The following is a 57,671-nucleotide window of genomic DNA, read 5'->3' as shown; positions in this document are numbered from 1 at the left end:
ACTCTTACATCTATTGCAGCATGCTCACACTGAAGGAAAAGTTATCTCGGTTTCACAAGCAGCTGACTATATACGCAATCATCTTAACCAAAAAATAGTTATAAATGATCTTGCTGAAAGGACTGGGTTATCCGAGTCAACCTTTAGAAGGTATTTTAAAGAAGAATATGGTGTATCACCGAAACAATTCCAGCAGGAATATCGAATGGCTGAAGCGAAATGGCTGATTCGAACCTCTGACAAATCGCTTCAAGAAATTGGCGAAGAGGTTGGTTTTCTCTCGTTGCACTCTTTTTCATCTTGGTTTAAGAAAAGTGAAAATATCAACCCTTCTGAATGGAAAAAATTACAGCAAACCGGTATATAAATCCATTTGACGTTTTTGATTAAATTTTTAACGGCTTTTCCTAAATACATTTATCATCCGGCCTTCTAAAATAAGAGTGAAAAGTGATGAAGGGAAGGATTGATAAAATGAAGGTTCAAATGGGAAAACATGAGTTAGAGATGAATAATGATTATTTAGTAGAATTACGCAGTTCAAATGACATTCTTGATAACACTGAAGCATTAAGAGAACGGTTAAAACAAGATGGATACTTGCTTATCCGCGATTTTCATGATCGTAAGAAGGTTTTGGAAGCCCGCCATAACATACTTGTGAAATTACAAGAAATGGGGAGATTAGATTCTTCTGCCCCGCTTGAAGACGGTGTCATCGGCCCAGAAGGACAAGGTGCAGCCTTCATGGGATTTTCCACAAAGTTGAGAAAGGAATTACCGGATGTTGTTGAGTTAAGTGAAAGTGATAGAGTAATGAGCTTCTTTAATCGATTACTTGGAGGCGAGTCTCTTACTTATGATTATAAATGGCCGCGTGCAGTCGCAAAGGGAGGAAATACAGGGGCACACTATGACACGGTCTATATGGGGCGAGGTACAGACAATCTATATACCGTTTGGACCCCATTAGGAGATGTTCCTTTGGAGCAAGGCCCACTTGTTGTTTGCCTAGGTTCACAGCATTTTGAAAATGTAAAAAAAACATATGGGAAGATGGATGTGGACCGCGATAATGTTGAACATGGATGGTTATCAGATAATCCTTATGAAATCGTTGAAAAATTTGGCGGAAAATGGGCAACCAGTTCCTTTAAAGCAGGGGACGCCATTATATTTGGGATGTATTTCTTGCATGGCTCACTTAATAACATGACCAACCGCTATCGATTGAGCATGGATACCCGTTATCAATTGAAAAGTGAACCTGTCGATGAAAGATGGTTTGGAAAGGACGCCAAAGGGCACTATGCCTGGGGGAAAGGAAAGGTTAAAACGATAACAGAAGCAAGGAGAGAGTGGGGAATATAAGTCCTCACGACATTGTTGGCGGCTTCACCTTATGATTTAAAATTATTGGATAAGGCGGTAATAAATTGAAGAGGCAGTTGAAGTTTCGTGATGATGATTCGTTTGTAATTGTGCAATTCTCTGATATTGAAATGATTGATGCAGAAGATTGGGACCCGGACACTCCCAAATTTGACCAAGAGACGAAAGAAACGATGGAGAAGATTATAAAGGCTGAACATCCGGACTTCATTGTATTTGCCGGCGATCTGATTGCAAGTGCAAGAGCAAAAGACCCGTTGCAGTCTTTTCGGAAAGCGGTAGCTGCTGCAGAAGAAAATCAGATTCCTTGGGCCGCCGTTTTCGGAAATCATGATTCGGAGGGCAGTGTAACGAGAAAGGAAATGCATGAGGAACAATTAAAACATGAATATTGCGTTGCAGAAGAGGATCCCTTGAATATTAGTGGAGCCGGAAATTTTATCTTGAAAGTGAAGGATAAACAAGACAATATTGGAGCGGTTCTTTACTTTTTGGATAGTGGTGTTGATGGAGTAAATAAAAATCAGGTTGACTGGTATAGGTCAAATTCCCATGAAATCACGACTCAAAATGGCGGGCAGCCAATTCCTTCCCTAGCATTTTTTCATATCCCGCTTCCCGAATATAATGATGCATGGAATTCTCAAATGTGCAGTGGGAATAAATATGAAATGATTAGTCGTCCTAGTATTAACACAGGCTTGTTCACTGCAATGTCTGAAATGGGCGATGTGATGGGCACATTTGTTGGACATGATCATGCAAATGATTTTTGTGCGGTCTATAAAGGGATTCATCTTTGTTACGGTCGATCTACAAGATATATTAGTTATATCGATGGTAAACGGGATGATCACTTTCCTACGGGAGCAAGGGTCATTAAATTGAAGTCAGGAATCCGGCAATTTGAGACCTGGATTCGTCAAAATGACGGTTCCGTCATTACTAGTTAAAAGTTCTGTAGATAAAAAGAATATTAGGGTCAGTCCCCAGCGCACGAAAGTTTTAATGCACTGAGGGACTGACCCTTTTTTCGTATATTTTGATAACGCTTTAAAAATGTTACCTAAATGTTCACACGAGCAGCGGGAAAAAAGGAGTACAATAAACATGTCATTAAAATATGTGAAAAATTTCACAAACATTAATTTGTTATGTCGTATTTGAACCAAAATAAAAGATAGAGGTGATAAGGATGGCGGACCTTTCAATTAGCGGATTACTAATACGATTTGTTTTAGGAGGATTGGCAGTCGTCGTTTGCACAGTCGTTGCAAGACGCTTAGGTGAAAAGGCGGGAGGCATATTTGCCGCTTTTCCTGCCGTATTTTTAGCGGCATTATTAACCGCTGGTCTTGATCTTAAGGGTGAGGATCTTATTTCTCAATCTATCGTTCTTTCAAAAGGAGCAATGATTGGAATGGGGATCAATATTCTGGTGGCCATTATGGCCGGCTTTCTATTAAAAAAACATGGATGGAAAAAAGGGCTTCTGGAGGCGTTAGGCTGCTGGTTTATTGTCTCAATGGTCGTAGTCGGCGTAACCACCTATTATTAAGAAAAGGGTGTTAGCAATGAAAAAGGATTTATTTATTCGTTTCTTACTGGGCGGGACTGCGGTCATGGCCAGCTATTTAATCATCGTGATCTCACCTTGGGAGATCCTCGGTGGAATATTCGCGGCATTTCCAGCAGTCATGATTACAGCCGTTTTAATGGCAGGAATATCTTCAGGAACAACGAATGCGGCAAAAATTGCGAACGGCTCCGTCTATGGAATGATTGGCGGCATTTTCTGTGCAGCAAGTGTTTGGATGTTCTTAACACTTACCCATAATTTGACAATCAGTATGGGTTTGGGACTGATTATTTGGTTATTTAGCTCCATCTTGGTTTCAAGTATTAAAGAGAGAATCAGTAAGGAAAAAATGATTAAAACGGACAATACGAAAAGCAAGGCGGCTTTTGCTAAATCACATTTAAGGAACGCACAATAAACTATAAATTTTGTGACTTTTTCGAGGAGTTTGCACGTAAAAAGTGGATTATAAAAAGGAGTATTTTCAATCAAAGCCGTCATGCGGTTGTAGAAGAAAGGTTCTTTTAGGGAAATATGTGCCAGGTACTGACCATCATTCTGGAAGGTGCATGGCACTTTTTTTGGACGTTCCTTTTAATTATCTAAAAGGGAAAAAATCATTGAATGTAGAATGATTAATGAGATAGATAATCCGTTCTCTTCTATAGAATTATAAAAGTTCTTTTACAGATCAACAGGGAGGAATATACCTTGAAGCATAAAATGAATAGAAATAATTTATTAACAAAAGATGATATTTGGAACGCTGTCATTAAGGTGATTTGTACGACTGATTTTCCAAAAGAAAATAAACTGGTACATGAAGCATACATCGTATTTCAATACCATTCTGAGCTAGAAAGCGGCGGCCATGAAAGTTTATTTAATTGGATGGCAGATTATATTAACGAAGCAGGAATTGCAAACTTCTTGACTGAGTTAAAGGATATTCTTGAGAAGATTGGTGCACATGAATATGCAGCAATTGAAAAAAGGTACCTAGAAAAAATATGGGGATTGTTCAAAGCCTTGGAAAATGACGAGACGAAGGAAGAAGAATTGTACCAAGTGATAGAAGCAGCGGACAATGAATATTACCAGTTAGATGGAAAATTAGCGGAATTACTTGAAGCTTATTTTGTTAGTATTTACACTGATTTGATTGAAGTGACTAATAATTAAACTAAAGGAAAATTTTCCTTTAAGGTGTCTGGCACCCTGTGAATTCTTCACATGGCGCCTGACATCTTTTTTCTTTTTCTCCCAACAAATGAAACCATCTAATAACCAAACGTGGGTTGTGGAGGTGGGTATTAGAAAAAAGTGTTGATACGAACATCACATGCATTAGATCGTTTGGTGTTTTAGCACCAACAGTCTTAAATAAAATTTGTACCCCTTTCTCTTATAAAAATAAATGAAAATTGCTAGTAATCCCCATCGCAAATTGAGTAAAATAAAAGATAAGAAATTTTAGAGATTCTTGTAAAAAATCGTCATATATTGTCACACGGGAGTGGAATCAATGCTTAATACAAATTATGCCTACTTAGTGGAAAGCCTTTATAATAAAATTAAAGTAATGTTAAGTGAGTACCGGGCTTTTGATCCAAAGGTAACGAATTCGGAAAAAGGAAAAGCCCTATTGGAAGGGTTGAAAAAGATCCATAACAAGCTGGCATTTATTGCACTAACGAATGACAAGCAGCTTTTAACCATCACAGGAGAACAGGGAAGCGGCAAAACAACTCTCGTTAATCGATTATATGAAATGGAACCGGGATATTTACCGGAGAACGACAGCCGCGGCGAGCAGCTGCCGGTTTTAATAACAGAGAAAAAAGGATTAATGCAGCCTGAGTGTTATGTAGTAAAGCTCGATATTCAGAACGGAACTTATACAATCGTCAAACAGAAAATCAGCAAAAAGGAGTTTTTTAACATCGCTTTAGAACCTTCGGGTGAAATATGGCTGGAGCTTGAGGTTCCGTACAAGCTGTTAAAAAGTGAAAATAAATCCATCATCCTTTTGCCTGGGTTTGAAAAGGACAAGGGGCACATATCACAGCAGCTGCTGGACCATATTCTCTATATGTCATCATCCAGTTTAGTCGTTTTCAGTAAGGATACATTTGCGCGGGAATCGAGTGCCAATGCAATTCGCAAGGTAAAAAGGGTATTTAAAGACGTAGAGCCGATTTATGTGCTATCTTTTGGTGATGTGAATCAGGAAGAAAACGAGACTATTAAACACCAAGTCATCGATGAATTCGACGTAGATCCCAAGCAGGTTATAGTAACAGGGGATCCCAATGATTACAAAGAGCCGTGGATGGAACTTCTTAAGGATTCCATCAACCAATTTGGCTACTTAACCGAAGAATTGGATGAGAAGAAGCAAGAGGTTTTATTAGGGATTACTGATGACATTTTAGAAGCAATGGAGGAATTAACAGAACGTTTGGACCACTATGAGGAAAGGACGTTAACCAAATCATTGGTAGAGGATTCTAAGGAACGGGGGCTTATTGCCCAGTTTCAAAAACTTTATGAAAAACATCTTACGGAAGTAAAGAACGATATCATGAGATCATTAAGTTATCGTAAGGAACCGGCAACGAGAAGTTTTAACCAATATGTTTCAGAGAATATTAATTTGAAAAGTAACATCAAAAAATTCTTTGTATCCTCTGACTTGGAGGAGTCCATTAAATTTGAACGAAAAATTGAAGAGGCCTGGGAGGACGCGAGCGGAATTTCTTCAACGGAAGATATAGCAGTTGTCCTTACCCACTCCATTGAATCGCTTGAGGAAAATGTGGAGCGAAGTGCAGAGAGGAAGAGAGCTCTATTCTCAGATAACCCCGCCAGTTTAGAATCGGGTCAAGAGGAAAAGAAGCATCTTCTAATCAATGCAGAGAATGAAAAACAAGAACTTAGTCCGACAGTCCAACAATCTTTTGATACGATTAATAAGTTTTTTAAAGCGGATCCGGAGAATGAATTAGTAACGCTGGATGAGGCTGAACTAAAAAGCCTAGTTCTGATTGGTTCCATGTTAGGGAGACAATCGTTTGTTGGCGCAGAAATCATTGAAGCCGCCGCCCAGATTGATTATAATCGGGAAGGAATTTTGGCAGAGAACCGTGAAAAATTAGAACAAAGCCTGTTAAAATCAAGGAACGAACTGGAAGCCCTGCAAAACAAATTAGATTTAACTTCCTCCAAAACGAAGGCGATTTTATCATCCATCCCAATCATTCTAGGCGTGGATGTCGCAATGGATGGGGATTTTGATTTATTGACAGGTGCAGCTGCTGCTTTAGCACAGGTAGGTATCACTGTATCACCGGGGGCACTGCTATCGGTTATTGGAATAGGACTCATTGGCGTAAAGGCGGTCGAAATGATCCATCGCCAGGCATTGCAGAATAATGAGCGGAAAATCAATATGGCCAATGCCGGCAGGAGAATAATCGATGAACTTCCGGAAATGCATGCGGACTCTTTCTGTCACGTTCTTCGAAATATTTATGAAAAAATGGAAGAGAGAATCAGAGAGCAGCATGAGTGGAAGCGGGCAGCGATAGGCTATGACCAAGACTTGATGAGGCTTCAATACCAAGCCAATAGTATATTAAAAACGAACAAGCAGTTAATTAAAGAGGTTATGAAGCATGAGCATCGATTTGCTTACTAAACTCGAGGAAGAAAAGGACCAATGGATATACAAAGCCATTGATCGTTTTGACGAAGGGTTTCTCCGATTTGACGGGCAAAAATTTAAAAAGGACGAAGTGTTGGTCGGCGTGTATGGGCCAACTCAAGTTGGCAAAACAACATTGATTTTAACCATGCTGGGAATCGGGGACGAGAAAATAGCTCACCTTTCCAAAGCATTACGCGGAAAACGTCAGAAGGGGAATTCTTCTACCATCACCAGCTTTATTTATAAAAGATCTGAGGATGAAAATTTTTATTTAATATTTCCGGATAAGACGCGGATTTGCTGCAGCAGCCTGGATGAACTGGAAACGGAAATATCAATGATCCGGCAGCAAATAGAGGAAGGGGAAGTCTCCTTCGACAAGCCCATTATATTGTGGATTGCCAGGCAGTATTTTACCAATAGACGTTTTGCTGAGAAAAGTAGATCCATTTCTATCATAGATTTACCTGGCGATGATACAAAGGAAAAAAAGGAAGAAAAGTATGTTAATCACATACTAACGACGTATATGCCTTATTGCAGTGTTTGTCTGGTTATGGAGATTTCATCAAAAGTCGTCAGGCTGTTTCAATTGGATCAGCCGACAGTAAGAGATTGGATGTACTATCCCCAAAACTTCAGACTCGTCATTACAAGGTGCCTTCAATCCACTTCTGTTAAAAATGCAATTGAATCGGGGGAAATTGCTACTTTAGAGGATTTCCGCGCCAATTATCTGCATCATGTAAATCGAAATGATATCGAGATTCCAAATCAAATTTATCCGCTGGAATGTGGTGACTCATGGCTGGAATTAAAGCAACGGAATAGTACTGTCTATCAAAAGGCAAAAGCTTGGATTGATCATCTGTTTATCGAACTATTAAATGACTTACTAAATGTAAAAACACCGGAAAATCAGATTATGCGGATAAAAAACATGCAGCACAGCATTTACAGGCAGAAAAGTGTTGATTTAGAACAGATCGATAAAGACATTGATCAGATAAAGGAAAGTTTAGAGGAAGCTGGGCAGAGTTATAGTAACCTAACTATGGCCTCACAGTACCTGCTTGAGGAATTAGGCCATTATGAAGAGTTGATAACGGATTTAGATAAAATTCAATTGGAAAAATTCAGGTGTAGGTTATACACAAAATTTGAATTTGATCCGAAAAAAGATCAAGTCGTGTTTAAGGATAGGAAAACGACCAGGCTGATAGAAAGTTTCAACGAGGTAGAATGGGAAATGGAGGAGTTTTATAAGAAGCAGCTTGGCGAGCGTGCAAGAAAGTTAAAACAAATTTTACGCGAAATCATTTCTTCAGCAAAATTTGATTTTCAGACCGAACCTCAAGTAAAGGCACTTTCATTGAATCACATTGGCGGGCTTGATCAATATTTAGTGTTTAAACATTTTGAAGAAGATTATAAGATTGTGTTAGATACGTTAAACGAAAATAACACCCTCGTTTACGAATATTATAATAACCAATTACGCCATTTTAAGCTTTTTGTGAAAGCAGAACTCATGAGGCTGTGTGGGGTTAAAGAGCAGCACAAGCGTATGACTTTAGAAAAAATAAAAGAAAAACAAGACCAAAAAATACAACAGGAAATGAGCCTTGCAAAATTGGAAGAAAAAAAAACAAGGGCTCAATGGGAATGGAATCACGATTTGGAACGGCCACGGATGTTAGATGAAATACTCAAGGAAGAATTTGTGAAGGCCGTCTCCGTATGGCAGGAGAAATTGTTCGCAAAACAGACGACGGATGTGGAACGATGGGTGTATCATCAATACTGCCAGATTATTTCAAAGCAAGCTGAAAGGATTATCGGAAATGAGTACTTCTAATACAATCGTGGATGAAAAATATAAAGAAGCGATTCAATCGTTAAAAAAAATTAATAACCTTTTATTTTATGATGAATTAAAGAATCTATTAAATGAACGTGAACAAACGATTGCTGAAATGAATGAGGAGGTATATAGATCTGTTGAAAAAATGCAAAAGTCGTTAAAGCGGGTCCCCATGCATATTAGCCAACAGCTACATGAAGAAATCATAACTCCCCAGACAGAATTGTTCGAAAGCGGCATGAAGCAGTTCAATGAGAATATCGTCATAATGGAAAAAAAGTTATCCTTATGGCATCAGCAATACCAAGAATATATTACAATGACGGAAATACTGCTGGCTGATTTAAAAGAACTCCAGCGGAACGATTATAAGTTTATCGATTTACAAACCGAAAAAGTGCTCGAGGAGATTCAATCATCACAAAAACAAATCCACGTTCTGCTAACTAAAGAGATGAACGAACAGGCTTCCATTACAAATCTTAAATATGAATCGCTAAGCGAAAGAGTAGCGGTGATTATTAATAACCTTTCCTCTGTTGAAGCTAATCTATTGGCTGAGACGGAGCAATGGAAAAAGCAGTTTTGGCAGAACCAAAGCGTACTTCAAGAAAAATGGGATGAAAAGTGGGAGCTGCATGTTGATGCCGCCGCAAAGAAAGAAGGGCTTATAAAAAAATGGCTCATCGCGTTAGCAGTGGGCCAGGGAGTCTCCATCCTATTATTTTTACTATTTTTGTTTCTGAAGTAAAAAAAACTTATAAGCAGTATTAAAAATTAAAAAAGTCCCGGCACGGACTTTTTTTCGTTTTATTTATCGAGTTGAAACAGAAACAGAAAAACTCTTATTATATGTGCCAGGCACCACCAATCAGAATTATTAAGCACTCACATTCATTTGTGAGTGTATTTTTTTTGTCATAAAATATTCACTTATTTTAAAAAAGCATACTGTCCATGGCCTTTCTAACCCTCTATATAAACTATGAAGTAATCTCTATAAAGAAAGGGCAGTGGTTGATGATGGCAAAATTTAGAATGGTACGTGTTGATTTTTGGAAGAATCCAATTGTTTCGGAAGAGATGACTCCTGAGGATAAGTATTTTTACCTTTATCTGCTGACGAATCCCAATACGACTCAAATCGGAATCTACCAAATTACAAAAAAACAAATGGCATTTGATTTAGGCTATTCGATTGAGAGCGTTCATTCGCTAATGGAACGGTTCACGAGGCACCATAATTTGATCCGCTACAATCCAGAAACAAGAGAACTCGCTATAAAAAACTGGGGGAAGGATAACCTGCATAAAGGCGGGAAACCGGTTATGGATTGTATCTATTCCGAATTAAAAGAGGTCGAGGATACATCGCTTATTCGTTATGTTTCGGAAGCTATACAAAAAGGTGAAATTCGCAGCTTATTTGAATCTTTTTGTGGACAAGAAGAAAGCCATCTTGAAAAGGATACGGGAGCACAAGTCGAAAAAACAACTCTTGATTCTGAATCTGAACCGTTTGACGAATCGTTCGCGTATCGTGATACGATGCGAGGGCAAAAAGAAGAAGAAAATAAAAAAGAAAAACAACAACAACAACAAAAAGCTTTTCATCCAAATGAAGAGAACAACTCATACATAGAGAACACCTTAGAGAGTAATCAAAAAACAGAAGATGTAAAAGAAATTGTTGAGTTGTGGGATTCCAATGGTTTCGGTTTTACGAATGTGAATGCGAAACAGCAGCTGTTAGCCTGGTTAGATGATTCTAGCTTTCTGCAGCCGAAAGAGGTGATTTTAAAGGCGATGAATATTGCCTGTGCCAATAACAAACGAAAGCTGAACTATATTGTTGGCATTCTGAAAAACTGGGAAAATGAATCTTTATCTACCGTAGATGAAATAGATTTGTATCTTAAGAACCAAAAGCCTGAACGTAAGTCTAAGAAATCAACAGAAGCGTATCCTAGCGGGAGATCGATTCCAGGTGGCTTTGAGTTTGATCTAACGGCAGGTGAAGAGGAATGAGTATAGCGGAGAAAGCGTTCTTAGGCAGCTTGATGAAAGCGGAATACTTACTCATGGATACCGTGATTCAACCGGAACAGCTAGAAAGCATTCGTCACAGAGAGTTAATGAGAAGGATGGTGGAGTTTAAGCAGGCTGGTAAGAATATTGATTTGATTACCTTGACCACCTTACCCGAACTCGAATCATTCGGGGGAATGTCATACTTATCGGAACTGTTATCGTATGCGGATGTGGAGAAATTTGATGGAATGGAGAAGCTCATTCTGGAGCAATGGAAGGAACGGGAAAAGAAAAACATCTTATCGCTTGCAGCTATGAATGATTGGGAGATTGCGAAGGTCATTTCCGAATTGGATAACATAAACCAATCGAAAATGGACGATCATACACCCTTACAACAAGCGTTGGCCGGGATCTATGAAGCCCCATGGGAAGAGCAGCCACAACTGAAAAGTGCGACAACGGGTATCCAGAAGCTTGATTTTGTGACGGGAGGCTTTAAGGGCGGAGAAGTAACGATTATCGCAGCAAGGCCATCGATGGGTAAAACCGATGTGATGCTTCATTTTGCAAAAATGTCTGGCTGGGCAGGGTTTCTGCCAATCGTCTTTTCCTTAGAAATGCCTGAAAAGCTCATTACCTCCCGATTAATGGCTTCGACAGGGGGATTTAACCGCGCAAAAATGCGGGATCCCAAAAGATTGCTAACTCAAAGTCAAAAGAATAAATGGTCGGATGTCATTGGTGATCTCAATGAAACCCATATGCAAATCTTTGATGGGGCTGGGCAAACAATCGCTGAAATGAGGGCGAAAACTAGAAAGCTGATACACCAATTTCCAAACAGGAAACCAATTGTTTTTATCGATTATTTAACATTGATTCAACCAAGTCAATCTTACGGAGGAAATGCCCATTTACAAGTAACGGAAATTTCCAAATCACTCAAAACAATGGCGAAGGAATTTGACTGCCCGGTTATTTGTTTGGCACAGCTTAATCGTTCGGTGGAATCAAGAAACAATAAACGGCCGATGATGTCAGATATTCGAGAATCCGGCAGTGTGGAACAGGATGCCGATGTCATTTTGTTCTTGTATCGGGAAGCTTATTATGACAAGGACTCTAAGGATTCTACACTTGAAATTATTGTTTCGAAAAACCGCAATGGTCCGGTTGGAACAATCGAGGTGGATTTCAACAAACATACCGGCAGGATTGAGGACAAAAAGGGAACAATTGTTAGCCTTTGATCGCCTCTCATTCGCCTTATATGCACAAAAAACCCAGGGCAATAAAAACCGAGGTGTTTTCATATGCTTGTGAAAGAGCTTTACCTGGATTCGATCCATTTTGAGGAATCCTCATTGGCCCATTACATCTACTATTTACTGGCAGAAAAGAAAGTTTCATTAGATGACAACGTATCTAAATTAGACTTTGACCAGGCAGATCATCAGAAGGTAACAGAAATGATTCAAAACAATGTTTTGGGCTTTCATAAGGTAGACATTTATTCACTTAAAAGGAACCGGGGAAATTTTGTTTTTATCTTTGCTGGCAGCAAGCAAGAGGCCGTCCAATTCTATACGGAAACATTTCTGCAACCCCCATTGAACTGCCATGAATATTCGCTAGATTACCAACTTATGAGGGGAAAAGAGGTGATTTCGTTTCGGGATATGAGGAGAGAATATGAAAATTTCCCGGCTGTCGCTGGATATTTTACGAAGGGCTAGATAGGAATCTGGAAATTGGCGGTCAGTTACCAGACGTAATAATACTTTAATGCAGCAGGGGATTGCCCCTTTTTCACAGAACGGATTTATGGAACGATTAAGTTAGGTTTTGATAGGGTTTACAACAGTTTTTTTCATTCTTATAGGCGGGAGGAAAATATCGTGCGAAAGTTTTTCATTAATACTGCTTTACTCACATCAGCTGCTATTATAATTCTTTCAAATCAAGAAACGGAAGAAGTCCAAAAAAGTACAGATTCCGTTATGGAAATGTCAGCAGCTGATGTAACGGACAGGATTCCTGCTAGATTAGTAGAAACGGTTGATGGCGACACAATTAAAGTAATAGTCATGGGAAAAATAGAAACGGTACGTTACCTATTAATAGATACACCAGAATCAAAAAAGCCAGGTATGTGTGTCCAGCCCTATGCCAGGGAAGCGGCAATACGGAATGAGCAGCTTGTAAAGGGAGGTCAATTAAGTCTTGAGCTCGAACAAGGGAACACCAAAGATTCATATGGCCGGCTGCTAGCATATGTTTTTGCCGACGGGCAATCGGTTCAGGAACAGCTGCTTCAGGAAGGGCTGGCACGTGTAGCCTATATCATTAATCCACCATATAAATATTTACAAGAATATCAGTCTGATGAAAGGTTAGCGAGGGAACACAAACGAAAGATTTGGAGCCGAGCGAGGTATGTGACGAGTAAGGGTTTTAGGGGGTGCAGGATGTAGAGGTCGGGAAAGCCCTTCCTTCGCTTTTCATTGCTAAATAAAAGTTTTCTTTATTATTATTCTTGGAGATTGTGGTAGATTATCAAAACTTTAAAAAAGAACTACCGATGTTCTCTTAAATAACTAGGCAAAATACAGTTCTTCCAATTGGTAAATATGTTTGGTAACTGAGGGGTACGATACCAAGCTAAGACGTGCAGCCACACTATTATTTAACAATTTTATCAGTAGATTAGAAACACCAGCCTAATTATAAAAGTGTTCACCACTTGAATTGTATAAAAAAATTACAATTCAAAATATTTAATTAAATGTAAAACAAAATATGATATCCTAATAAAGTGAAGGAGAATTGCTGTTCATTTGGGAAATTATCTTTTCTGGTTTTTTAGGACTCTATTCTTAAATGGCAACTCAGGAAGCAGGGGATTTATTCCAAGTAAAAATCACTAGGTTGAAGTGGGGAGGTTAAAGTTTGAAACAATTTTTATATGAAGCACAGCCATGCAGAACAGTATTTGGTGAAGGGACTAGAAGGAATATTCGTAAAGAAGTAGAACGATTAAATCTGAAAAATGTTTTAGTTATTTCAACATCAGGGTTGAGTGGGAGCACTACAGCAGAGCATGTGGCAGTATTATTAAGGGACCTATGTAAGGGTATCTTTTCGAAAGCGGTCCAGCATGTGCCAATTGAAAATGTGTATGAAGCGTTAGATTTTGTAAAAAGCAATAATATTGATGGTTTGGTGGCGGTTGGCGGGGGTTCTCCAATAGGACTTGCCAAAGCGGTTGCATTAGAAACAGAGCTGCCGATTGTGGCGCTTCCCACAACCTATGCAGGCTCTGAAATGACATCTGTATGGGGTATTACTGAAAATGGAGTGAAAAGAACAGGAACAAATTCAATTGTAAAGCCGAAAACGGTGATTTATGATCCTGAACTAACTTTAAGCATTCCAGCTAATCTCTCTGTAACAAGTGGAGTGAACTCGGTTGCCCACTGTGTAGAGGCTTTGTATTCAGAAAGCCGTAATCCGATTACATCTCTTTTGGCTGAAGAGGGGATTCGGTCGATTGCGAGGAGCCTGCGAAGAATTGTCGAGAACCCGGATGATCTCGAAGCTCGTTCAAAAGCCTTTTACGGTGCCTGGTTAGGAGGGACTGTGTTAGGTTCAGTTGGCATGGCCTTACATCATAAGCTTTGTCATACATTGGGGGGGACGTTTAAGCTGCCACATGCGGAAACTCATACAGTGCTGATTTCCTATGTGATATCATATAATTCAGACTATGCCCCTGAAGCAATGGAGGTAATTGCCAGATCCTTACAATGTAATAAAGATGATGTAGCATCCACGCTTTATGATCTGATTCAATCATTAGGTGGCCCTGTCTCTTTAGAAAGTATCGGCTTCCAAAGAGAGGATATTGAAAAGGCAGCAGAATTAGCCGTGAAAAACCCATATTATAATCCTCGTCCAATTGATAAAGGTTCAATTAGGGATTTGCTTGACCGTGCGTACCATGGAATTAGGCCGGAATAAGAATGAAAAGAATCATACACAAGTGCTTGCAGATATTTATTATTTGCAAGCTTTTTGTTATTTTCCAGTTTATTTCCTGTTAAATTATCAATTTAAATAAGTGGTTAATCGGAAATGATTTGCATTTTTCACAAGCAATACTATTACACGATAATAAAAACAATGAATTTTCTTTTTTAAATGTAAATATTTCTTACAAAAGATATTATTTACACATTTAAAGGGATTTGATACATTTGATTATAGAATTTTCAAAAGATTAAAACAATAGGAGGAAATACATGACAAAACAGCAACCCAATATCGTATTTATTACCTGTGATCACCTAAGAGCTGATCACTTAGGATGTGCGGGACATCCCATTATTCAAACCCCGCATATTGATCAGCTAGCCCGCAATGGGGTACGCTTTGAGAATGCTTATTCAGCTACACCAATCTGCATCCCAGCCCGTGCTTCGATTATGACAGGAATGGAAGGGCATAGTCTGGGTTTAACAACCTTTAAGAAAGGCTTTGAGCTTCCAGTTAAAGAGACCCTGCCACAGCTGCTAAAGGATCAGGGTTACCAGACAAAGGTTGTTGGAAAAATGCATGTTTTTCCAGAACGATGTCATTATGGCTTTGAAACAATGCTGTTATGTGAGGAAGGGGCAAGATTTGGGGATTATCTCGGGGAAAATCGAGGCTATGACGATTATGAACAATGGTTAGCCGAACAGGGATATGCTGGTATGGCATTTTCCCACGGAATTTCTGTCAATGAATATGCAACAACCATTTGGAATCTTCCGGATCATTTACATCCAACGGAATGGATTGGTACCAACGCTTGTAAAGAAATAAGAAGAAGGGATTGGACAAGACCACTTTTTCTATGGGCATCATTCACAGCCCCACATCCACCTTTAACTCCACTTATGAAGGATTTATACATGTATCAGCAAGATGAGATTCCCATGCCAGTGTACGGTGATTGGTCACAGGACCACCCTTCCTTCCATGCTTTAAACTTATCCTTTGGAGAAGGAAAAACTGACAAACAGATTGCACTTGCTAGGCAGGCTTATTATGCTTCGGTTACTCAAATTGACCGCCAAGTCAACAGGATTATTGGAACCTTACGCGAACAAGGGATATTAGAAAATACGTGGTTTATTTTTACTTCGGATCACGGTGATAATTTAGGCGACCATCACCTCTGGCAAAAAGCGAATTTTCTACAAGGGGCATGTAATATTCCATTTATCATTACACCGCCATTAAGCGGAGATTATGATCAAGTATTCCATACAAACTGGCTTCCAGGAAAGGTGAGTGAAGCGGTGGTAGGCTTACAGGATATATTACCGACATGTTTGGAGATAGCAAAAGGCTATGCACCTGAACAAGTAGATGGAAAAAGCTTAATCCCGATTGTCATAGAACCGAAGGAGTCTATACGTAATACAATCTTAGGGGAATTCGGTCATGTTGGACAACGTTCCTTAATGCTAACTGACGGATATTGGAAGTATATTTGGTATGAAGAAGATGGAGTGGAGTTGCTTTTTAATCTGCGAGAGGACCCAAATGAAATAAAGAATCTTTCCGGACTTGAAACACATGTGTTAAAAGACTGGAGGGGGAGATTAGTGAAGGTACTGGCTGAAAGATTTGCCGACCCGGCTACAGATGGAAAAACACTGCGTGCTTCAGCCCAAGGTTATAAGGTTTCTAAAAAGGAATTAACAAAGGTGATTAATACAGAATGGCCGTACAGCCATCCGTATGGCCTGCGCTAATCCAATCATTATTTAATAAAATTGTAGATTTGTAGCGATTCTTTTATTCCCTTACACAGAATCTCTTGAATGATTATCAGGAGCAAACACTTTAGGTATTCAGCAAACTATGATTACGACAAGTGAAATTTATTGAAAAGAAGGGGTCAAGAAAATGAAACAGTTAAATAATGATTTATTGGAAAATGAAAGAAGTGGAAGGATTTCGAAAACCGGCTGGATGATGCTTATCTTTTTATTTTTCTCCTTTTTGATTAACTTTGCGGATAAGTCAATCATTGGGTTAGCTTCTGTACAGATAATGAAGGAATTAGATTTAAGCCCATCACAATGGGGAATACTCGGAAGTTCATTTTTCTGGACCTTTACGTTGACAGGCTTTATAGGCGGATTTTTAACTGACTATTTTGGACCAAAAAAGGTATTAGCGTGGATTACAAGTATTTGGTCATTTGTTCAGTTTATGACCCTATTTTCTTTCAGTCTGCCATATTTGATTATCACTAGAATGATTATTGGAGCTGGAGAAGGTCCAGCCTACACGGTATCAATGACAGCAGGAGCAAAATGGCTGCCAAAGGATAAACTAGGAGCCGGATTTACCATTATAAATTTAGGTGGGAATGTCGGGGTTGCCTTGTTCATGCCAGTATTGGTATATGTGATTGCAGAGTATGGCTGGCGCTGGGGATTTATATTAACAGGTTTAATGGGTGTTATATGGATTATTCTTTGGTCATTATTGGCAAAGGAAAATCCAGAGGGAGTCAAACATATTAGAGAATCTATCAAGCAGCCATCCCAATCCAAGTCAACCTGGCAAGAAATTTCGCCTATTTTACGTTCAAAAAACTTTATTCTATTAGTTTGTATCGGCTTCTCATCCTATTGGATCTTTTCTGTTTTGCTAACATGGTTACCCAATTATTTAGCAACCATTCGAAATATGAGTGAGGCCAATACTGCTTATCTTTGGGCGGCACAAGCGTTTGGACAGGTGGTTATTGCTTTATTTTCAGACCATTTGTATCGCAAAACAGGTAGCGTACGAAAGTCCCGTGTGTTTGTACTTGGTTCCATCGCTGTTACCTGCGGGATTCTCTTTTATGCTGCCCCAATGGTTAGTTCCAATCTTTTATCAGTTGCCGTATTTGCGTTTGGAGTCGGAATGGGAGCCGTATTCTTTGTTCTTCTGCCGGCTATATTAGATTCATTTGTACCGGATAAGCATCGTGCAAAAATCCTTGGAACCTTAATGTCGTTGGTTTATACAGCGGGAATTATTGGTCCAATTATTACCGGTTATATTATTGAAAACTCTTCAGGTTTGGAAGCCGGCTTCATTAATGCTTTTCACTTTTTAGCTTATATGTTAGTGATTTTTGGAACGATGTTTATTTTGTTTTGTAAACCGGATAAGCAAATAGAGGTGAATAAGATTTCCAAACAAGAAGTAGAGACAATACTTCAATAGGAATTCAGAGGGTACTTTAGTTTGAGCATGTTTCCCGATTCATAGTAAAAAAGGGGTTCTTCTGAACCCCTCACGATTTTTAACACCCAATTTTGATAATATAAATTTATTGGAACAAGGGGAGTACTAATGAATGGTACTCTTTTTTGTTTGCTGATTACAATTAAATGGTAAGTCCCTTATGACCAATTAAATAAAAATCCTGTTTAAAGTGTTCTAGATGACTAGCCATTTTCTTCTCTGCAAGTCTTTGATCACCGTATTCAATCACTTCATAGATTTCCTGCAGTTCCCGTGCCAGCTGAACCTTAAATTCATCGGTAGAGGATAATAATCGAAACATCGGTTTTAATACATCCATGATTGACTCCATTGTCACAAAAATTAATGAGTTATGGGTGGCTGTCGCAATCGCCCGATGGAATTCAAAATCGCGTTCAAAGTATTCATAATCCGATAGATTCTCTGTTGGATCGGGTAAAAGATTTTTTAATTTCTTTAAATCTTCTTCCGTCCTTCTGATGGCTGCAAGTCCGCATGTTTGTGTTTCCATTACAATCCGATAATCTATTAATTCTTCGATAGAAAATCCTTTTAAGACAAGAGAAAGTGAAATGTAATTTTTAAATTCATAGATAAAGGACTCAGGGGAAATATCTGTTATAAAATGTCCTCCTTTAGCCCCTGGTCTTGACACAATTAGTTTCGATGCCGTTAAAAGCTTGATTGCATCACGAATCGTAGGGCGGCTGACCTGAAATAGATCTGCTAGCTCTTGCTCTGATGGAAGCTTATCTCCTTTCTTTAATTTTCCACTAACAATCGACTCTTTTATTTGTTCAACAATTTGTTCTGGGAGAGTTAATAATTTCCTATTTAGAATCTTCATAATATTCCCCTTTTTTTAATTTAATAATACCGGAAATTCCATCTGTTAGCAATCTTTAAATGTAAATATTTCTTACAGATGGTATTATTTACACATTTAAATGAAAATGATACATTTTAGATATAGAATTTTCTAAATATTCTACCTAAACTAGGAGGGATTTTTAATCTGACTTGATAGTGAATATTTTTATTAGTTTGTATTGATCATCCAGATCAGCATAAAGTGAAAAGTTTTTACAATTCACAATGTGTACTTTTGGTAAATGTAAGAAATTCGAACATTTGAAAATGTTTACATGGTATCGAATAACTGCTAAATTATGAATTACGTAATATTCCTAATTTTCGAATTATATAAGAATATTTTCTTGAACCCACTTGTCAAATGGTTTTGACTACGTACACCGAAAATATAGGAAATTAATAAGGATTGTAAATTTTACGGAGGTGTATAGAATGCATACGGCAATACAAACCAAAAAAGCAAAAATTATGGAACAAAGATGGAAGAAACTTGATCAAGGAATGGAAGTAAACCAATTCGATGCAATCATAATTTATGGAAAAGGAATGCTAACTGAATACGGAAACCTGTTCTATTATGGCGGCTATTATCCGATTGTTAGACATGGGTTTGTTATTTATGTAAAAGGACAAAAGCCGATTGCTTATTACAATACACGGGCTGACTACTATCTTGCAATGCAAATGGGCACGATCGAGGACGTTCGTTACGTTGGTATGGGGGATGTAGTTCATAGTGAGAACGGATTATATGTAGAGATCGCCCGAGAAATTAATGATGCGAATCCTAGCAGAGTTGGTATTGTAGGGTTAAAGTCTTATTTGAAATTCGAGCAGTATGAGTACTTTACAAAGCATATTAAAGCGGATGTAGTGGATGCAACTGGAATGATGGAAGATATTAAGTTGATTAAATCAGAAGAAGAAATCGATCTGATTCGTCAATCCTTTGCCCTAGCCGAAAAAAGCTACGAAACATTTAAAGATGCGATTCGTTCCGGCAGAACGTCCTCTGAAATAGCTGGTGAAATTGAAAGAGTAGCAAGAGGAGGGGGAGCGATTGATACTTTAATCTTTGTTGAGGAGGGTCCTTACTTTTTACGGAAAGCAACACAAACACCACTAAGCAATAATGCTCTAGTGACTGCGTTTGTTGAGTTAATCGATGAAAATGGCTACTGGGTTGAAAAAGGCGGATTATTTGTTCTTGGTGAACCTCCGAAGGAAACAATGAATCTGGCTAATGCCTGTGTAGCGGCAATGAAAGAAGTAAAGCAAATTATAAAGGCTGGAATTACTGTAGGCGAGGTGGCAGATGCCATCCATAAACATACAGATGGCCTTGATGTGAAAATGGGAATTTGGCATGGTCATGGTGTAGGGGTTGACCATGATAATCCGATTATTAGAGATAACGGTGAGGATAAGCTCGAAGAAGGAATGGTAATCAGTGTTCATCCTAACTTCTCTGATGCTAACGAAACAGTTGGAGCCAGTATTGCGGATGTATTTGTTGTAAGAAAAGACGGGGCAGAGTCATTAAGCAAATTATCCTATGATATTACGTATCTCTAAAAAGAAAGGGTGAATCTGTTGAAATCTTATACTATTGGAATTGACGTTGGAGGGACATTTACAGACTTTTTAGTTCTAAACTCGGAAGACCAGACGCAAATGATAGAAAAAATCTCCTCTACGCCGGCTGATCCATCTATTGGTGTTTTAAATGGATTATCATTGATTGCAAAAAAGCTAGAAATGGAAACAAAAGAGTTGCTAGAAAATACGAAATTAATCGTTCATGGAACAACCGTTTCAACCAATGCGGTATTGACAAGCACAGGTGCCAAAACAGCCTTGCTGACAACCAAAGGGTTCCGAGATATCCTACAGATGAGACGCGGAGTAAGAAGTAAGGAACATTTATATAACAATAAATATGTAGCTCCGCCTCCACTAGTAACAAGAGATTTAGTAATCGGTATTGACGAGCGGACAGATTTAAATGGGGAAATTATGAAGGAAGTAAGAGAAGAAGAGATTTTAGAGGCAGTAGAATGGTTTAAAGAAGAAGAAGTCCAGTCTGTATCCATCTGCTTCATGCATTCGTACGCGAACCCTGAAAATGAACAAAAGGCAAAAGAACTTGTGCAAAAACATATGCCGGAAGCTTATGTCACCATATCGACCGATGCTGCGCCGGTTGTCCGTTTATATAACCGTGTAAGTACGGTTGCGATGAATGCCTATGTTGGACCAATCTTAAAAAAATATATGGACCGTTTAATCGAAAAGCTTAAACAAAATGGATTTATCAATGGGGAACTGCTCATCATGCAATCAAATGGAGGGGTGACAAACCCGCTAACGGTTTCAAGAATTCCTGCTTCAACCGTATTATCTGGACCTGCTGCAGGACCAGTTTCGGGAAGTGCTTTTGCACAAGCTTCCGGATATGATAAGGCGATTGTTGTTGATATGGGAGGTACGTCATTTGAAGCTTCAATTATTGAAGATGGACAAGTAGCGATTAAAAAAGAAGGAGAAATTAATCGAAACCTTATTTCACTTCCAATGGCTTCTATTCATACCATTGGTTCAGGTGGCGGAAGTATTGCCTGGATCGATTCAGGCGGATTGCTGCGAGTTGGTCCACAAAGTGCCGGTGCATCTCCAGGACCTGCTTGCTATGGAAGAGGAGGCGTCGAGCCGGCATGTACAGATGCTAATCTTGTTTTAGGATATTTAAGTCCTGACTTCTTCTTAGGAGGAACGATGGAAATTGATATCAATCTATCAAATCAAGCAATAGAAAAGTATATTGCACAGCCTCTCAAGATGTCAGTCGAAGAAGCTGCATATGGAATCTATCAGATTTCTAATTTAAATATGGCAAATGGTGTAAAAGAAGTAACAATCCAAAATGGCTATGATCCTCGTGATTTTCCACTAGTTGTAGCTGGTGGAGCAGGGCCAATCCACGCGGCAATGATTGCCAGAGAATTGGGGATGAAGGAGATTATCATTCCGACTTTCTCCTCAGTATTATGTGCAGTCGGCATGCTTGCTTCCCAATTGAGACATGATTATGTGAAGAGCTTCCAGAAAACTTGGGAGAATACGGTATTTTCAGATGTTATCAAAGTGCTTGAAAATGACCGTAAAAATGGTACCGAGGCCCTACTATCTGAAGGTGTTATTATGGAAGACCAAATCATCATGGTCGGTCTAGATATGAGGTACAGCGGTCAGCATTATGAGGTTACGATTGAGGTGCCAGAAAATGAAATTTTGGCAGGCAATAAAGTATTTGTAGAAGAAAAGTTCCATGAAGAGAATGAAAGATTGTATGGTTTTAACTTAAAAGGACATAACATCGAAGTAGTGAATGTACGTTTGTCCTGCCTAGGGAATTATACGCAATTCTCCCCTCAACAGATTGATTTACTTGGAGATGAAAGACTAGTTCCAAAAACAGAGCGTCAAATTTTTGATCCAGTGTTAAGAAAAGAAATCAATTCACCAGTTTTTGATGGCGATAACATGAAGGCAGGCGCTAAAATATCAGGTCCTGCTATTGTTGAAATGACAACTACAACCATTGTCGTTCCGTACCAATTTGAGATTTTCTTGGATCAAAATGGAACCTTTATCATGAAAGATAAAATAGCAGAATTTGAGAAGGGAGAGGAACTTAATGGATCCAATATTAGTGTCAGTCATCTCTAATCGATTACGGTCAATTGGAAGACAAATGGGGGCTGTGATTGAACGAAGCGCACATTCTCCACTCCTTGTCGAGGGCCGGGATTTTTCCTTAGGAATTTACACAAAAGATGGACAATTGATTGAACAAACAGAGTATATTCCGATTCTTGGTTACGCTGCTGTTCCAGGAGTAAAGGCTGTAATTAACTATTTTAAAGGCGATATTCATGAAGGCGATGTATTTTTGCATAACGATACCTTCAGCGGTGGTAATCAAAACTCTGATTGGAAGGTACTAAGGCCAGTATTTTTTGAAGGTGAATGCGTTGCCTGGACGGTTGTTACCGGTCATCAGGCTGATGTTGGCGGTGCGGTACCTGGTTCTTATAACCCTCATGCGACAGACCTCTGGCAGGAAGGACTGCGGATAACCCCAATTAAAGTCTATGAAAAAGGGCAAAAACGCAGAGATGTTTGGGACTTGATCTTTGGAAATATCCGCTTGCCAATTGTTGCTGATGATATTCAGGCGATGATAGGCGGCTGTGTTGTAGGTGAAAGGGAACTAGTAAACTTACTTAAGCAATATGATGTGAATACCTTAAATCAGGCAGTAAATGAAATCTTTGATTCTACTGAAAAAATGGCACATGAGATTATTGAAAGAATACCTAATGGGGTCTATTCATCCCGTTGGTGGGTTAATGATGATGGATTCAATCCGGACGCAAAGATGAATATTGATCTAAAGATTAAGGTTGAAGACCAGCATCTGACATTTGATTTTACTGGAACCCATCCTCAAACAAAAGGGTATGTAAACGCACCATTCCCAGTAACGCTTTCTTCAGTGATGATTGCATTCTTTATGTTGAGCGAACAAGAAATTGCCCGAAATGAAGCGATTCAGCGATGCATTACCATTAATGTGCCGGAAGGATCGATGCTTAATCCTCGTTTCCCGGCGGCATCAGGATTTGGAAACCATTTAAGCGACCAGATTTGTTCAGCAGTATTCCTGGCATTATCAGAAGCACTGCCAGAAAGAATAACGGCCGGCTGGAATCCGCTATTATCTACCATAATGAATGGATTTGATGAACGCAGGAATGCTCCTTATGTTGATATTCTATTGAATGCAAGTAAAGGAGGAAGCGGGGGAACTTACGGTGCAGATGGGTACGATCACATTGGGTTAATTGCTTCTGGCGGTGCATTGGCTGCACAAGATCCAGAAATGTTTGAAATTACCAATCCGTTTTTCCTTCATAAATACGAATATGCTATGGATTCAGCAGGTTCCGGGCAATGGCGTGGAGGTTTGGGAGTCGAAACTGAATTAACCATCCTATCAGATGGAGCTCAAGCAAGTGTATTTGGAGACGGAGACAAAGACGAAACAGCGGCTCCGGGAATTTTGGGCGGTTCTTCAGGTGTGGCAAACTATGTTAAATTTGAATATCCAAATGGGGAAACCTACCAGACAAAAACCAAGGATCTAATCTCTAACATTCCTGCTGGAACAATCTATAAGCAGTTGGCAGGAGGGGGCGGCGGATATGGTGATCCGAAAAAACGCCCGGTTGAATTAGTTGCCAAAGAAGTAAAATATGGCTATATCTCCAAAGAAACAGCGGAAAAACAATATGGCGTAAAAATCAAAGATGTTAAAAGAGGTAGTGTGGCTGAAGTAGTCAGATAAATTCATATTAATCAATCAATGCTCAAGGAAGAAAGGTGTAAGCCTTAAACGCAGACATCCTTGAGCATTGATTTTAACCTTTTCCATCATACGGTGTTATCTCCCAGTTTAATAGCAACCCAAACAACATTTAAAGGGGGAAATTTGAATGAGTAAAGAACTTGTAACGGCAATTAAAAATCATAGGTTAATTGAGGTAACCGAAAAATTAACAATGGCTATTAAAGATGTCGTAAACGAGTGTGAAATTAAAGAAGAGGAATTACTTAAGGCTATTTCTTTTTTAAATGAAGTGGGTAAAAAAGGAGAATTTCATTTATTGTCCGATGTATTAGGGGTATCAGTCCTAGTTGATAACATCACGTACCAAGATGATGCGGACGCTGATACCACGTTGTTTAATGTGGAAGGCCCATTATATCGGGAAGAAGCGCCAATCCAACAATCTCCGGGAAGTCTTTGTGAACTGGATGAACCGGGGGATGTTTTGTTTATGCAGGGAAAAGTTATTTCCGCTGCTACGGGAAATCCAATACCAAATGCCTTATTGGATGTTTGGCAGGCAAATGCAATTGGGGATTACGAAAATGAAGACGAGAATCAAACAGACTATAATTTAAGAGCAAGAATTCTTGCTGATCATAATGGCTACTATGAGTTTCGTACTGTTGTTCCAGCAGGATATGATATTGGGAAAGGGGGGCCAGTAGGAGAACTGATGAAAGCAGTAGGCCGCCATGCGATGCGTCCCGCACATATTCATTTTAAGATAGAGGGGGAAAGTTTTAAAACGCTTACAACACAGCTGTTTCCACCTAATGTACCATGGTTGGATTCAGATGCCATCGGAGCTGTTAAAGAGCCTCTGATCATGAAATTAGAAAAAGTAACCGATCCAGTAGAGTGTAAGAAAAGAGGAGTCACTACTCCATTTTATATCTGTCAGTATGATTTTAGATTAAAAGAAAAAGTGTAAGGTAGTTTAAGTTAGTAGAAAATAGAGTGAACTTCAGGACGGAATCAGTAAGAAAATTTTTTAATTAATTTACACTATTGTCACTGTGTTTACGATAAATTTCTAAATTATTAATAGAAAGTAAACATCCCAAAAGTCAATAATCGATGCAATAGAGTGGGAGGAAACATAATGGAACAATACCTTAGTTTAGATGAAATGGTTCAGCCACATCGTATCCACCGAAAACTTTATACTGAAAAGGAAATATTCGATCAGGAAATGATCAAAGTTTTCGGAGGAACGTGGGTGTATCTTGCTCATGAAAGCGAGATTCCAAAACCAAATGATTTTAAAACAGGCTATATGGGCAAACGGCCAGTGATTATTGTTCGGGATAACAATGGCAGCTTTAGTGCAATGTTTAATCGCTGTACACATCGCGGGGCAACAATTTGCCGGGAAGAAAAGGGCAATAGCAAGGTATTTTCTTGTCCATACCATGGCTGGACTTTTAAAAATACGGGGGAATTAGCAGGATTTCCTTGGCCAAGCGGTTATTCCAAAGATATGGACCGTTCGGATTTGAACCTTTCACATATCCGAGTCGATTCTTATCGCGGCTTTATTTTTGGAACGTTAAATAGGGAAGCACCTGATTTACTAACCCATTTGGGACCAGCGGCAGAGCTGATGGATCAATGGCTAGACCGCTATGATGGAAAAAATATTATTGTTCGTAATCCTAATCGTATGGTATATAACGGAAACTGGAAGCTTTCTTATGATAATGGGGCGGATGGATATCATGTAGCTTTTTCACACCGTTCCTTGCTGGCAGTCGGACAGCGCCTTGGTGAAAACAAAGATATGACGTATTTTGCTCAAAATCCTGATAACAGTGAAATGACGATTCAATATTTGGGAAATGGTCATACTTTTGTTGACCAACGTCCTAATTATAAAAATGTTGGGGACAAATGGAAACAGCAGCGACCACAGCCGGGAAGAGAAATTTTAGAAGAAGCGATTCGCAACAAATTTGGGGAACAAGCAGACTATTTATTAGACCAAGCAATTGGAGGACAAATGAATCTCTGTATCTTTCCGAACTTGCTATTGATTGGGAACCAAATTCAAGTCATCCAGCCGGTTGATGTAAATCGGACTGAACTTATTTGGTATTCCACACAGATAGAAGGACTGCCGGAAGAAATCAATGTTCTACGTCTTCGAAGTCAAGAGGATTTTCCTTCCTTTGGTGAGCCGGATGATATGACCAATTTTGAAGAATGTCATTTCGGGTTGACAATTCCGGAGGTTGAATGGGTGAATATAGGCCGTGGCTATAGAATTGATGGCCGTCAAACGATAGATGAAAAGGGAGTTATTAAAGGACCCGTAACGGATGAATTGCCGATGCGTAATTATTTTCAAGAATGGAAGCGCTTAATGAAGACAAATCTTCAATTGACAGCTGTTTCTTGTAATTAAATCACTGAGAAGGAAAGGATGAAAGTGATGGTTGAAAGTCACGTTCGTGAGGAAACTTCTAGGTATTCCTATTATATGGATTTGAACTATTATATCAACCTGGCTCAAAAAATTAAGGCTTGGGGAGAGGAAACCATCAAAGCAGATCGCGAAACGGTTTTTGAAATTAAACAGTTTTTATATCGCGAAGCCCGCCTTTTAGATGAAGGGAAAATGGAGGATTGGCTGCAATTATTTACAAAGGATTGTCTGTATTGGACACCGGTTACACCCGGCGGTGGCGATCCAACCAAGGAGATTACGATTTCATTTGATGATCGTAGAAGACTGGAGGACCGTGTTTATCGCTTGAGAACAGGATATGCCTGGTCACAAATTCCAGCTTCACGTACAATTCGTTCCATCAGCAACGTTGAGGTCTGGAAGGAAAATAATTCAAATCTTTATAGAGTGCGTTGTAATTTTATGCTTAATGAATTACGGGCCGGTAAGATGAAGCTTCTTTCCGGTTGGTATGGTTTTCTATTAACCAAGGAAAATAATGATTGGAAGATATTGGTCAAGCAAAATAATCTCTTGGACTCCGATCAAGCCCATGAAAATTTAACACTATTATTATAAAAATAGATTAAAACAATGAGAAGGGGATGAATAGATGACGAAACAAATCGCTTTATTAGACCATTCTTTTTGGACGGATGAACAAAAAGAAGCCGCACTCCGTGTTAAGCAAACGGTTAAGGAACATGATTTACAGCTTATAAGAATTGCATGGGCAGATCAGCATGGAATCTCCCGTGCCAAAACGATTACTGCTGGTAATTTCGACAGTATCCTGGAGAATGGTATGGACTTTAACACAGGTCCGCTGTTCTTTGATACAGCAAATACAGGTGTTTTCAACCCTTTTGAATGGGGGGGAGGAGTGGGATTAGATGAAATGACTGGTTGTCCAAACTATTGTTTAATTCCAGACCCCCTTACATTTCGTATTCTTCCTTGGACACAGAATACCGGCTGGATTCTCTGTGATGCCTATTTAAAAAACGGTAAGCCGCTTATGTTCGACACAAGACAGGTTTGTAAACAGGCCTTAAGAGATCTTAGAAGCATAGGTTATGATATGAAGGTTGGTCTAGAGGTTGAATGGGTGTTAACGAAAATTGAGGATTCCAACTTACGAATGGATAATTTGGGAGCGCCTGGGTCGCCTACCATTCCTCCGGTCGTAACTCCGGTTTCAAGGGGATACCAGTATCAGCTTGAATCCCATAACGACGAGATTGATGATATTCTACAAGTGCTTGTCAGTCATATTCAAAAATTGGGCTTGCCGCTAAGAACGATTGAGGATGAATTTGGTCCAAGTCAAATTGAATTTACATTTGCCCCGATGGATGGAATTCAAGCAGCTGATGCAATGGTTCTCCTGCGGACTGCCATTAAACAAATTTGCCGGAGAAATGGGTATATAGCAACATTTATGTGCCGTCCTGCCTTTGCAGGAATGGCGGCAAACGGCTGGCATATGCATCAATCATTAGTCGATATTCATACCGGACAAAATGGATTTGTATCGAATTCAGACGATGAACCGTTGTCAGAAACAGGGAAACATTTTATTGGCGGAATATTAAGGCATGCTCGGGCCAGTGCTGTCTTTACGACACCAACTGTTAATGGCTATAAGCGGTTTAAAGAAAATTCCCTTGCCCCAGACCGTGCCGGATGGGGGACGGATAACCGCGGCACAATGATCCGTGTGATGGAAGACAGGAAAAATGCCCGTTTTGAAAATCGGGCAGGGGAGCCTGCAGCCAATCCATATTTATATTTAGCTTCTCAAATCTATGCTGGATTGGATGGAATTTTAAATAAAATCAATCCAGGTCTGCCAAGTGCGGAAGGATACAATGATAATAGAGATCCACTGCCAAAAAGCCTGGAAGAAGCAATTGGCGTCTTAAAGGAAGATTCCTTTTTCAAAGAAAAGATGGGGACAATATTTATCGATTATCTCGTGAAGCTAAAAGAAAGTGAAATCAACCGCTATAAGCAGTTTCTAAAGGAAAATAATATTCAAGATGATCGGTATATCGTGACAGAATGGGAGCATAGGGAGTATTTCGAAATCTATTAAGGAAAGGGAAGGTGCGGATGTGATAAAGGAACTTCAATGGGAAAAGGAACGCCAATGTTTAGTAACTGAGATTACAAAATTGCATGCAACGATTGAAAAATATCGTCAGTTTGCGGAAACCGTCCGTACGGCAAAAACGATGGATTTTAGTATCTATGAAGAGATACCAAGTGATTGGCTTTCAATTGATCGGGATGATTATGAAGAAATTATGGAAGCGTTATCTCGGCTTGATGTATGGAGACCTTGGAGTACTGAGGTAATCAAACGTCACAGCACCTAACACGATGTTTTTTATTAAGAAATCTATTCTCATAATATTAGAGGATGGGAGTAATAGACGATGGCAAATACAAGAAAGAAGCCAGTGATTGGAATTACCACCTGGAGACGGGATCTTCCCAATTTTACAAGTGAAGATGACCTATACACGTTACATTTTCACTATCATCGTGCAGTACAGGAGGCAGGGGGGATTGCCCTCCTTCTGCCTCATTCCAATCTAGCAGACCTGCAACAGTATTTACAATTCTTTGATGGCCTGGTTATTACCGGTGGCGGAGATGTGGATCCTGTTCTATATGGCGAGGTAAATAAGGGGCAATCTTTCGGAATTCGTACAATTGCGGATGAATTTGAAAGAGCTCTAATTCAAGAGGCCGGGAAAAGGCAAATCCCGACATTGGGAATCTGTCGTGGTCATCAAATCATACAAGTGGCCTTTGGTGGAAATCTCCTGCAGGATATATATGATACGTATCCTGAACACCCGAAAATGGGGAAGGAACCTCCGCACAGTCATTTAATACATCCTGTCATACTTGAAAAGGATAGTGCCCTAGAGGCTATTTATGGGAAAGAAGAAATAACAGTGAATTCACTTCACCATCAATGCGTTTCTTCTGTTGGGGAAGGGTTCAAAGTAATTGGCTGGAGTTCCGATGGAATGATTGAAGCTTGTCAATCTGAAACAGATTGGTTTGCACTTGGAGTTCAATGGCATCCAGAATTACTAGGGAGTCAAGGGCAGCAGATTTTTGACTTTTTTATTCATGGGATAACAGAGCGTAAAGAAAACCAGGTGCTGACAGTAACTACAGGAAGTTAACAATAACAGGATAAATATTACTTGTTTTACAAAATTGCAATAATGGAAAAGAAGAAGCGAACATTATAAAATGTTCGCTTCTTTCTTGTTCAGTAAGTTTCATTTCGCCCTAATAATTCTCTAATAGATGCTCCGTTCCGTTCATTTGATATTTTGATAAGTTAGGAGAAACGATATATTCGGCAGGTGTAATCTTTTTCAGTTCAGATTCTGTCATTTCCTCCGCTAACTCTTCTAAAATCATTTTCCCGTTTTCAAATCGAAACACGGCATATTCAGTAATTAAGAGACTAACCAAATTTTTTGCTGTAATCGGAAACGTACAGCGTCGAAGAATTTTTGGATCCCCGTTTTTTGCACAATGCTGGGTGGTGACAATCACCTTTCTTGCCCCGGCAACAAGATCCATCGCACCACCGACCCCAAGTATATCTTTTCCTGGAATTGCCCAATTGGCGATATCCCCGTTTTCAGCGACTTGCAATGCACCAAGGATTGCGACATCGATATGGCCACCGCGAATCATCGCGAATGATTCAGAAGAGGAAAAATAGGAGGCTCCCTCTTGAGCCGTAACAGGCAGTTTACCTGCATTAATGATATCTGAATCCACCTCTTCCTTAGAAGGGGTAGGTCCTACTCCAAGCAACCCATTTTCCGTGTGTAAAAATATGTTTTTGTCTTTTGGCAAGAAATCAGCGACTAAAGTGGGAATCCCAATTCCTAAATTAACAATATTGCCATTCTTTATTTCCTGTACCGCTCTAATAGCCATTTTTTGTTTAAAATTCATTTGATTTCTCCCCCTTCACAATATAGTTTACAAATAAATGAGGGACAACAATTTCTTCTGGAGTTAGTTCTCCCACTTCCACAATTTCTTCGGCTTCTACAATAGTAATCTTCGCCGCCTTTGCCATGTCTGGGTTGAAGTTACGTGCTGTTTTTGAAAAAGAGAGATTGCCATACCGGTCTGCTTTTTTCGCTTTAATAAGGGCAACATCTGGATATAGAGCAAATTCGAGAACATATTCTTCGCCGTTAATAGTTCGTGATTCTTTATTTTCTGCTAGGAGCGTACCAGCAGAGGTTTTTGTGTAGAATCCACCAATTCCGGCACCACCTGCGCGGAGTCGTTCTGCCAGCGTCCCTTGTGGAACCAGTTCCACTTCCAGCTTACCTTCATTTACATAACGGACCGCATCAATATTGCTAGTAAAGAAAGAACCGATCGCTTTCGTAATTTTGTTTTGCAGCAATATTCTCCCAAGTCCTTTTCCGTCAGGCTCCCCAAGGTTATTACTAATTACGGTTAAACCATAAACAGGATGTTCACCTAACACTTCGACTAACCGCAAGGGACAGCCAACTAATCCAAATCCGCCGACTGCGATGGTATTTCCATTCTTTATATGCGAGATTGCTTCTTTAATAGAGATAATCTTATTCATTTTCTTCCCCCTTAATGTGAATCCTTAAAAATTTGTTGAGTTTTGCTAGGTTGCAGTGTACACTATGTGTATGATAATACGAATAGTGCAATATAATTTTATTATAAAAGCCTTTTGAAAAATAGGCAACAGAATTGTCTGACTTTTTAGAAATAATATTTTTTTTAACAAAGGGGAGTGGGGTAATTGATGGAAAAAGCAGAATCGAATTACTTTGTGAATTCTGTTGCAAAGGCGTTTGCAGTTTTAACGGCTTTTGACTTTGGTTCCAATATGATGTCACTGAGTGATTTGGAAAAGAAAACAGGGATAAATAAAGCAACGGTTAGAAGGTTTGCTCTTACCTTGGTAGATTTGGGATATCTAACTACTAATGCGGACAATAAATTTAAACTGAGTCCTAAAGTATTGGATCTCGCTGCACATTATTTGGAATCTCTTAATCTGCCAGATTTAGCACATCCAATCCTTGAAAGAATTTCTTCTACTATCAAGGAATCGACCAATCTTGCCATATTGGATAAGGCTGAGATTGTTTACGTATTAAGGGTGAATGCTGCTAAAAGGATCATAGGAACTAATTTAAGAGTAGGTTCAAGGCTACCGTATTATGCCACTTCATTAGGGAAAGCACTTGTTGCGTGGCTGCCAGCGGAGGATAGAAAGACGATTTGGGAAGCAGCAACCGTAGAAGCTTACACAGAACATACAATTACTGATTTCGACCAACTTGAAGCCTGTTTTGAAGTTTGTATTAAAAATGGCTATGCAGAAGGGAACGATGAATTAGAAGTGGGTCTACGTTCTATTGCTGTTCCAATTTTCAATAAAAATGGCCAGCCAATCGCCGCAATCAACGTTTCCACTAATTCAAAAAGAAGTTCGGAAGAAAAAATCAAAGAGACTTTTCTACCGCTGTTAAAAGAAGGGGCAGAGGAACTCAACAGACTGGTGAGTGCGTTAAGTTAGGAAGCAAGGAAGCAAGTTTTCCTGCTTCTTTATTATTTGTCAGAAATTCAGCAGTTTAAGACAAGGTTATGTTAGTGAATCCAAATATTAAAGATGGTAATGGTAAGAGATCGAAGTCAGAAAAGATAATCTTGTCTTTATGAAAAAAACGTTCTTGCGATTTGCAAGAACGTTTATATTTCACGGTTTAGTGAAACCGGTAATCAGGGGAAAAATAGCTTAATAGGATAGTAAATTTACAATATTTTGTAGAGTAATTCTACTTAATTGCTACTTTTCCTTCTGATACCTCTGGTAATATATGTTTTATTTTTACCGGTGCAGTTTCCTTGATGAAACAGGATACAATAGTTGCTCCAATGGCACTTCCTACACAAATCCATAAAGGAGCACCAAGCCCGAATACATCTGCCAGGTACCCAGCCAAAATTGGAGCGATGACGCCGCCGGTGATTTCTCCGAACCCCATGATTAATCCGATTGCAAAACCTACATATAAGGGAGACGTCGATTCCGCAGGGACGATGGCCATGAAGATAGGATGAAAGCCTTGTCCTGTATGAAAAAGAAAGATTAGTAGTGCAAAGATAACGATCGGTGCATTGGAGTATAAGATAACCAATGGAGACAATGCCGATATCAGTGCAAATAGGGTCATTAGCGGTTTCCTTCCCAATTTATCCGAAATGGCAGGAACAACTAATCCCCAAACCATCGCAGCTGCACCTGCAACGCTCATAATTACACTCATTTCACTTGTCGAAAATCCTTTAATGTTAACCAAATAGGTAGGGGCAAATACGGCAAAGACATTAAACCATGTCAATGCAAATCCGCAAATGATCATCGAAAGCCAGATATTCCTGTTTTTTATTACATCCATAATTTTTATTTTTGATTCGGAATTTGGAACAGTAGTAGAAACTACTTCATTCTTTGGTAGGTTTGGCTCCCTTAAAAATTTCAACATGATCAAAGCCATGATAATCCCCGGAATAATGGTAAAGTAAAACGCGAACCGCCAATTAAATGCATTTGCCAGCGCCACAAGGACCAATGGTGCGAGTACTCCGCCAAACAGACCAGTAGGTGTAACCTGGATAAAACCCATATTGAATCCTCGCCGTTTCGGTGTGGACTCAATTGCCATCATCGATTGAGCGATTGGAAGGAACGGTCCTTCAAATAAACCGATTAAAAGACGAAGGATCAGCAATGCGGCAAACCCCATAGCCAGTCCTTGTACGAATGAGATAACTGAAAATATTAGCATTAAAGATATCATAAATTTTTTTCTATTATTTGCCTTGTCTGCCATCAAGCCGATCATAGGGCCAGATACAGCCCAGGCCAATGAAACCGCTGCTCCAAGAATCCCAATCTGGAAGTTGGTCAGGTTGAATTCTGCTGTAATAAAAGGAAAAAGAAAAGTTATGGCGAGCCTATCGAGAAACACGAAACCCATGGAAAAAAACAAAATGATCAGTAGACGATTCTCATAAGTAAAAAATCCTTTCTTTTCCATAAACATCCCCCAATTAAATTAATTTAATAGAAATGGCGATTCTCGGTAATGTGGAAACCTGAAGTTAAAATAAAATTTCTAATATCATCTCATTTAATTGTCAAATAAAGCAAAATACCTGTTAGCTAATTTAAACGTCAATGAATATCTCCTCTCAATATTAATTTAATTTGATATTATAATATTAACAATATTCGTTTTATTTAAATATGAAAAAAAGTTTACTTTTTCTAAATTACATAGTAAGGGTGATTTTGTTATGAATGATATTTTTGATCAAATAACCGTCCGTACGATTCCGGAACAAATAGCCGAACAGATTAAGCAGGAAATTTTCTCAGGGATACTCAAACCCGGCAGTAAACTTCCCCCACTTGAAGAATTATCCGACAGGCTTGGTGTCAGCAAACCCACAATAAGCCAGGCTCTTCATTTATTACAAAAATCCGATTTGGTATCGACAACAAAGGGGAGAAACGGAGGATATTTTATCACAGAGTCCTTTGGAGACAAACTGGCACAAAGTATGTATGAAATGATTACGTTCTCTTTAAAATATGCCGATCAGAAATAAAACATTTACTAGAATTAAGGAAGATGGTTGAAGTTCCTTGTGCAGGATTAGCTGCTAGCAGAAGAACGGAAAAAAACATGGAAGAACTGGAAGCGATTATTGCTTGCTTTGATAGTGACAAAGACTTTTCAATAAAAGAATTACTACATTTAGACTTGCAATTCCACTTAGCCATCGCTGACTGTACACAAAACCCGCTGACTAAAACATTGATTAACGCTATCACCCGGTCATATCTTAAGGAGGATTTGAAACTTTGGAATGATAAAAATAAAAAAGAAATTACAGCATTTGCTGAAAAGATTGTTGAGTCCATTAAACTAAATGATTCGGACAGCGCAATGGAAGCAATGGAAAAACATCTTAACGGTTTTCTATTAATTTCCTAATATAATAAAGGAAATCCATAAACCCAAAAACGTTTGAATGATTTAGGAGAGTCACAAGCAAATGGGATTATAGGTACAAACATAGAAATGCTTGTGGCCGTGCTTACCATCCAAATGCCCCCTCGTATATTAGTAGTAACAGCTCTTTTACCAGATGAAATTATAAAGAAAAAAAAGTGAATAAAAATGTATATCAAAAAATGCAAAGATGGTGGGGCAGGGAAAGTTCTTATGCAGAACATTCCCACGCTTTCCACCATCTTTGCTTACAACAAGATCCCTTGCGAACATATCCCCAGCATCATCCCTTCATACGTTCAGGCAGACTTTGAATCGATTGAACCACTAAATCAAGCTTTGACTCAATTCGGTAAAGCAGGTAGAGGGTCACCACGATGGGGAAGCCAACTTCGCTGATAATCGGAATGATTTGCTCCACAGCTATTTCCTCCTTTCTTTAATTGAAATGTAATAAAAAGGCTGGATTCTTCATGAAATCCAGCCCCCGTTATTAGATCATTTCATATTCTGTCACATTACGGTCAACGACCCTAGCTCCCTTTACAACAGCAAGATTGCCGCTCGCAGTGTAGAAAACGTTAGCAGCAATAATCTGCTCCATCGCTTGCTTCACCGCAGCCTCATCAATAGGCTCCTTCGGATTATCAACCACAATACGAGCCGTCTTCCCAAACTCCGTACCAAACTGTAATTCTAATGTTTTCGCCATTTTTTTCACCTCCTTCAGATTCAGATATTGTTTTCACTTTGGTGTAAATCTTTGGTGTCAGGCACCATTTGTGGACATTTGTCCGCGTGTGGTGGACAGTTTGTGCTTTCCGGCATCACCACTATATGCTGCTAGGTTATTCTGCGATGATTTCCGAGCTGTCGTTTCGCTCGAGGTTGTTCAGCATGTCGTTGGTTAAGCTGGAAATTGCAGTTCCGGCTTGGAATAACTGGTCTGTTGTTGAATCCTTTTTGATGTTGTTAAACATTTTAGATTTCATGATTGGCTTGCCTTCTTCATCCATACCGACCTGGAAAACTAAGTGAAGCTTTGTACCGGTTAATAATGCTTGCGCCATCGTCTTTCACCTCCTTTCACTTTCTATATAGGAAAATTAGGGTGAAATGGACAGGGGGCGGAAAAATTTATTAAGAGAATGATAGTGGGGAAATTCAAAACTAGGAATGGCAAAGAAAAGCACATTGAGGAAATAAAAAAAACAACTTCTACCAACAAACTATACAGAGGAACATCAACCTGTGGTCTGTTATTATTCATTGTTGATTTCTTTTACGTAAGAGAATTATATAGGCGGAGAATTTCCGGCTAATGTATTTAGAGGAAGCTTATGAAGCAGAAATAAACGGAGATTTTCCGATTAACTGCTTTAAAAAGATAAAATCCAAAGATTTGGATCATATAAACGGAAAAACTTCCTTTATTTTCAAGGAAATATGGGTATTTGCCAATTTAAACGGAATTTTTCCGTTTATTTTTCAAACACAGTGAAATCAACATTCAGTTATAACAGAACTTAATTTAAATAGCACGTCACGGATTAATTATTTGGTGCTGATTAAGTAACCGGCAGTGTAATTAACACTATTAAGATATGTTTTGCAAGCAACACATATCGGCCTATAATATTCTTAGGATGAAGGAAATGGAAAATAATCGCAGAGGGGTAATTGGTAGTAGTTTTTAATAACTCAATGAAATGGGTGTAGGTAGATGGAAAAACAGAATGCGGAATTTGAACAATCGGAAAAGGCTATTGATAAATTGCTGGAGGAAAAATATAAAAAGTTAGGTTTCACTCATATTTTCGAGATCCAGCCAAAAGAGTTATGCTCTTTTAAACAAACGAATACGAAGAGGGATCAAATAATCAAATATTATGAGGAAACAGGCCCATTTTATTTTTTCAGAGACCGTTTCCAGGGTGTAGAACCATCAATGAAGGATATACGAACAATCGAAGACATCATGATCAAGTATAGGTTAACCCCCGGGGTTGTAAATGCTATTATCGATTTCATCGTATTGAAAACAGATAGGAAATTTATTACAGGCCTTTTCGATAGCCTATGCGCTCATTATGCTCGTTTAAAAATTAAAACGGTCCCTGAAGCGATGAAAAAATTTACAAATTTTGATAATACAAATAGATCTGAAAAAAAGGAAGCTCCTTTAACAAGAGGGCAGGAAGTCATCATTGAAAGATTGCTAGTACGTGTTGAACAATTAGAAGCTAGGGTCACGGAACTAGAAAAACAATTATTTAAATAGGGATATAAAGAGGTGTGCAGGTATATGAAAAATAAAAAATATAATAAATACTTGCCAAAAATAAACTCAGCAGAAACAACTAACGATCATCATGACATTGAATCTGATATAGTTGGAAATTCCCCATGCCCCTGCTGTGGATTTATGACAATTCCGAATAGTGGCGATGCCATCGCCTACATCTGCCCAGTATGTTTTTGGGAGATCGATTTATTTATTCAAAGTAGTGATGAGGCAAGTGATCAAAACCATGGCTTAACATTGATTGAAGCTAGAAAAAATTATCATCAGTATGGGGCAGTATTGCCTAGGTTAAAGGAGACTTGCAGGCCACCAAAAAAATAGGAAGATCCAACAAAATGAGGAAGCGGCAGCCACTGTAAAAGCTCATCTTCATGGAAATAGTTCTATAACCACATGAAAAATGCTTACTCTAGTTTCCAATCAAAACACTAATTTATTTGGATTAATTGGTGATGAAAGTGAATGCAGTAGAGATAAAAAGAAGGGAAGCTGGTAAAATATGACGAACTTCCCTTTTTCAAAATGACAGACAATGTAATAAAAATCAATTTAAGATAATATGTAAATCCTTTAATTTTCTATATAATGTAGTTCGAGAGATGCCAAGTTCTTCTGCTAAAGTGGACTTGTCTTTCTTTATTTCTAGATACTTCTTTATTATGGCCTTTTCAGCTTCTACTAAACTGTCTTTATAATTTTCTTTTAGTTGAAATTCAATTTTTTCGGTATGCTCTGGATCATAAATTTTTATTTCCTCTAAACATTCCTTAAGAAGATTTACATACCACTCGAACCCATTCTGGTTGTTGCCTGACAAGATGATAAATCTTTCAAGAATATTATAAAGTTCTCGTACATTCCCTGGAAAATGATAGGTTAGTAAATTGGAAAAAAGCTTATCAAAAAAAGGATCAATATGTAAATAAAGTTCTTTTCGTTTTTCAACAATAAATTGTTTTGTAAGTGGAAGGATATCATGTACACGATTTCTTAAAGGTGGGAGATTTACGGTTAATACATTGATACGATAGTATAAATCAGCTCGAAATTTCTTTTCCTTTACTAAATTCACTAAATTTTCATTTGTTGCGGCAATAATTCTAATATTTACAGGAATAACTTTATGTCCACCAATACGTACAATTTCCTTTTCTTGTATTGCACGTAAAAGTCTTGCTTGAAAATTAGGAGAAATAGAATTTATTTCATCTAAGAATAGAGTTCCATGGTGAGCCAATTCAAAAAGGCCCTTTTTCCCATTTTGAGCAGCACCCGTAAATGCCCCTTTTTCGTATCCGAAAAGCTCGCTTTCTAATAGTGTTTCAGGGAGAGCAGCGCAATTTACCGCAACGAAAGGATATGATTTCCTATAACTAAGGTTATGGATACTTTGTGCAATCATTTCTTTTCCAGTTCCGGTTTCCCCAATAATGAGGATCGTTGAATCTGTTTTGGCATATTTCTTAACCTTTTCCAATGTATCATTCATGATAGCACTGTTAAAAATAATGTCTTTCACATCGTTTTTGGCGACAAGGCCTTTCGTTTCAATTTCTTGTCTGTATTTTTGTTCGATTTTTTGTATTTCTGTTATATCCTGGAAGGTTAAAATATTTCCAACTATTCTTCCCTTTTGAGAAATAGCTATTTTATTCGTATTAAGTGTGACATGATTAAAATCTATGATTTTATTTTGAAAACTTTCCTCATGTGTCATTTCTCTAAAGGTTCGATTTGGAACAGCCTGAAACAGCCGTTTACCTATGATTTTATCCTTTTCTATATTTAGGAGCTTCCATGCAGATTCGTTCAAAGTCGTGATTTTATCTTGTTCATCTGTTGCAATAATGCCATCTCTAACAGAATTAATGATAGCTTTAAGCTGCTGTCTTTGTCTTTCTTCTTGTCTTTTAAAATGAATAATTTCAATGGCACGATCAATAGAGGCTTTGAGACTGGCTTCCGAATAAATTAAGGTTCCGAAAAGGCCATTCTCTCTGGCAAATTCAACCCCAATACCTGTACTAATCACAGTTCCCTTTGTAGTTGAAAATTGTTCAATTTTATGCCGTAATTCTGCTTGTGAATTGTAAGTGATGTAATGGAGTTGAACCTGTAACAGTTCTTCTAAAATAGAGTAATCGTATTGAAGCTCTTCCAGGTCAGGCAGGGCAATAGAGATTCTGTTTGAAAAGGGCAGCGACTTCTGTATGGCAAGTAGAATATCAATTGGGGTTACTTTTAATTTTATTACCGGAATACTAGTCCGCATTTCAAGAAGCTTTTTAATAAAATGTCCTGTTATAATAATATCTGTCTCGTTTTCCTCAATTTCCGCTAAAAATCTTGGTAACGTACTTAACAAATCCCCTTTATTATCAAACACAGTAATTTCAATATCGTGATGTTTTATATTTGGAAGAGAACTCGTCGTTAAGTCGATAAAATTTCCGTGGCCAACAATTGCAATTTTTGTTTTCATTAAATCTCCCCTCAATTTCATGCTTTATAGACGGAATATTTCGATATTTACATTCAAATCCCTTTTTTGAAACATAAATTTCATTTTTGGAACAAAAAATGGAATTTGAATAGCCTGTTTGCCTATAGAATCAGATTTTTCCTATTGGCATGGAACTTGCATTTAATATAAATAGAAAAACTATTTTTAATATTCTAAAAAAGGGGGTTGTTTCTTGTTTATAGTTAATCCAAGAGTTCAAGGTGTTACAGAGGAGTTAATGAATTTATATCAAAATGTTGGAACCTCAACTATTGGGCATCTAACTGATTTTGGATTTCTCAAAGGATTAAAACCACTATTTAGACCAATCAGATTTGTCGGCAATGCGATTACAGTTCGCATTCCCCATATGGATTCCACAGCTGTCCATAAGGCATTAGATATCGTGGAACAAGGAGATGTACTTGTTATTGATATGTCAGGTGATATCGACCGATCATGTTTCGGTGGGATGGTGTCATACGCTGCTCATGTTAAAAAAGTTGCTGGTGTCATTGTTTCCGGCTGCATTAATGATGTGGACGAAATAAAGGAGATAAAATTACCCGTATTTTCACTTGGAGTAAGTCCTTTAACAACCCGGATTCTTGGTATTGAGGGGGAAATTAATACAACGATAAGTGTTTGTGGTGTAAGCATCAATCCTGGTGATTTAATAGTTGCGGATAATGACGGTGTATTCGTCATCCATCCAAACTCGGCGAGAAAGTATGGGGAAATAGCGATCGAAAAGCAGCAAAGGGAACCTGAAACGAAAAAGAAAATTGATACTGGTATATCACTAGCTTCAATTAGTAAGGCAAATCGATTTTTTCCATCAAATTAGTTTTTGCAAAAAGAAAACAGATTTGAATATTAGGGAGGGCATTTTATATGGGTAAAAATAAAACCTTTCGAAAAGCAGGTTTCCTGTTTTTAACATTGTTTATCGTCATCTTGACTGCATGCAGCTCCAAAGAGTCTTCAGCACCAGAAGGAAAAAATAAAAGTTTAGTTGTTGCTTTGACGGGGGAAGCGAATAGTTTAGACCCTCATAATACAACGGATACTGCTTCAAAACAAATATATTCCGTAGTTGCTGAAACGTTAGTAAGCTTGGATGCAGATGGACAAATTGTCCCTTTATTAGCAAAAAGCTGGAAGAAATCTGATGATGGTAAAACATGGACATTACAGCTGCAGGAAGGAGTGAAATTCACTGACGGGTCTCCTTTTAATGCAGAAGCAGTCAAAATCAATTTTGAACGAGTGACAAATGAAGAAAATAAATTAGCTAGATATCCATTGCTGGGTCCATATCTTGAAAGTATTACAACCAATGGTGATTATGAAGTGGTATTTCATCTGAATAATCCAGTGGGACCATTTTTAAATATTTTAGCTTTTCCATCCGGTAATAACATAATCAGTCCAAAAGTCATTGCACAAGGTACAGAGGCAATCAAGAAAAACCCGATTGGCACAGGGCCGTATAAGATTAAACATTGGTCACCTGGCAGCGATACGATTTTTGAAGCAAATAAAGATTATTGGGGAGGCAAGCCTAAGCTAGACCAAATTACCTTTAAAGTAGTCCCAGAAAATGCTTCACGAGTTCTCATGTTAGAAACAGGAGAAGCGGACCTCATTGCTGACGTACCGACAACGGATATTGAACGTTTAAATAAAAGTAAAGATACAAAAGTAGAATCCATTGAAATTAACAGGACAGTTTATGTTGGAATTAATAACACGGTCGAACCATTTAATAAACCAGAGGTTCGTCAAGCATTAAACTATGCCATTGACAAGAATGCACTAACCAATGATTTATATGAAGGCCGGGTGAAAGTGAGTTCAGCAATGGTTGCGCAGAAGGACGGCATGTATAGTAATGCAGGATCTTACCCGTATGACCTGGAAAAAGCGAAGGAAATGTTGAAAAACGCAGGAGTAAAAGAAGGAATGAAGGTACGCTTGGTCGCTGCCGGCAATGCTGTACGAGACCATAAGGCTGGTCAATACGTTCAAACAAGTCTACAACAATTAGGATTTGATGTGGAATTTCAAATGTTAGAACTTAATGATTACTTGAAGACACTAGAGGATCCATCTAAATATGATCTATTTTTAAGAGGAGGGATCGCGAATACGAATGATGCTTATGATATTCTAAAAGATTCATTCTACTCAACTAGTAAATTTAATTATGCGCGATATGTGAATCCTGATGTGGATAAGCTGATAGAAGAAGGATCCATTGAGTCTAATGTGGATAATAGAAAGAAGATTTATGAGAAGGCATTTAAGCAGATTTGGAGTGACGCACCATGGATTTTCCTCTATGAAGATACCGTGCATATCGGTATGAGAAAAAATGTTAAAGGTCTAATTGTCCCTCCGACACACCTTTGGAATTTTAGTAAGGTAGAAAAAGAATAATGATAGTACATCAGGAAGACCTATTTAGTATCTTCCTGCAACCCCAAAGACTGGAGTGAAAAATAATGTCCTTTCAAATTGTAATGGCTCAATTAGGCTCAACGGATAGTAAACAAGTAAATTTACAAAAAGCGGAGAAGGCAATAAAAGATTCTACCAATATTTATGGTGCAGATATGGTAGTCTTTCCTGAAGCGTTTATGAGTTACTTCGAAGTCGGTACGCCTTCTGAAGTAAAACTAAACGATGCAGAACCAATTGAAGGTCCATTTGTCGCTGCGATGAGTGAAATGGCTAGTAAATATGGAGTCTGGCTCGTCTTTGGTATGCGTGAGAGTACCGAAATCATTGATGATAAGAGAATTTATAATACAACAGTCATCATCAATTCCGCTGGATTAATAGAAAGCGTTTACAGAAAAACGCATTTGTATGATGCATTCGGCGCTAAAGAATCGCAGAATATTAAGCCAGGGAGCTCTTTGTTTGAACCTATTGATACACCATTTGGAAAAATTGGTTTGTTTGTATGCTATGAATTAAGATTCCCTGAAATTGCTCGATATCAAGCGTTAAAAGGAGCTGATATTATTATTGTTCCTTCTGGCTGGGTAAAAGGACCATTAAAAGAAAACCATTGGAGAACCTTAGTCACTACTAGGGCATTGGAAAATACAGTCTATATAGTTGCCTGCGATCAGGTGAATGAATACTATATGGGCCAAAGTATGATTGTTGATCCAATGGGGGTTGTCTTAGCCCAAGGTACTGAAACAGAGTGTTTGATTCCTTGTCGTATAGACTTAGAACGGGTTCAAGAGGTTCGCAAAAAACTTCCTTCACATCAGCATCGCCAGCCTAACTTATATAAAGATGGAGGGATTTATACTTCCTAAAATGAACTCTATTAAAATAATCGTCTAAATAAGTTCGTTTCCCTAGGGTCTTTTACTAAAGTGGAGTTCCTAGGGAAACAATTCCAATTTATTAAGTCTCAGATAGTGAGGTGGATAATTTGTTAGGTTATATAGTTAAACGGTTGCTGCAATTAATACCCACTCTAATCGGCGTCACCTTATTTGCATTTTTACTGGTTGCTGCAGTTCCCGGTGACCCAGCACAAATTATAGCGGGAGATTCTGCTAGCCCTGAAGAGGTAGAGATTATTAGATCTCAATTAGGAATTGACAAACCGTTATATGAGCAATATATGAGTTATGTGGTTAATATCCTCCATGGCGATTTAGGTACATCCTTACGGTCCAGTCAGCCTGTATTAGATGAAATCTTATCTCGTTTTCCTACATCCTTTATTCTTACTGTTATGTCCCTAATTATTATGATTATTGTTGGTCTTATCGCTGGAATTGCCTCTGCTACTAAACCTAATAGTCTAAGAGATAACGTATCGATGATGTTTTCGTTATTTGGTATCTCGATGCCTGTTTTTTGGATGGGGATCATGTTTATCCTGCTTTTCTCCTATTACCTTCCGTGGTTCCCTTCTGGAGGCAGCACTGAATTTAAGCATTTTGTTCTCCCATCCATTGTGTTGGGTTTATCAGCCTCTGGTGTTTTAGCAAGACTTACCAGATCAAGTATACTTGAAATTGTTAATCAAGATTTTATTCGAACTGCACGGGCGAAAGGGTTAAAGGAGAAGTATGTGATCTACAAGCATACGTTGAAAAATGCATTAATTCCGATTATCACCATTGTAGGGATGGAATTTGGAATTTTATTAGGCGGAGCGGTTATAACGGAGACCGTTTTCTCTATGAATGGAATTGGCAGATATGTTGTGGAATCTATTCAGTTCAGGGATTTCCCAGCTATTCAAGGAAGTATTCTGTTTATTTCTACCCTTTTTGTTTTTATTATTCTGCTGGTTGATCTTTCTTATAGTGTTGTAGATCCAAGGGTCAGGTACGAGAATTAGAAAGGAGCAGTGCAATGGAAATTTCAGAGAAGGTAATTTCACAGAATCAGAATGTGACAACTACTTATGAACCTCGTTCACCATGGCAAATGATGATCAAACGCTTTAAGAAAAATAAACGTGCAATGATAGGTTTATATATAACCGTTCTATTTATCATTGTGGCTATTTTGGCTCCATGGATTTCCCCATACGATCCTTATGCTTATAACATGAAAGCACTATTACAACCACCTAGTTTAAGTCATCCATTTGGAACTGATCAATTTGGACGCGACGTATTGTCGAGAATCATTCATGGTTCACGTATTTCCTTAATGATTGGCATGGTAGGTGTAGGTATATCCATCCTTGTCGGCGTTTCATTAGGAACGATTGCCGGCTATTTCGGCGGAATCATTGATTCGATTATTATGCGAATAATGGATATCCTATTGGCGTTTCCGGGTTTCCTGCTAGCACTTGCCATCATAAGCATTCTTGGACCGAATATGTTAAATGTCATGATTGCTATCGGTATTTTCTCGATTCCTGTTTTCGCTAGGATTATGCGAAGCTCAGTTATTTCTGTCAAATATAAAGAGTTTATTGAAGCAACAAAATCGCTTGGCGGAAGTCATTTTTTTATTATCATGAAGCATGTCATTCCAAATTGTATTGCTCCCATCATTGTTTTATCGACGATGAGAATTGCGACGGCCATTTTAACCGCAGCAGGGTTAAGTTTTTTAGGACTGGGTGCCCAGCCGCCATCACCAGAATGGGGAGCCATGTTAAATGAAGGAAGAGAGTACATTCGATCAGCGACTCATTTAAGTACTGTTCCAGGACTGATCATCATGTTAGTTGTATTAGGGTTCAATATGCTTGGGGATGGTCTGCGTGATGCCCTAGACCCTCAAATGAAGATTTAATAGAAAAAAGTCTAATCTTGAAATAGACAGGAGGAAGACTGATTTTGGAAAATTTACTAGAGATCAAGAATCTGAAAACATATTTTTATTCGGAAAATGGAGTAGTTCCAGCTGTGGACGGAGTCAGTATAACGATAAAAAAGGGTGAGACCTTAGGGATTGTTGGAGAATCTGGCTCAGGGAAAAGTGTAACGGCATTAACGGCAATGAGATTAACTCCGGGAAAAGTGGTCGAAGGTTCCATAAACTTTAACGGGAAGGATTTATTGACATTGTCAGATGAAGCGATGAGAAAAATTCGCGGTAAAGAAATTGCGATGATTTTTCAAGAGCCAATGACATCGCTAAATCCTGTTTTCACGATTGGCAATCAAATTGCTGAAGCACTGAAAACCCATATGAACTTTACCAAAACAAAAGCAAATGAAAGGGCCATTGAGCTGCTAGAGCTTGTTGGGATTCCACGGCCGGAAAGAATTGTAAAGGAATATCCACACCAGTTATCCGGGGGCATGCGTCAGAGGGTGATGATTGCCATGGCAATGGCTTGTAATCCTAGTCTATTAATAGCAGATGAGCCGACAACAGCTTTAGATGTTACCATTCAGGCTCAAATATTAGACCTAATGAGGGATCTAAAGAAAGAGCATAACACATCTATTTTGATGATTACCCACGATTTAGGTGTTGTAGCGGAGACATGTGACCGTGTATGCGTCATGTATGGAGGAAAAGTTGTGGAAGAAAGTGATGTTCATGAAATTTTCAATAATCCAAAACACCCTTATACACAAGGATTATTAAAATCAATACCTTCTTTAATAGATTCGGAAGAAGAAACAAGGCTTTATTCAATAGAAGGGAATGTTCCGATTCCAGGAACATTGCGTGGCGGCTGCCATTTTGCTCCCCGCTGTGAATTTGCCATGAATATTTGTCATACAGAAGTACCGTCCTATAAGGAAGTAGCGACTGGACACTTTAGCCGGTGCTGGCTCCATGAGGTGGAAGACGAGGAGGTACAGAATGAAGCAAACATTAGTTGAGATTAAGAATCTTAAAAAATATTATTCCTCGAAAAAAAGTGTTCTAAGTCGTGCGGTTAGCCACGTAAAAGCAGTAGATGGGTTGAATTTCTCCATTTTTAAAGGCGAGACATTAAGTTTAGTAGGGGAAAGCGGATGCGGCAAATCGACAACAGGAAGAGCGATTCTACAATTACAGCCGCCGACTGAAGGGGAAGTGTTGTTTGAAGGAGAAAACCTGGTAGGAATGAATACAGGCAGGATGAAAAAATATCGAAGGAATATGCAAATGGTTTTTCAAGATCCCTATGCATCTTTAGACCCTAGACTAACCGTAGGTGAAATCATCGCAGAACCCCTTAAAATTCATAAAATCGGTTCAAGCAAGGAAAAAAATCAGCGTGTGGAAGAGCTGCTTGATACTGTAGGTTTGAATAGTTATCATGCGAAGCGATATCCCCATGAATTTAGCGGCGGCCAGCGACAGAGAATTGGAATTGCTCGTGCGCTGGCGCTAAACCCGAAGTTCATAGTGGCGGATGAGCCGGTATCAGCTTTGGATGTTTCCATACAATCACAAATCGTGAATCTATTTCAAGATTTGCAGGAGCGCCTAGACTTAACCTATTTATTTATCTCGCATGACCTAAGTGTTGTGAAACATATTAGTGATCGGGTCGCCGTAATGTACCTTGGGAAAATAGTAGAACTTGGGGACAAGAAAGAGCTATTTCAAAACCCAATGCATCCTTATACAAAGGCTTTGTTATCAGCTGTTCCGTTGCCTAATCCAGATGTAAAAAGGGAAAGAATCATGCTGAAAGGAGACGTTCCAAGCCCTTCCAATCCACCCGCTGGCTGTTCGTTTCATCCAAGATGCAGCGCGTGTATGGATATTTGTAAGACTGTGAAACCGGAGTTTACAGAAATGGAAGGACGCTTCATCGCATGCCACTTGTATCAGTAGTAAAAATTAATAAAAAGTGAGGTTAGTAGGATGACGTTTAGGAAATCAAATTTTTTAAAAGATATGAGCTGGACACAATTTATTGAACGGAAAAAGGGAACAGATTTAGTGATTATCCCTTCAGGTGCATTCGAAGTATATGGTCCCCATTTACCATTAGGGACGGATACAATTGTTGCCGTTAAAATATCGGAAATCCTAGCCAATCATGTTAATGCCATAATAGGTCCAACATTAGAAGTCGGAGATTCTACGGCCTTAGAAGAGTTTCCTGGAACAATGACGATTAAAGCTGAAAACTTTAAACACTATTTATGGGACACAGTAAAAAGCTTAGAAAAGTGGGGCTTTAAACAATTCCTTTTTATCAATACCCACGCTGGAAATGTCCCGATTATTAGTCAAATAGCTCGGGATCTTCAAGGTAATCCAGAAATTAAGTGCGCTCAAATAGATTATTGGAGGTTTATTAAAAATCATTGCGATGGCATTATTGAATCGGGTGACTTGGCCCATGCACATGCAAGTGAAGCAGGCACCTCTGTCATGATGTATCTCCATCCAGAACTATGTGACTTAGACAACTGGGTCCATGAGCCGCCTAAAATAAAGGATCAATATCCCGATATTATTCAATATGTTCCTTTCTCACATAAAACGGACTCGGGTACCATTGGAAATGCCACCTTAGGAACGGCAGCGAAGGGAGAGGCACTTGTTAATCGCTCTGTCGAGAGGATTGTTCAATTTTTGTCCGAAAATTGGGGGATAAAAAGAGTTGATAACATAAAAAAATCTGCATCAAGCATAAAAACAAGTCAGAAAGTTTGATAGATGGTTATATGAAATTTGGGGTCAGCCTCCCCGCAGTATTAATCCTTTAATGCTGTGGGGGATGACCCCTTTTTTATAGAGGATGAACTAGAACAAAAGGATTTTGAAAGTAGTAACAAAATCACCTTACAAATATAAACTTCCTATGGGGGTAGAAAAATATTTTTAATTTTTGGTCTGACGCCATTTCTTAAAAAAACATGTATAATATTGGAAATGATGTTATCTTGATTAAATACAGATGGTAAGCGGGGAAGGAACTTTTGAATAGAATGAATCAGAAATTTTTTCTAAAAAGAAATCCTTGGTGTATAGGTCTGGGAATCATTTGGACGCTTCTTTTTTCAGGGATGAGTTTTTATTGGGCAATGGGTGGCTTGATGGGGGTACGGTCTCTAGGCGGTTCCATTTATGAAATGTCTTTAAACCCATCACCCTCATTTGTAGTCATCGTTTGGTTAACCGGCTTTGTTAAATTACTTGGTGGTTTCTTTCTTTTGATGCTGCTTGTTCGCTGGAAAAAAACATTCATGAACAGATTGCTGTATTACACTGTAAAAACTTGTGGAGCATTATTGTTCTTGTACGGCTTTCTTAATTTCGTCACGATTCTATTACATGCGTTTCATATTCTGGAATTTAACCTGGATTCATACGCTACCTTTTGGAGACTAATCTTCTGGGAACCGTACTGGATGATGGGTGGGATTTTTTATTTCTTTTCCGTAAAAAGTTTTTGGAATAAAACAGGGATGAGTACGAAAGGCAGCAATTGAACTAGTTTGTAATTGATTGCAAGAATAGTATTTTGTTAAAAAATATTCTTAATTAGCATATTATGTACAAAATGCCTCCGTAGCTCTAGAAGGGAAGAGCGCCGGAAAACATTGTAGCCACCGGGTCGCAAGGTAATGGTTTCAGAAGCACCGAAAAGCAAAAAAGCTGAGGTTGGTGAAATTCCAGCCGGTGAAATACCGTAGGGAAGCGTGTTGCCCATAGCCTATGCTTACGAAAGGAGTGCGGGTTCGAATCCCGTCGGAGGCATCGTTGTTCTTTTTTATGGACCTTGATTTATATTTGATTATCAATTGAGACTGATATTTCATTGATGGATCATACTTTATCCCTTCATGTTACTACAAGTAGGGGGCGAACGGTTTAGCTGACGGGGTCAAGGCCCACGGGCAGATACGTTCTACCCTGGCAACTGTTATAATAAAACCACATAAAAAATTGATCATCCAGAAATATTTTCTGGCTTACCTTATAATACGAACGGCAGAATAGCTAAGGTAGGAAATGCTATAAGTAGTGCAGATTAGTTACGATACACTTCCTTATAAAAAGGAAACAAAAGGTCTTCATATAAAAATTTAATAAAAAATAATCTCAATATTCCTTTACGGGAATATTCCAATTATGTTATATTTCTTTTAAGGAATATTAAACAAAAGTAAAAGCTCCAAAACACAATATTATTTTTGGAGGATTGTGTGCAGTTGGGAGAGGATATTGAGATATAGTACTTGTTACAATTAAATTAGAAAGTAGTTAAATGAATAGTAAATATAGCTGTTTTATGGATAGGGGTGGGTTCAATAAATGGATACTACAACACTGAATGCTCTTTCCGAACCCAATCGTTTACAGATTGTAGAGCTTTTGCGAGAAGGTCCTCTTACAGTGGGGGAAATTTCCGAACGTTTACAAATCCGTCAGCCACAAGTTTCAAAACATCTTCGTGTACTTAGTAATGCCGGAATTGTTAGAGTACACGCTAATGCAAATCGGCGCATCTACCAATTACGCCCTGAGCCATTTATCCAATTAAATGCTTGGCTTGAGTCTTATCGCCGAATTTGGGAAGAAAGATTTGATAGCTTGGACGATTATTTAAAGGAAATGCAAGAAAAACAAGAAAAATAAAATTTAAAATTAATGGAGGCTTTAAAAATGATTACAAATAATCAAACGTCCGTGGAGGTTGAAGGAAAAGAAATAATTGTAAAACGAGTTTTTAATGCATCCCGTGACCTAATCTGGAAAGCATGGACCCAACCGGAACATCTAAAAAACTGGTGGGGGCCAAAAGGTTTTTCCATTACGACTTCTGAATTTGAAATGAAACCAGGTGGTATTTGGAGATTTATTATGAAAGGGCCAGATGGCGTTGAATATCCAAATAAGATTACCTTTAAGGAAATTGTAAAGCCAGAGCGTCTCGTTTATACATCCGCCGATGATATAGAGGGTGATCCCGGACAATTTCAGACCATCGTAACTTTTGTCGAAGAGGATAATAAAACATTACTTATTCAACGATTAATCTTTCCTTCTGCAGAAATTAGGGAACAGGTTGTTCAAGAGTTTGGGGCCATTGAGGGAGTTAGCCAAACCCTCGATCGACTTGAAGCACAGTTGGTAGCAATGCGTTAATTCCTTTAAAAAATATAAAACTATTCATGAACTAGGAGGAAAGACAATGGCAAACAACACAATGGTTTCGAGAGTAGAGAACGATCGGGTACTGGTACTGGAGCGCGTTTTCGATGCGCCACGTGATCTCGTATTCAAGATGTTTAAAGAGCCGGAGCATCTGAAACGCTGGTGGGGGCCGAGGGGCTGGGAGATTCCAGTCTGCACCGTCGATTTCCGTCCGGAAGGCGTTTGGCACTACTGTATGAAGTGTGTCGATCAGAATCAGGGGCAATTTTTTGGTATGGAATCTTGGGGCAAAGCGGTTTATAAGGAGATTATCGAGCCAGAGAAGATCGTCTATACCGATTACTTTTCGGATGCCGAGGGTAATTTGAATGACTCCATGCCGTCGACCGAAATCACATTGGAATTCATCGATTTAGGTGGAAAGACAAAGCTAATAAACCGTGCTGAATATGTTTCCGAAGAAGCCCTTAAGACTGTCATGGACATGGGCATGCTGCAGGGCATCACCGAAACTTGGGACCGTTTGAACGAGCTTGTAGAGTCACTGAAGTAGGGTTGCCGCAACGCTTATTCTAGCATTAGAAAAGTTTAAAACCTTAAGATTTGTCGTTATAAAGGAGTGAATATCAATGATTAGTAATGTAGGTCAAATCATGCTGTATGTTAATAACCAAGATGAAGCAAAGGCGTTTTGGACAGAAAAAGTAGGGTTTAGTGTAATTTCAGAGGAAGACAATGGTCAAGGTATGAGATGGATTGAAATTGCTCCAACTACAGAAGCAGAAACAAGCATCATTCTCCATAATAAGGAATTTATTGCGAAAATGTCGCCTGAATTAAATCTGGGCACACCTTCTTTAATGTTCTTCTCGAAAAACTTCGATAATTTATATAGTGAATTAGTAAACAAAAACGTTACAGTCGGAGAAATTGTAAATATGCCTTCTGGTAGAGTATTTAATTTTGCAGATAGTGAACATAATTACTTTGCGGTAATGGAAAAATAGTGAATTTCTATTCAATTAACAAGTGCGATGCTTGAATAAAGGCATCGCTTTTTTTCTTGTTAGATTTATGAAACAGATTGTGAGGATTTACTCTTAAAGTTACTGGGTGTTTATCTTCAATAAGATCCTCCATAAACGGGCGCAATTCTGGAATAAGGATAAGCGCTCATTTTCATTATAGGACCAGATTCACAAAGTGATATGAAAACAGCAATTCGATACTTTTCCTATCAAAAAGAGGTCAACATGTATCGTAGGAATAGCTTATTAATAACATGTGAGGATAAAATGAAAATTGGCTGCAATGGTTATATTTTCGGGTTAATCCCTGCAAATGATATTAACCAATTTTATATAACACAACCACATAAAAAAGAAGCACACCTCAAAAGGAATATGATGATCTTATTCAACTTGCCGCAAAGGAAGCTTAGGATTCCTTTGATTTGTATTTGGATGCTAAAAATGAAAAGTGAGAAATTTAAAGAAAAAGTGCCAGCCACCAGACTGAATTTTGAATGGTGCCCGGCACATTTTTGATTAGAATCACTGTATGGCAAAATTAAGAGTAATTTGCACTTAAAGCTCCAAAAGAATCGTAATAAGAACTTGTGTGGCCGGTATCAGTTTTCAACAGCTCTTAGGTACTTATCAAGGAATCGCACAACACGGGACGTATACTCTTTTTTATTCATAGGATAAGTCTGAATGTGTTGACATTCCTCCGTCAACCATAATTCTTTATGACTATCGGCTGAGACCGATTGAAATAAACTTTTGCTCTCGGTATAAGGGATGGCTTCATCCGTTTTACTGTGAATGAAAAAGAAGGATTTTCCTTTTGCGTTTTTTACATGATTGATGGGTGAAACTTTAGCGGGGTCAATTTTAAGGAGTTTTCGCATGGAATGATAAATAATCGGTGTAAAGGGCTTCTTCGGTAATTTGGACCAATAAGAAAGATTTTCTTTTAAAAAGGGTTCTAAATCACTAAAGGGACTATCGGCAATAATAACAGAGACCGAAGGATGCTCGCATCCGGCAATAAGTGCAGTGGAAGCACCCATACTCCAGCCAAGAAGGGCAATCTTTTTCTGATTTTTTTTCTGAATTGCATAATCAATCGCTGCATATAAATCGTGCTTTTCAAAGAACCCCAACCCCGTCGTTCTACCTTTTGATTTGCCAGCATTTCGAAAATCAAACATCAACACATTATATCCTTGTCTCGAAAGAACTCTAGCTAGCTTGAGTCCTTCAATCCTTTCCATGGAACGTTCATTTAAATAACCGTGTGCCGTAATGACCGTTTTATCGCTTTGGTTGGAAGCGGCGGGAATCCACCAGCCAGTCAGCTTAATTTGGTCTTTTCTGCTGTGAAACTCGATTTCTTCGAAAACTATACCGTAATCCTTCGGGTTTTTCGAAGTTTTTGCAGGGAATGGATGGGTTAGATACATACCGATGCTAAGAGGGGGAAGGAAAAATAACAAAGGTGCTGCCAATAAAGGTCGCCACAGGGATTTACTTTTTTTCTCCTTTTTCTCATCTTCCATTCAAACTCCTCCTGTCCATTTTAAGAAATCGGTATATTATCATATGCCAATAAACAAAAAACGGAAATCTCTAAAGGACTATTTTGGATTGTTTTGGATGAGTCCCCATTTCCCCATAGCGTTCCATCGGATCTTGACAATTTTGTGAAAGGTAACCGTTAAGTGAGGGAATTTAATTAAATATGTTAAATTTCTTTTATCATTTACATTTCTTCTTCAAATTTTTTAACTTTAACTAACCTCTTTTTCTCTGAAGTTCTTCTGACCATTAATCTTTTTACTTTTCATTTAGAGGGCATTCATTCGATGCCCTATTCATTATATATTTTAGCGATATTGGTTGAAGGGAAGGCTCAATTTATATTGAACCAGTTTTTTCTTGAAATGAAAAAAAGGTAATGGGTTCCGTTAACTATCCCAAACTTTAAAAATGTCCTTCAAATTGAATGGTAATTTGGAGGTCTATTTTTGTTGATATAAAGGGATTTAGATAATTATTTTGGGGGAATTTGTAGTGCAATTTGTATTTTAAAATGTGTAGGTACAATAGCCAGTGTACCGCAGCAAAATGCACTACATTTTTACTTGCAAATTGATATACAGAAAAATATTTTTAAGGTTAGGTTCTGGTATAACCGAATGTTGATTTCACTGTATATGAAAAATAACCGGTAAAATTCCGGCTAAATTGGGAAATACCCATATTTCCTTAATAATAAGGGGAGTTTTTCCGTTTATATTATCCAAATCATTGGATTTTGTCTTATTTAGAGCAGTTAATCGGAATATCTCCGTTTATTTCCGCTTCTTAAGCTTCCCGTATATACATTAGCAGGAAATTCTCCACCTATGAATTCTCATACCTTAATCAAAATATTTATAATATTTATAATATTGACAAAATACAGAACAATAAATATAATCGAAATATATTAGTGATATATATTTAAAATATTTTAAATAATTTCTTATCAATAATCTACATATCCTAACATATACATTTATTATTCTTGTAAACATTGCTCCTACGATTCTTCTTCTTCTACATAAAAATTTAATCTTCTATGCGGTAGTTAAAAGCCTAAACAAGTAACGGCTTATTTAAGCCGATTACATAAAAAACCTATCCCAGCCTACTAAAGATTTTATAAAAAGACCCCACAGATTTACTGTTATAAATTTTTATATATTTTTTACAAGAATTAATGGTCCTTCATAGAAAGGCAGAAATTTAATGAAAAGTTAGTAGATAAAAGCCACTAACTTTTGACTTATACCAAGGTAAAGAAAATGATGGGCATGATTCTTTAACATTAGGAGTGATTACTATTTTAGACGAAAAAAAATCAAGGGTAGAAAGTGTATATCAGTATTTAAAGGAAAAAATTATTTATGATGAACTCACTCCAGGAACTTTACTCCGCGAGGGCGACTTGGCGACTAAGCTAAATGTCAGCAAAACACCGGTAAGAGAGGCTTTGAATGGATTAAAGTTTGAAGGATTCGTGGATGTAATTCCTTATAAAGGATACATCGTTTCACGTTTTTCCTACATAGACCTAAAGGATTTATTTGAACTTCGAATTATTCTAGAAAAGGCCTCCGTCGAATTGGCTATTCAGAACATAACAAAAAATCAGCTGGATCATTTCAAATCGCTGGCTCTTCGGGAATTTGATGTGGATTCGGTAGAGGCCAGGAAAGAATTTATGAAGGTAAACATCGATTTTCATTCTTATCTGGGGGAAGTAAGCGGAAATAAGCAATTAGCAGAACTACTCAAAAATACCATTCAGAAAATGCAGCACGGATTATTCCAAGCCTTAAAAGAATCGAGTTTAAAGACTATGGTGGAGGAACATTTGCAAATCGTCGAGGCCATTGAAACAAAGAATGAAAGTTTAGCCAAGAGTATAGTTACAAAGCATGCGCGAGATTCTCATCTTAATATTTTATCTATAAACAAAATCCTATCATAAAAACATCAATAACTCTCCACAAAGTAAAATCATACGATTCATCTAGAGAAATACATTCTACATCGATAAACCCCTAGGATTCATCACTAGCACCACGACAAAGAATGGAGTAACACTTGCAGCTAAAGAAGGGGAATACTACATGGTTTGCACTTTTTATGAGGGGGTGGTTCCAGGCAAACTATTAACTTGCAAGGACTTTTTGGCACAGGCGTTGTAGCTTACAGATGTTTTATGGCCGCTTATGGATGGGCCGCCATGTGAATTTAAAGATGTTACTTACTATACGCTGTATGAAAGATCAAAAGAAAAGCGAACCTTACAAGCAGAAAATGCTAAGATTACAGACCTGACCAAAATAATTAAGCGGAGAGATTAGGCTAACGTTTAACAGGTTGCCTTAGTGAATTGGAAGACAACCGGTAAGTCGAGCAGGAAAAATGCAGAACACCCAATTACAGTAGAATCTATAACACTTATAAAATTGTAAATCCAGTTTTTTAGGCTCCTATTGATGTTATATAAGGTTAATGATATTGATTGAGCCGCCCACTTTTAAAATGCTTTTGGATTTTTCCGAAACTAAATAGTACGAATTAGAAAGGAAGGGATTATAGAGGATGAGGAAAAGGTTTCCAGCTTTGTTTATTATTTTAATTCTAATTGTAAGTGTTTTTGCAGGCTGCTCTAATCAAGACGTAAATGGTACATCAGACGCGGACGGTAAAAAGGATACTTTAACTATTGGAATTCCAGAAGCACCAGTGTATATGGATCCCCAAATTCAGGCTGCGATTGGTACATACCGTATAACAACGCAGATTTTTGACAGGCTTGTATCTCTTGATAATGATATGAAGCTTGTTCCTTCACTTGCAGAATCTTGGGATGTAGAAAATGAAACCACTACCGTTTTCCATCTTCGTAAGGGTGTCAAGTTTCACAATCGGGAAGAAATGAAAGCTGATGATGTGAAATTTAGCCTTGAACGAACTATAGCAGCTCCTGGTGTTAATTACAATTACCTCATTATCAAAGACATCATTATTGTTGATGATTACACAATTAAAATTGTGACAAAACAACCTTTTAATGCTCTATTGTACAGGCTAACACTTGATGCAGCAGCAATTATAAGCAAGAAGGCAGCTACAAGTGATAAGGATTTTAATAAACATCCCGTTGGCGCCGGTCCATATAAGTTTGTCTCTTGGGATTTAGGTGGCGATGTTGTTTTAGAGGCATTTCCTGATTATTACAAGGGCGAGCCCAAAATTAAGAAATTGATTTTCAAGAATATTCCTGAAGCAATCAATAGATCGATCGGTATTGAAACTGGCGAAATTGACCTAGCTTATGATTTAGCCATTACTGATATCGATAAAGTCAAGAACGACAAAAACCTTAAGTTAGTAGAGGTTACCAGTACAACAGTAAATTATCTTGGGTTCAATACCAAAAAGCCTATCATTGATGATGTTCGCGTAAGAAAAGCAATCGCTTATGCACTTAACACTCAGGACATTATCGATATCGTTTTTAACGGTGTAGCAACTCCAGCCCATAATACGATGCTTGCACCAAGCCTGTCTGGTTATACGCCAGATACCATTACGTATGATTACAACTTGGACAAAGCGAAAAGTTTACTTGCTGAAGCTGGGCACCAAGATGGCTTTAAGACAACACTTTGGATTCCGGATACCCAGGTTCTAAAAAGTGCTGCAGAAGTAGTTCAGGGTCAGCTTAGTAAGATTGGTATTGATGTTGAAGTCAAGATGATGCAGTCGGGAACATTCTATTCCGATACGGGAAAAGGTAAACATGACATGTTTTTAGCGACAAAAACATCTATCGATCCTGATAGTATGCTTAGGGCGATATATCATTCTGACGCTTTTGGTCTTTCGGGCAATCGTTCGTTTTGGGCAACTAAAGAAGTTGATGCAATGTTAGATAAAGCAAGTACAACAACTGATTCCGATGAGGCTACCAAACTTTATGCAGAGGTACAGAAAACTGTGGCTGGAGAGCTTCCAGTTATACCAATAGCAGTTGAGCACTTAAATGCCGGCATGAAGGCAACGGTTAAAGGCTTCGACTTATATCCTGGAAAAACTCATTACATTTATGGCACGTATTTTGAAAAGTAATTTTTTTATCTTAGTTTCATGCCGGTAATCCAACGGCGTGAAACTAAGAAAATACAAACGGTCTGGTAAAAGCCGATTTTTTAGGAGAGTAAATTAGAATTTGTTGGGGGTGCCAGATGCATAAATTTATTCTACGCAGGTTAGCCATGCTAATTCCCGTAATATTAGGGGTAAGTTTCATTGTCTTTTCAATTATGGATCTTACTCCCGGTGATCCTGTTGAGATGTATTTAGGTGATAATTACACGGATGAGGCGCATGCTTCCATGACAAAGGAACTTGGTCTTGATAAGCCGTTTATTGTCCGTTATTTAAGTTTTATCGGAAATGCGATTCAAGGTGATTTTGGTATTTCGTATTCAACACACCAACGAGTACTTGATGAAATTCTGGCAAGATTCCCCAATACCCTCGTTCTTGCAATCGCTGCATTATTCTTTGCTATTTTGGCAGGTATAATATTGGGAACTATTTCAGCAGCTAAGCAAAATTCAATATTTGATTCAACATCAACATTTGCAGCTTTAATAGGGGTTTCAATGCCAAACTTTTGGTTTGGATTAATGTTAATCATAATATTTGCTGCAGGTTTAGGCTGGTTTCCATCTTCAGAATTTAGTGGGGTAAAGTCCTTGGTTCTACCGGCAATTGCTTTAGGTACAAACTCGCTTGCCATAATTACACGAATGACGCGTTCTTCCCTTTTGGAAACAATTAGGCAGGACTATGTCAGAACAGCACGTGCCAAAGGACTTAAGGAGTATAAAGTAATTATTAAACATGCGCTTCGCAATGCGA

The 57,671-nt window shown here is 38.4% G+C and carries 55 protein-coding genes (2 of these 55 cut by a window edge); 46 read left to right on the top strand and 9 right to left on the bottom strand.

The window, feature by feature from the left end; translation table 11 throughout:
- From IE222_RS16825 to IE222_RS16750, 16 genes are all read left to right on the top strand, one after another.
- Window positions 1-367, top strand: the end of a protein-coding gene (locus IE222_RS16825) for a helix-turn-helix domain-containing protein (protein WP_223282761.1). 416 nt of this gene lie to the left of the window's left edge; 367 of the gene's 783 nt are visible here — the last part of the coding sequence; its start codon lies beyond the left edge, outside the window; the stop codon is at window positions 365-367.
- Window positions 368-453: 86 nt separating this feature from the next.
- Complete coding sequence (locus IE222_RS16820) at window positions 454-1,371, top strand: phytanoyl-CoA dioxygenase family protein (RefSeq protein WP_223282760.1); 918 nt, start codon at window positions 454-456, stop codon at window positions 1,369-1,371.
- Between the two features lie 65 nt (window positions 1,372-1,436).
- Complete coding sequence (locus IE222_RS16815; protein WP_191274752.1) at window positions 1,437-2,345, top strand: metallophosphoesterase family protein; 909 nt, start codon at window positions 1,437-1,439, stop codon at window positions 2,343-2,345.
- Between the two features lie 242 nt (window positions 2,346-2,587).
- On the top strand, window positions 2,588-2,950 hold the full coding sequence (locus IE222_RS16810; protein ID WP_191274751.1) for a DUF3147 family protein: 363 nt from the start codon (window positions 2,588-2,590) through the stop codon (window positions 2,948-2,950).
- A 16-nt stretch (window positions 2,951-2,966) separates the two neighbouring features.
- On the top strand, window positions 2,967-3,389 hold the full coding sequence (locus IE222_RS16805; RefSeq protein WP_191274750.1) for a DUF3147 family protein: 423 nt from the start codon (window positions 2,967-2,969) through the stop codon (window positions 3,387-3,389).
- A gap of 293 nt (window positions 3,390-3,682) precedes the next feature.
- Window positions 3,683-4,153 carry a DMP19 family protein gene (locus tag IE222_RS16800; RefSeq protein WP_191274749.1) on the top strand — a complete coding sequence of 157 codons (471 nt, stop codon included), beginning with the start codon at window positions 3,683-3,685 and terminating at the stop codon, window positions 4,151-4,153.
- A 343-nt stretch (window positions 4,154-4,496) separates the two neighbouring features.
- A complete protein-coding gene (locus tag IE222_RS16795) occupies window positions 4,497-6,671 on the top strand; it encodes a hypothetical protein (RefSeq protein WP_191274747.1) in 2,175 nt (724 codons plus the stop codon).
- Window positions 6,649-8,538 carry a hypothetical protein gene (locus IE222_RS16790; protein WP_191274745.1) on the top strand — a complete coding sequence of 630 codons (1,890 nt, stop codon included), beginning with the start codon at window positions 6,649-6,651 and terminating at the stop codon, window positions 8,536-8,538. Before IE222_RS16795 ends, IE222_RS16790 begins: the two co-directional genes overlap by 23 nt.
- Window positions 8,525-9,295 (top strand): hypothetical protein, encoded by a 771-nt coding sequence (locus IE222_RS16785; RefSeq protein ID WP_191274743.1) that lies wholly within the window; start codon window positions 8,525-8,527, stop codon window positions 9,293-9,295. Before IE222_RS16790 ends, IE222_RS16785 begins: the two co-directional genes overlap by 14 nt.
- Before the next feature lie 272 nt (window positions 9,296-9,567).
- Window positions 9,568-10,572, top strand: coding sequence for a DnaD domain-containing protein (locus IE222_RS16780; RefSeq protein WP_440590015.1), 1,005 nt, complete (start codon window positions 9,568-9,570; stop codon window positions 10,570-10,572).
- Window positions 10,569-11,828 carry a replicative DNA helicase gene (locus tag IE222_RS16775; protein ID WP_191274741.1) on the top strand — a complete coding sequence of 420 codons (1,260 nt, stop codon included), beginning with the start codon at window positions 10,569-10,571 and terminating at the stop codon, window positions 11,826-11,828. Before IE222_RS16780 ends, IE222_RS16775 begins: the two co-directional genes overlap by 4 nt.
- A 63-nt stretch (window positions 11,829-11,891) precedes the next feature.
- On the top strand, window positions 11,892-12,314 hold the full coding sequence (locus tag IE222_RS16770; RefSeq protein WP_191274739.1) for a hypothetical protein: 423 nt from the start codon (window positions 11,892-11,894) through the stop codon (window positions 12,312-12,314).
- A 162-nt stretch (window positions 12,315-12,476) separates the two neighbouring features.
- Complete coding sequence (locus tag IE222_RS16765) at window positions 12,477-13,052, top strand: thermonuclease family protein (RefSeq protein WP_223282758.1); 576 nt, start codon at window positions 12,477-12,479, stop codon at window positions 13,050-13,052.
- 475 nt (window positions 13,053-13,527) lie between these two features.
- A complete protein-coding gene (locus IE222_RS16760; RefSeq protein WP_191274737.1) occupies window positions 13,528-14,598 on the top strand; it encodes a maleylacetate reductase in 1,071 nt (356 codons plus the stop codon).
- 281 nt (window positions 14,599-14,879) lie between these two features.
- The gene (locus IE222_RS16755) at window positions 14,880-16,382 is read left to right on the top strand and encodes a sulfatase-like hydrolase/transferase (RefSeq protein WP_191274735.1); all 1,503 of its coding nucleotides are present in this window, start codon (window positions 14,880-14,882) and stop codon (window positions 16,380-16,382) included.
- 154 nt (window positions 16,383-16,536) lie between these two features.
- Window positions 16,537-17,856: an MFS transporter gene (locus IE222_RS16750; protein ID WP_191274734.1), complete on the top strand. Its 1,320-nt coding sequence runs from the start codon at window positions 16,537-16,539 to the stop codon at window positions 17,854-17,856.
- 163 nt (window positions 17,857-18,019) lie between these two features.
- On the opposite strand, the gene IE222_RS16745 is transcribed toward IE222_RS16750, so the two are convergent.
- Window positions 18,020-18,745: a FadR/GntR family transcriptional regulator gene (locus tag IE222_RS16745; protein WP_191274733.1), complete on the bottom strand. Its 726-nt coding sequence runs from the start codon at window positions 18,743-18,745 to the stop codon at window positions 18,020-18,022.
- Between the two features lie 458 nt (window positions 18,746-19,203).
- Between IE222_RS16745 and IE222_RS16740 the strand changes: the two genes are divergently transcribed.
- The 9 genes from IE222_RS16740 (at window position 19,204) to IE222_RS16700 (ending at window position 29,878) form a co-directional block, all read left to right on the top strand.
- Window positions 19,204-20,346, top strand: coding sequence for a M24 family metallopeptidase (locus IE222_RS16740; protein ID WP_191274732.1), 1,143 nt, complete (start codon window positions 19,204-19,206; stop codon window positions 20,344-20,346).
- An 18-nt stretch (window positions 20,347-20,364) separates the two neighbouring features.
- The gene (locus tag IE222_RS16735; protein ID WP_191274731.1) at window positions 20,365-22,500 is read left to right on the top strand and encodes a hydantoinase/oxoprolinase family protein; all 2,136 of its coding nucleotides are present in this window, start codon (window positions 20,365-20,367) and stop codon (window positions 22,498-22,500) included.
- Window positions 22,469-24,181: a hydantoinase B/oxoprolinase family protein gene (locus IE222_RS16730; RefSeq protein ID WP_191274730.1), complete on the top strand. Its 1,713-nt coding sequence runs from the start codon at window positions 22,469-22,471 to the stop codon at window positions 24,179-24,181. Before IE222_RS16735 ends, IE222_RS16730 begins: the two co-directional genes overlap by 32 nt.
- 148 nt (window positions 24,182-24,329) lie before the next feature.
- Window positions 24,330-25,157: a dioxygenase family protein gene (locus tag IE222_RS16725; protein ID WP_191274729.1), complete on the top strand. Its 828-nt coding sequence runs from the start codon at window positions 24,330-24,332 to the stop codon at window positions 25,155-25,157.
- 171 nt (window positions 25,158-25,328) lie between these two features.
- Window positions 25,329-26,630 (top strand): aromatic ring-hydroxylating oxygenase subunit alpha, encoded by a 1,302-nt coding sequence (locus tag IE222_RS16720; RefSeq protein ID WP_191274728.1) that lies wholly within the window; start codon window positions 25,329-25,331, stop codon window positions 26,628-26,630.
- 27 nt (window positions 26,631-26,657) lie between these two features.
- Window positions 26,658-27,251: an aromatic-ring-hydroxylating dioxygenase subunit beta gene (locus IE222_RS16715; protein WP_223282757.1), complete on the top strand. Its 594-nt coding sequence runs from the start codon at window positions 26,658-26,660 to the stop codon at window positions 27,249-27,251.
- 34 nt (window positions 27,252-27,285) lie between these two features.
- Window positions 27,286-28,770, top strand: a complete 1,485-nt coding sequence (locus tag IE222_RS16710) for a glutamine synthetase family protein (RefSeq protein ID WP_191274725.1) — start codon at window positions 27,286-27,288, stop codon at window positions 28,768-28,770.
- Window positions 28,771-28,789: 19 nt separating this feature from the next.
- Complete coding sequence (locus tag IE222_RS16705) at window positions 28,790-29,053, top strand: hypothetical protein (RefSeq protein WP_223282756.1); 264 nt, start codon at window positions 28,790-28,792, stop codon at window positions 29,051-29,053.
- Between the two features lie 60 nt (window positions 29,054-29,113).
- Entirely contained in the window at window positions 29,114-29,878 is a 765-nt protein-coding gene (locus IE222_RS16700; protein WP_191274723.1) for a gamma-glutamyl-gamma-aminobutyrate hydrolase family protein, read from the top strand.
- Between the two features lie 109 nt (window positions 29,879-29,987).
- Here the strand turns inward: IE222_RS16700 and IE222_RS16695 are convergent, their stop codons facing one another.
- Together IE222_RS16695 and IE222_RS16690 are read right to left on the bottom strand one after the other, a co-directional pair.
- Window positions 29,988-30,671, bottom strand: coding sequence for a 3-oxoacid CoA-transferase subunit B (locus IE222_RS16695; protein WP_191274721.1), 684 nt, complete (start codon window positions 30,669-30,671; stop codon window positions 29,988-29,990).
- Complete coding sequence (locus tag IE222_RS16690) at window positions 30,661-31,329, bottom strand: CoA transferase subunit A (protein WP_191274719.1); 669 nt, start codon at window positions 31,327-31,329, stop codon at window positions 30,661-30,663. The genes IE222_RS16695 and IE222_RS16690 overlap by 11 nt, the downstream gene beginning before the upstream one ends.
- A gap of 189 nt (window positions 31,330-31,518) precedes the next feature.
- On the opposite strand from IE222_RS16690, the gene IE222_RS16685 reads away from it, so the two are divergent.
- Window positions 31,519-32,298 (top strand): IclR family transcriptional regulator domain-containing protein, encoded by a 780-nt coding sequence (locus IE222_RS16685; protein WP_191274718.1) that lies wholly within the window; start codon window positions 31,519-31,521, stop codon window positions 32,296-32,298.
- Between the two features lie 259 nt (window positions 32,299-32,557).
- On the opposite strand, the gene IE222_RS16680 is transcribed toward IE222_RS16685, so the two are convergent.
- The gene (locus tag IE222_RS16680) at window positions 32,558-33,823 is read right to left on the bottom strand and encodes an MFS transporter (RefSeq protein WP_191274716.1); all 1,266 of its coding nucleotides are present in this window, start codon (window positions 33,821-33,823) and stop codon (window positions 32,558-32,560) included.
- Window positions 33,824-34,082: 259 nt separating this feature from the next.
- Here IE222_RS16680 and IE222_RS16675 point away from each other — a divergent pair, with 259 nt between their 5' ends.
- Both IE222_RS16675 and IE222_RS16670 read left to right on the top strand, forming a co-directional pair.
- Complete coding sequence (locus IE222_RS16675; protein ID WP_191274714.1) at window positions 34,083-34,397, top strand: winged helix-turn-helix domain-containing protein; 315 nt, start codon at window positions 34,083-34,085, stop codon at window positions 34,395-34,397.
- On the top strand, window positions 34,379-34,786 hold the full coding sequence (locus tag IE222_RS16670; protein ID WP_308435610.1) for a FadR/GntR family transcriptional regulator: 408 nt from the start codon (window positions 34,379-34,381) through the stop codon (window positions 34,784-34,786). The genes IE222_RS16675 and IE222_RS16670 overlap by 19 nt, the downstream gene beginning before the upstream one ends.
- Window positions 34,787-35,087: 301 nt before the next feature.
- On the opposite strand, the gene IE222_RS16665 is transcribed toward IE222_RS16670, so the two are convergent.
- The 3 genes from IE222_RS16665 to IE222_RS16655 form a co-directional block, all read right to left on the bottom strand.
- On the bottom strand, window positions 35,088-35,225 hold the full coding sequence (locus IE222_RS16665) for a YvrJ family protein (protein WP_191274710.1): 138 nt from the start codon (window positions 35,223-35,225) through the stop codon (window positions 35,088-35,090).
- A gap of 72 nt (window positions 35,226-35,297) precedes the next feature.
- Entirely contained in the window at window positions 35,298-35,516 is a 219-nt protein-coding gene (locus IE222_RS16660) for a DUF2922 domain-containing protein (protein WP_191274708.1), read from the bottom strand.
- 136 nt (window positions 35,517-35,652) lie between these two features.
- Window positions 35,653-35,874, bottom strand: a complete 222-nt coding sequence (locus tag IE222_RS16655) for a DUF1659 domain-containing protein (RefSeq protein WP_191274706.1) — start codon at window positions 35,872-35,874, stop codon at window positions 35,653-35,655.
- A 653-nt stretch (window positions 35,875-36,527) separates the two neighbouring features.
- Here IE222_RS16655 and IE222_RS16650 point away from each other — a divergent pair.
- Complete coding sequence (locus IE222_RS16650; protein ID WP_191274704.1) at window positions 36,528-37,085, top strand: replication initiation and membrane attachment family protein; 558 nt, start codon at window positions 36,528-36,530, stop codon at window positions 37,083-37,085.
- Window positions 37,086-37,109: 24 nt separating this feature from the next.
- The gene (locus tag IE222_RS16645) at window positions 37,110-37,430 is read left to right on the top strand and encodes a CPCC family cysteine-rich protein (RefSeq protein ID WP_191274702.1); all 321 of its coding nucleotides are present in this window, start codon (window positions 37,110-37,112) and stop codon (window positions 37,428-37,430) included.
- 223 nt (window positions 37,431-37,653) lie between these two features.
- On the opposite strand, the gene IE222_RS16640 is transcribed toward IE222_RS16645, so the two are convergent.
- Window positions 37,654-39,591: a sigma 54-interacting transcriptional regulator gene (locus IE222_RS16640; protein WP_191274700.1), complete on the bottom strand. Its 1,938-nt coding sequence runs from the start codon at window positions 39,589-39,591 to the stop codon at window positions 37,654-37,656.
- Window positions 39,592-39,805: 214 nt separating this feature from the next.
- Between IE222_RS16640 and IE222_RS16635 the strand changes: the two genes are divergently transcribed.
- From IE222_RS16635 to IE222_RS16575, 13 genes are all read left to right on the top strand, one after another.
- The gene (locus IE222_RS16635; RefSeq protein ID WP_191274699.1) at window positions 39,806-40,459 is read left to right on the top strand and encodes an RraA family protein; all 654 of its coding nucleotides are present in this window, start codon (window positions 39,806-39,808) and stop codon (window positions 40,457-40,459) included.
- 47 nt (window positions 40,460-40,506) lie between these two features.
- On the top strand, window positions 40,507-42,054 hold the full coding sequence (locus IE222_RS16630; protein ID WP_191274698.1) for an ABC transporter substrate-binding protein: 1,548 nt from the start codon (window positions 40,507-40,509) through the stop codon (window positions 42,052-42,054).
- A gap of 65 nt (window positions 42,055-42,119) precedes the next feature.
- Window positions 42,120-42,950: a carbon-nitrogen hydrolase family protein gene (locus IE222_RS16625; protein ID WP_191274697.1), complete on the top strand. Its 831-nt coding sequence runs from the start codon at window positions 42,120-42,122 to the stop codon at window positions 42,948-42,950.
- Between the two features lie 119 nt (window positions 42,951-43,069).
- Entirely contained in the window at window positions 43,070-43,993 is a 924-nt protein-coding gene (locus IE222_RS16620; RefSeq protein WP_191274696.1) for an ABC transporter permease, read from the top strand.
- A gap of 14 nt (window positions 43,994-44,007) precedes the next feature.
- Window positions 44,008-44,907 carry a nickel transporter permease gene (gene nikC / locus IE222_RS16615; protein ID WP_191274695.1) on the top strand — a complete coding sequence of 300 codons (900 nt, stop codon included), beginning with the start codon at window positions 44,008-44,010 and terminating at the stop codon, window positions 44,905-44,907.
- A gap of 41 nt (window positions 44,908-44,948) precedes the next feature.
- Window positions 44,949-45,953 carry an ABC transporter ATP-binding protein gene (locus tag IE222_RS16610; RefSeq protein WP_275671472.1) on the top strand — a complete coding sequence of 335 codons (1,005 nt, stop codon included), beginning with the start codon at window positions 44,949-44,951 and terminating at the stop codon, window positions 45,951-45,953.
- Window positions 45,934-46,899: an ABC transporter ATP-binding protein gene (locus IE222_RS16605; RefSeq protein ID WP_191274693.1), complete on the top strand. Its 966-nt coding sequence runs from the start codon at window positions 45,934-45,936 to the stop codon at window positions 46,897-46,899. Before IE222_RS16610 ends, IE222_RS16605 begins: the two co-directional genes overlap by 20 nt.
- 30 nt (window positions 46,900-46,929) lie before the next feature.
- The gene (locus IE222_RS16600) at window positions 46,930-47,730 is read left to right on the top strand and encodes a creatininase family protein (RefSeq protein WP_191274692.1); all 801 of its coding nucleotides are present in this window, start codon (window positions 46,930-46,932) and stop codon (window positions 47,728-47,730) included.
- A 275-nt stretch (window positions 47,731-48,005) separates the two neighbouring features.
- Window positions 48,006-48,509: a DUF3995 domain-containing protein gene (locus IE222_RS16595; protein WP_191274690.1), complete on the top strand. Its 504-nt coding sequence runs from the start codon at window positions 48,006-48,008 to the stop codon at window positions 48,507-48,509.
- Window positions 48,510-49,335: 826 nt separating this feature from the next.
- Entirely contained in the window at window positions 49,336-49,659 is a 324-nt protein-coding gene (locus IE222_RS16590; RefSeq protein ID WP_191274688.1) for an ArsR/SmtB family transcription factor, read from the top strand.
- 27 nt (window positions 49,660-49,686) lie between these two features.
- Window positions 49,687-50,169 (top strand): SRPBCC family protein, encoded by a 483-nt coding sequence (locus IE222_RS16585; protein WP_191274686.1) that lies wholly within the window; start codon window positions 49,687-49,689, stop codon window positions 50,167-50,169.
- A 46-nt stretch (window positions 50,170-50,215) separates the two neighbouring features.
- Complete coding sequence (locus IE222_RS16580; RefSeq protein ID WP_191274684.1) at window positions 50,216-50,731, top strand: SRPBCC domain-containing protein; 516 nt, start codon at window positions 50,216-50,218, stop codon at window positions 50,729-50,731.
- 76 nt (window positions 50,732-50,807) lie between these two features.
- Window positions 50,808-51,185 (top strand): VOC family protein, encoded by a 378-nt coding sequence (locus tag IE222_RS16575; protein ID WP_191274683.1) that lies wholly within the window; start codon window positions 50,808-50,810, stop codon window positions 51,183-51,185.
- A gap of 623 nt (window positions 51,186-51,808) precedes the next feature.
- Here IE222_RS16575 and IE222_RS16570 read toward each other — a convergent pair.
- On the bottom strand, window positions 51,809-52,741 hold the full coding sequence (locus IE222_RS16570; RefSeq protein ID WP_191274682.1) for an alpha/beta hydrolase: 933 nt from the start codon (window positions 52,739-52,741) through the stop codon (window positions 51,809-51,811).
- A gap of 1,319 nt (window positions 52,742-54,060) precedes the next feature.
- On the opposite strand from IE222_RS16570, the gene IE222_RS16565 reads away from it, so the two are divergent.
- From IE222_RS16565 to IE222_RS16555, 3 genes are all read left to right on the top strand, one after another.
- Entirely contained in the window at window positions 54,061-54,720 is a 660-nt protein-coding gene (locus IE222_RS16565; RefSeq protein ID WP_191274681.1) for a GntR family transcriptional regulator, read from the top strand.
- 620 nt (window positions 54,721-55,340) lie between these two features.
- On the top strand, window positions 55,341-56,873 hold the full coding sequence (locus tag IE222_RS16560) for an ABC transporter substrate-binding protein (RefSeq protein WP_191274680.1): 1,533 nt from the start codon (window positions 55,341-55,343) through the stop codon (window positions 56,871-56,873).
- Between the two features lie 116 nt (window positions 56,874-56,989).
- A protein-coding gene (locus IE222_RS16555; RefSeq protein WP_191274679.1) for an ABC transporter permease crosses the window boundary here: on the top strand, window positions 56,990-57,671 show its 5' portion. It continues 257 nt past the right edge of the window; only the first 682 of its 939 coding nucleotides appear in the window; the start codon lies at window positions 56,990-56,992; its stop codon lies beyond the right edge, outside the window.

The organism is Neobacillus kokaensis (assembly GCF_014656545.1).
Classification (GTDB): domain Bacteria; phylum Bacillota; class Bacilli; order Bacillales; family Cytobacillaceae; genus Neobacillus; species Neobacillus kokaensis.
The sequence above is the reverse complement of the archived record's forward strand: the minus strand, read 5'-3'. Positions and strand labels throughout refer to the sequence as shown.

Bases quoted from the DNA above. Each gene is read 5' to 3' on its own strand.
- IE222_RS16820 (WP_223282760.1), top strand. From the start codon at position 454: ATGAAGGGAAGGATTGATAAAATGAAGGTTCAAATGGGAAAACATGAG.
- IE222_RS16810 (WP_191274751.1), top strand. From the start codon at position 2,588: ATGGCGGACCTTTCAATTAGCGGATTACTAATACGATTTGTTTTAGGA.
- IE222_RS16805 (WP_191274750.1), top strand. From the start codon at position 2,967: ATGAAAAAGGATTTATTTATTCGTTTCTTACTGGGCGGGACTGCGGTC.
- IE222_RS16795 (WP_191274747.1), top strand. From the start codon at position 4,497: ATGCTTAATACAAATTATGCCTACTTAGTGGAAAGCCTTTATAATAAA.
- IE222_RS16790 (WP_191274745.1), top strand. From the start codon at position 6,649: ATGAGCATCGATTTGCTTACTAAACTCGAGGAAGAAAAGGACCAATGG.
- IE222_RS16785 (WP_191274743.1), top strand. From the start codon at position 8,525: ATGAGTACTTCTAATACAATCGTGGATGAAAAATATAAAGAAGCGATT.
- IE222_RS16780 (WP_440590015.1), top strand. From the start codon at position 9,568: ATGGCAAAATTTAGAATGGTACGTGTTGATTTTTGGAAGAATCCAATT.
- IE222_RS16775 (WP_191274741.1), top strand. From the start codon at position 10,569: ATGAGTATAGCGGAGAAAGCGTTCTTAGGCAGCTTGATGAAAGCGGAA.
- IE222_RS16770 (WP_191274739.1), top strand. From the start codon at position 11,892: ATGCTTGTGAAAGAGCTTTACCTGGATTCGATCCATTTTGAGGAATCC.
- IE222_RS16755 (WP_191274735.1), top strand. From the start codon at position 14,880: ATGACAAAACAGCAACCCAATATCGTATTTATTACCTGTGATCACCTA.
- IE222_RS16750 (WP_191274734.1), top strand. From the start codon at position 16,537: ATGAAACAGTTAAATAATGATTTATTGGAAAATGAAAGAAGTGGAAGG.
- IE222_RS16745 (WP_191274733.1), bottom strand. From the start codon at position 18,745: ATGAAGATTCTAAATAGGAAATTATTAACTCTCCCAGAACAAATTGTT.
- IE222_RS16740 (WP_191274732.1), top strand. From the start codon at position 19,204: ATGCATACGGCAATACAAACCAAAAAAGCAAAAATTATGGAACAAAGA.
- IE222_RS16730 (WP_191274730.1), top strand. From the start codon at position 22,469: ATGGATCCAATATTAGTGTCAGTCATCTCTAATCGATTACGGTCAATT.
- IE222_RS16725 (WP_191274729.1), top strand. From the start codon at position 24,330: ATGAGTAAAGAACTTGTAACGGCAATTAAAAATCATAGGTTAATTGAG.
- IE222_RS16720 (WP_191274728.1), top strand. From the start codon at position 25,329: ATGGAACAATACCTTAGTTTAGATGAAATGGTTCAGCCACATCGTATC.
- IE222_RS16715 (WP_223282757.1), top strand. From the start codon at position 26,658: ATGGTTGAAAGTCACGTTCGTGAGGAAACTTCTAGGTATTCCTATTAT.
- IE222_RS16710 (WP_191274725.1), top strand. From the start codon at position 27,286: ATGACGAAACAAATCGCTTTATTAGACCATTCTTTTTGGACGGATGAA.
- IE222_RS16700 (WP_191274723.1), top strand. From the start codon at position 29,114: ATGGCAAATACAAGAAAGAAGCCAGTGATTGGAATTACCACCTGGAGA.
- IE222_RS16695 (WP_191274721.1), bottom strand. From the start codon at position 30,671: ATGAATTTTAAACAAAAAATGGCTATTAGAGCGGTACAGGAAATAAAG.
- IE222_RS16690 (WP_191274719.1), bottom strand. From the start codon at position 31,329: ATGAATAAGATTATCTCTATTAAAGAAGCAATCTCGCATATAAAGAAT.
- IE222_RS16685 (WP_191274718.1), top strand. From the start codon at position 31,519: ATGGAAAAAGCAGAATCGAATTACTTTGTGAATTCTGTTGCAAAGGCG.
- IE222_RS16680 (WP_191274716.1), bottom strand. From the start codon at position 33,823: ATGGAAAAGAAAGGATTTTTTACTTATGAGAATCGTCTACTGATCATT.
- IE222_RS16675 (WP_191274714.1), top strand. From the start codon at position 34,083: ATGAATGATATTTTTGATCAAATAACCGTCCGTACGATTCCGGAACAA.
- IE222_RS16660 (WP_191274708.1), bottom strand. From the start codon at position 35,516: ATGGCGAAAACATTAGAATTACAGTTTGGTACGGAGTTTGGGAAGACG.
- IE222_RS16655 (WP_191274706.1), bottom strand. From the start codon at position 35,874: ATGGCGCAAGCATTATTAACCGGTACAAAGCTTCACTTAGTTTTCCAG.
- IE222_RS16650 (WP_191274704.1), top strand. From the start codon at position 36,528: ATGGAAAAACAGAATGCGGAATTTGAACAATCGGAAAAGGCTATTGAT.
- IE222_RS16645 (WP_191274702.1), top strand. From the start codon at position 37,110: ATGAAAAATAAAAAATATAATAAATACTTGCCAAAAATAAACTCAGCA.
- IE222_RS16640 (WP_191274700.1), bottom strand. From the start codon at position 39,591: ATGAAAACAAAAATTGCAATTGTTGGCCACGGAAATTTTATCGACTTA.
- IE222_RS16630 (WP_191274698.1), top strand. From the start codon at position 40,507: ATGGGTAAAAATAAAACCTTTCGAAAAGCAGGTTTCCTGTTTTTAACA.
- IE222_RS16625 (WP_191274697.1), top strand. From the start codon at position 42,120: ATGTCCTTTCAAATTGTAATGGCTCAATTAGGCTCAACGGATAGTAAA.
- nikC (WP_191274695.1), top strand. From the start codon at position 44,008: ATGGAAATTTCAGAGAAGGTAATTTCACAGAATCAGAATGTGACAACT.
- IE222_RS16605 (WP_191274693.1), top strand. From the start codon at position 45,934: ATGAAGCAAACATTAGTTGAGATTAAGAATCTTAAAAAATATTATTCC.
- IE222_RS16600 (WP_191274692.1), top strand. From the start codon at position 46,930: ATGACGTTTAGGAAATCAAATTTTTTAAAAGATATGAGCTGGACACAA.
- IE222_RS16595 (WP_191274690.1), top strand. From the start codon at position 48,006: ATGAATCAGAAATTTTTTCTAAAAAGAAATCCTTGGTGTATAGGTCTG.
- IE222_RS16590 (WP_191274688.1), top strand. From the start codon at position 49,336: ATGGATACTACAACACTGAATGCTCTTTCCGAACCCAATCGTTTACAG.
- IE222_RS16585 (WP_191274686.1), top strand. From the start codon at position 49,687: ATGATTACAAATAATCAAACGTCCGTGGAGGTTGAAGGAAAAGAAATA.
- IE222_RS16580 (WP_191274684.1), top strand. From the start codon at position 50,216: ATGGCAAACAACACAATGGTTTCGAGAGTAGAGAACGATCGGGTACTG.
- IE222_RS16575 (WP_191274683.1), top strand. From the start codon at position 50,808: ATGATTAGTAATGTAGGTCAAATCATGCTGTATGTTAATAACCAAGAT.
- IE222_RS16570 (WP_191274682.1), bottom strand. From the start codon at position 52,741: ATGGAAGATGAGAAAAAGGAGAAAAAAAGTAAATCCCTGTGGCGACCT.
- IE222_RS16560 (WP_191274680.1), top strand. From the start codon at position 55,341: ATGAGGAAAAGGTTTCCAGCTTTGTTTATTATTTTAATTCTAATTGTA.